This window comes from Geodermatophilus sp. YIM 151500, assembly GCF_025716945.1.
Taxonomy (GTDB): Bacteria; Actinomycetota; Actinomycetes; order Mycobacteriales; family Geodermatophilaceae; genus YIM-151500.
Genome location: NZ_JAOVZT010000010.1, coordinates 1 through 57,671, shown reverse-complemented (window position 1 = coordinate 57,671; position 57,671 = coordinate 1). Strand labels below are relative to the sequence as shown.

The 57,671-nt window shown below is 74.9% G+C and carries 49 protein-coding genes and 2 tRNA genes; 30 read left to right on the top strand and 21 right to left on the bottom strand.

Going from position 1 to position 57,671, the window contains the following annotated elements; translation table 11 throughout:
- Window positions 1-216: 216 nt before the first annotated feature.
- On the bottom strand, window positions 217-1,500 hold the full coding sequence (locus tag OF117_RS16205) for an FG-GAP repeat protein (protein WP_263553876.1): 1,284 nt from the start codon (window positions 1,498-1,500) through the stop codon (window positions 217-219).
- An 817-nt stretch (window positions 1,501-2,317) separates the two neighbouring features.
- Window positions 2,318-3,037: an NUDIX hydrolase gene (locus tag OF117_RS16200; RefSeq protein WP_318014263.1), complete on the bottom strand. Its 720-nt coding sequence runs from the start codon at window positions 3,035-3,037 to the stop codon at window positions 2,318-2,320.
- A gap of 70 nt (window positions 3,038-3,107) precedes the next feature.
- On the opposite strand from OF117_RS16200, the gene nadA reads away from it, so the two are divergent.
- The 6 genes from nadA (at window position 3,108) to OF117_RS16170 (ending at window position 10,241) form a co-directional block, all read left to right on the top strand.
- The gene (gene nadA / locus OF117_RS16195) at window positions 3,108-4,121 is read left to right on the top strand and encodes a quinolinate synthase NadA (protein WP_263553875.1); all 1,014 of its coding nucleotides are present in this window, start codon (window positions 3,108-3,110) and stop codon (window positions 4,119-4,121) included.
- On the top strand, window positions 4,118-5,824 hold the full coding sequence (locus OF117_RS16190; RefSeq protein ID WP_263553874.1) for an L-aspartate oxidase: 1,707 nt from the start codon (window positions 4,118-4,120) through the stop codon (window positions 5,822-5,824). The genes nadA and OF117_RS16190 overlap by 4 nt, the downstream gene beginning before the upstream one ends.
- Complete coding sequence (gene nadC / locus OF117_RS16185; protein ID WP_263553873.1) at window positions 5,821-6,723, top strand: carboxylating nicotinate-nucleotide diphosphorylase; 903 nt, start codon at window positions 5,821-5,823, stop codon at window positions 6,721-6,723. Before OF117_RS16190 ends, nadC begins: the two co-directional genes overlap by 4 nt.
- Window positions 6,724-6,936: 213 nt before the next feature.
- The gene (locus tag OF117_RS16180; RefSeq protein WP_263553872.1) at window positions 6,937-8,778 is read left to right on the top strand and encodes a putative bifunctional diguanylate cyclase/phosphodiesterase; all 1,842 of its coding nucleotides are present in this window, start codon (window positions 6,937-6,939) and stop codon (window positions 8,776-8,778) included.
- Window positions 8,779-8,883: 105 nt separating this feature from the next.
- A complete protein-coding gene (locus OF117_RS16175; RefSeq protein WP_263553871.1) occupies window positions 8,884-9,669 on the top strand; it encodes a transglutaminase-like domain-containing protein in 786 nt (261 codons plus the stop codon).
- A 47-nt stretch (window positions 9,670-9,716) separates the two neighbouring features.
- Complete coding sequence (locus OF117_RS16170) at window positions 9,717-10,241, top strand: NUDIX domain-containing protein (RefSeq protein ID WP_263553870.1); 525 nt, start codon at window positions 9,717-9,719, stop codon at window positions 10,239-10,241.
- Window positions 10,242-10,255: 14 nt separating this feature from the next.
- Here OF117_RS16170 and OF117_RS16165 read toward each other — a convergent pair whose 3' ends face one another.
- Window positions 10,256-10,729, bottom strand: coding sequence for a DUF1992 domain-containing protein (locus tag OF117_RS16165; RefSeq protein ID WP_263553869.1), 474 nt, complete (start codon window positions 10,727-10,729; stop codon window positions 10,256-10,258).
- The gene (locus OF117_RS16160) at window positions 10,726-12,171 is read right to left on the bottom strand and encodes a dihydrolipoyl dehydrogenase family protein (RefSeq protein ID WP_263553868.1); all 1,446 of its coding nucleotides are present in this window, start codon (window positions 12,169-12,171) and stop codon (window positions 10,726-10,728) included. The genes OF117_RS16165 and OF117_RS16160 overlap by 4 nt, the downstream gene beginning before the upstream one ends.
- Window positions 12,172-12,205: 34 nt before the next feature.
- Here OF117_RS16160 and OF117_RS16155 point away from each other — a divergent pair, with 34 nt between their 5' ends.
- The 7 genes from OF117_RS16155 to OF117_RS16125 all read left to right on the top strand — a co-directional run bounded on the left by OF117_RS16155 (window position 12,206) and on the right by OF117_RS16125 (window position 21,563).
- A complete protein-coding gene (locus OF117_RS16155) occupies window positions 12,206-12,709 on the top strand; it encodes a flavin reductase family protein (RefSeq protein ID WP_263553867.1) in 504 nt (167 codons plus the stop codon).
- Window positions 12,710-12,946: 237 nt separating this feature from the next.
- On the top strand, window positions 12,947-13,465 hold the full coding sequence (locus OF117_RS16150; RefSeq protein WP_263553866.1) for an RNA polymerase sigma factor: 519 nt from the start codon (window positions 12,947-12,949) through the stop codon (window positions 13,463-13,465).
- Window positions 13,449-14,522, top strand: a complete 1,074-nt coding sequence (locus OF117_RS16145) for a hypothetical protein (protein WP_263553865.1) — start codon at window positions 13,449-13,451, stop codon at window positions 14,520-14,522. Before OF117_RS16150 ends, OF117_RS16145 begins: the two co-directional genes overlap by 17 nt.
- Entirely contained in the window at window positions 14,519-15,565 is a 1,047-nt protein-coding gene (locus tag OF117_RS16140) for an ABC transporter ATP-binding protein (protein ID WP_263553864.1), read from the top strand. The genes OF117_RS16145 and OF117_RS16140 overlap by 4 nt, the downstream gene beginning before the upstream one ends.
- Window positions 15,562-16,410, top strand: a complete 849-nt coding sequence (locus OF117_RS16135) for an ABC transporter permease subunit (protein WP_263553863.1) — start codon at window positions 15,562-15,564, stop codon at window positions 16,408-16,410. The genes OF117_RS16140 and OF117_RS16135 overlap by 4 nt, the downstream gene beginning before the upstream one ends.
- A gap of 143 nt (window positions 16,411-16,553) precedes the next feature.
- Window positions 16,554-19,190: a bifunctional FO biosynthesis protein CofGH gene (locus OF117_RS16130; protein WP_263553862.1), complete on the top strand. Its 2,637-nt coding sequence runs from the start codon at window positions 16,554-16,556 to the stop codon at window positions 19,188-19,190.
- A gap of 165 nt (window positions 19,191-19,355) precedes the next feature.
- Window positions 19,356-21,563: a glycoside hydrolase family 15 protein gene (locus OF117_RS16125; protein WP_263553861.1), complete on the top strand. Its 2,208-nt coding sequence runs from the start codon at window positions 19,356-19,358 to the stop codon at window positions 21,561-21,563.
- A gap of 14 nt (window positions 21,564-21,577) precedes the next feature.
- Here the strand turns inward: OF117_RS16125 and OF117_RS16120 are convergent, their stop codons facing one another.
- Window positions 21,578-23,428: a putative bifunctional diguanylate cyclase/phosphodiesterase gene (locus OF117_RS16120; protein ID WP_263553860.1), complete on the bottom strand. Its 1,851-nt coding sequence runs from the start codon at window positions 23,426-23,428 to the stop codon at window positions 21,578-21,580.
- A gap of 247 nt (window positions 23,429-23,675) precedes the next feature.
- On the opposite strand from OF117_RS16120, the gene OF117_RS16115 reads away from it, so the two are divergent.
- From OF117_RS16115 to OF117_RS16085, 7 genes are all read left to right on the top strand, one after another.
- Window positions 23,676-24,932, top strand: coding sequence for a globin domain-containing protein (locus OF117_RS16115; RefSeq protein ID WP_263553859.1), 1,257 nt, complete (start codon window positions 23,676-23,678; stop codon window positions 24,930-24,932).
- Window positions 24,933-24,967: 35 nt separating this feature from the next.
- Window positions 24,968-26,104, top strand: a complete 1,137-nt coding sequence (locus OF117_RS16110) for a glycerate kinase (protein ID WP_263553858.1) — start codon at window positions 24,968-24,970, stop codon at window positions 26,102-26,104.
- 226 nt (window positions 26,105-26,330) lie between these two features.
- Window positions 26,331-26,993 carry a GntR family transcriptional regulator gene (locus OF117_RS16105; RefSeq protein ID WP_263553857.1) on the top strand — a complete coding sequence of 221 codons (663 nt, stop codon included), beginning with the start codon at window positions 26,331-26,333 and terminating at the stop codon, window positions 26,991-26,993.
- A gap of 380 nt (window positions 26,994-27,373) precedes the next feature.
- Window positions 27,374-28,783 carry an MFS transporter gene (locus tag OF117_RS16100; protein WP_263553856.1) on the top strand — a complete coding sequence of 470 codons (1,410 nt, stop codon included), beginning with the start codon at window positions 27,374-27,376 and terminating at the stop codon, window positions 28,781-28,783.
- Between the two features lie 40 nt (window positions 28,784-28,823).
- On the top strand, window positions 28,824-29,702 hold the full coding sequence (locus OF117_RS16095; protein WP_263553855.1) for a transketolase: 879 nt from the start codon (window positions 28,824-28,826) through the stop codon (window positions 29,700-29,702).
- Entirely contained in the window at window positions 29,699-30,742 is a 1,044-nt protein-coding gene (locus OF117_RS16090) for a transketolase family protein (RefSeq protein ID WP_263553854.1), read from the top strand. Before OF117_RS16095 ends, OF117_RS16090 begins: the two co-directional genes overlap by 4 nt.
- An 87-nt stretch (window positions 30,743-30,829) precedes the next feature.
- Window positions 30,830-31,591, top strand: coding sequence for an SDR family NAD(P)-dependent oxidoreductase (locus tag OF117_RS16085; RefSeq protein WP_263553853.1), 762 nt, complete (start codon window positions 30,830-30,832; stop codon window positions 31,589-31,591).
- Between the two features lie 93 nt (window positions 31,592-31,684).
- On the opposite strand, the gene OF117_RS16080 is transcribed toward OF117_RS16085, so the two are convergent.
- The 4 genes from OF117_RS16080 to OF117_RS16065 are packed head-to-tail and all read right to left on the bottom strand — an operon-like array spanning window position 31,685 to window position 36,462.
- Window positions 31,685-32,437, bottom strand: coding sequence for a DeoR/GlpR family DNA-binding transcription regulator (locus tag OF117_RS16080; RefSeq protein ID WP_263553969.1), 753 nt, complete (start codon window positions 32,435-32,437; stop codon window positions 31,685-31,687).
- Window positions 32,438-32,490: 53 nt separating this feature from the next.
- Window positions 32,491-33,528 carry a 4-hydroxythreonine-4-phosphate dehydrogenase PdxA gene (gene pdxA / locus OF117_RS16075; protein WP_263553852.1) on the bottom strand — a complete coding sequence of 346 codons (1,038 nt, stop codon included), beginning with the start codon at window positions 33,526-33,528 and terminating at the stop codon, window positions 32,491-32,493.
- A gap of 49 nt (window positions 33,529-33,577) precedes the next feature.
- Entirely contained in the window at window positions 33,578-34,903 is a 1,326-nt protein-coding gene (locus OF117_RS16070) for a four-carbon acid sugar kinase family protein (RefSeq protein ID WP_263553851.1), read from the bottom strand.
- An 8-nt stretch (window positions 34,904-34,911) separates the two neighbouring features.
- Window positions 34,912-36,462: a GntP family permease gene (locus OF117_RS16065; protein WP_263553850.1), complete on the bottom strand. Its 1,551-nt coding sequence runs from the start codon at window positions 36,460-36,462 to the stop codon at window positions 34,912-34,914.
- 361 nt (window positions 36,463-36,823) lie between these two features.
- On the opposite strand from OF117_RS16065, the gene OF117_RS16060 reads away from it, so the two are divergent.
- Window positions 36,824-37,837: an NADPH:quinone reductase gene (locus OF117_RS16060; protein ID WP_263553849.1), complete on the top strand. Its 1,014-nt coding sequence runs from the start codon at window positions 36,824-36,826 to the stop codon at window positions 37,835-37,837.
- Window positions 37,838-37,899: 62 nt separating this feature from the next.
- Window positions 37,900-38,259 (top strand): hypothetical protein, encoded by a 360-nt coding sequence (locus OF117_RS16055; RefSeq protein WP_263553848.1) that lies wholly within the window; start codon window positions 37,900-37,902, stop codon window positions 38,257-38,259.
- A 94-nt stretch (window positions 38,260-38,353) separates the two neighbouring features.
- On the opposite strand, the gene OF117_RS16050 is transcribed toward OF117_RS16055, so the two are convergent.
- The 3 genes from OF117_RS16050 to OF117_RS16040 form a co-directional block, all read right to left on the bottom strand.
- Entirely contained in the window at window positions 38,354-39,508 is a 1,155-nt protein-coding gene (locus OF117_RS16050; protein WP_263553847.1) for an acyl-CoA dehydrogenase family protein, read from the bottom strand.
- Between the two features lie 4 nt (window positions 39,509-39,512).
- Window positions 39,513-41,525 (bottom strand): acetyl/propionyl/methylcrotonyl-CoA carboxylase subunit alpha, encoded by a 2,013-nt coding sequence (locus tag OF117_RS16045; protein ID WP_318014262.1) that lies wholly within the window; start codon window positions 41,523-41,525, stop codon window positions 39,513-39,515.
- A gap of 71 nt (window positions 41,526-41,596) precedes the next feature.
- Entirely contained in the window at window positions 41,597-43,210 is a 1,614-nt protein-coding gene (locus OF117_RS16040; protein WP_263553846.1) for a carboxyl transferase domain-containing protein, read from the bottom strand.
- An 87-nt stretch (window positions 43,211-43,297) separates the two neighbouring features.
- Here OF117_RS16040 and OF117_RS16035 point away from each other — a divergent pair, with 87 nt between their 5' ends.
- Window positions 43,298-43,918 (top strand): TetR/AcrR family transcriptional regulator, encoded by a 621-nt coding sequence (locus OF117_RS16035; RefSeq protein WP_263553845.1) that lies wholly within the window; start codon window positions 43,298-43,300, stop codon window positions 43,916-43,918.
- A gap of 57 nt (window positions 43,919-43,975) precedes the next feature.
- Here the strand turns inward: OF117_RS16035 and OF117_RS16030 are convergent, their stop codons facing one another.
- Window positions 43,976-45,763, bottom strand: a complete 1,788-nt coding sequence (locus OF117_RS16030) for a hypothetical protein (RefSeq protein WP_263553844.1) — start codon at window positions 45,761-45,763, stop codon at window positions 43,976-43,978.
- A gap of 291 nt (window positions 45,764-46,054) precedes the next feature.
- Here OF117_RS16030 and orn point away from each other — a divergent pair, with 291 nt between their 5' ends.
- Together orn and OF117_RS16020 are read left to right on the top strand one after the other, a co-directional pair.
- Complete coding sequence (orn, locus tag OF117_RS16025; RefSeq protein ID WP_263553843.1) at window positions 46,055-46,744, top strand: oligoribonuclease; 690 nt, start codon at window positions 46,055-46,057, stop codon at window positions 46,742-46,744.
- 52 nt (window positions 46,745-46,796) lie between these two features.
- Window positions 46,797-46,872: transfer RNA gene (locus OF117_RS16020), tRNA-His, on the top strand.
- 161 nt (window positions 46,873-47,033) lie between these two features.
- Here OF117_RS16020 and OF117_RS16015 read toward each other — a convergent pair.
- Window positions 47,034-47,537, bottom strand: coding sequence for a hypothetical protein (locus tag OF117_RS16015; protein ID WP_263553842.1), 504 nt, complete (start codon window positions 47,535-47,537; stop codon window positions 47,034-47,036).
- Between the two features lie 121 nt (window positions 47,538-47,658).
- Window positions 47,659-48,198 (bottom strand): PadR family transcriptional regulator, encoded by a 540-nt coding sequence (locus OF117_RS16010; RefSeq protein WP_263553841.1) that lies wholly within the window; start codon window positions 48,196-48,198, stop codon window positions 47,659-47,661.
- Window positions 48,199-48,824: 626 nt separating this feature from the next.
- Between OF117_RS16010 and OF117_RS16005 the strand changes: the two genes are divergently transcribed.
- Both OF117_RS16005 and OF117_RS16000 read left to right on the top strand, forming a co-directional pair.
- Window positions 48,825-50,195, top strand: a complete 1,371-nt coding sequence (locus tag OF117_RS16005; protein ID WP_263553840.1) for a TrkH family potassium uptake protein — start codon at window positions 48,825-48,827, stop codon at window positions 50,193-50,195.
- Window positions 50,188-50,850: a potassium channel family protein gene (locus tag OF117_RS16000; protein WP_263553839.1), complete on the top strand. Its 663-nt coding sequence runs from the start codon at window positions 50,188-50,190 to the stop codon at window positions 50,848-50,850. Before OF117_RS16005 ends, OF117_RS16000 begins: the two co-directional genes overlap by 8 nt.
- Window positions 50,851-50,886: 36 nt before the next feature.
- Here OF117_RS16000 and OF117_RS15995 read toward each other — a convergent pair whose 3' ends face one another.
- Complete coding sequence (locus OF117_RS15995; protein ID WP_263553838.1) at window positions 50,887-51,045, bottom strand: phosphoethanolamine transferase CptA; 159 nt, start codon at window positions 51,043-51,045, stop codon at window positions 50,887-50,889.
- A gap of 214 nt (window positions 51,046-51,259) precedes the next feature.
- Here OF117_RS15995 and OF117_RS15990 point away from each other — a divergent pair, with 214 nt between their 5' ends.
- Window positions 51,260-51,502 carry a hypothetical protein gene (locus OF117_RS15990; protein ID WP_263553837.1) on the top strand — a complete coding sequence of 81 codons (243 nt, stop codon included), beginning with the start codon at window positions 51,260-51,262 and terminating at the stop codon, window positions 51,500-51,502.
- A gap of 93 nt (window positions 51,503-51,595) precedes the next feature.
- Here the strand turns inward: OF117_RS15990 and OF117_RS15985 are convergent, their stop codons facing one another.
- From OF117_RS15985 to OF117_RS15965, 5 genes are all read right to left on the bottom strand, one after another.
- On the bottom strand, window positions 51,596-51,886 hold the full coding sequence (locus OF117_RS15985; protein ID WP_263553836.1) for a ubiquitin-like small modifier protein 1: 291 nt from the start codon (window positions 51,884-51,886) through the stop codon (window positions 51,596-51,598).
- A 19-nt stretch (window positions 51,887-51,905) separates the two neighbouring features.
- Entirely contained in the window at window positions 51,906-52,988 is a 1,083-nt protein-coding gene (locus OF117_RS15980) for a sialidase family protein (protein ID WP_263553835.1), read from the bottom strand.
- A gap of 177 nt (window positions 52,989-53,165) precedes the next feature.
- Window positions 53,166-53,702, bottom strand: coding sequence for a hypothetical protein (locus tag OF117_RS15975; protein WP_263553834.1), 537 nt, complete (start codon window positions 53,700-53,702; stop codon window positions 53,166-53,168).
- A 76-nt stretch (window positions 53,703-53,778) separates the two neighbouring features.
- The gene (locus OF117_RS15970) at window positions 53,779-54,963 is read right to left on the bottom strand and encodes an Ig-like domain-containing protein (protein WP_263553833.1); all 1,185 of its coding nucleotides are present in this window, start codon (window positions 54,961-54,963) and stop codon (window positions 53,779-53,781) included.
- A 107-nt stretch (window positions 54,964-55,070) separates the two neighbouring features.
- The gene (locus OF117_RS15965) at window positions 55,071-56,006 is read right to left on the bottom strand and encodes a RimK family alpha-L-glutamate ligase (RefSeq protein ID WP_263553832.1); all 936 of its coding nucleotides are present in this window, start codon (window positions 56,004-56,006) and stop codon (window positions 55,071-55,073) included.
- A 123-nt stretch (window positions 56,007-56,129) separates the two neighbouring features.
- Here OF117_RS15965 and OF117_RS15960 point away from each other — a divergent pair.
- Together OF117_RS15960 and OF117_RS15955 are read left to right on the top strand one after the other, a co-directional pair.
- Window positions 56,130-56,202: transfer RNA gene (locus OF117_RS15960), tRNA-Lys, on the top strand.
- A gap of 958 nt (window positions 56,203-57,160) precedes the next feature.
- Window positions 57,161-57,508: a dihydrofolate reductase family protein gene (locus OF117_RS15955; protein ID WP_263553831.1), complete on the top strand. Its 348-nt coding sequence runs from the start codon at window positions 57,161-57,163 to the stop codon at window positions 57,506-57,508.
- The last annotated feature ends 163 nt before the right edge of the window (window positions 57,509-57,671 follow it).

The following is a 57,671-nucleotide window of genomic DNA, read 5'->3' as shown; positions in this document are numbered from 1 at the left end:
CGGTCCGCTCCGCGGATGCTCCGGACGGGTGAGCCCTCGCGCCGACGAACGCCTGTCGGCACCGCCGGGACCCACCCCTTTCACCGCGCAGGTTCTCGTTGCCCGGGTCGGGCTGCGGGCGACCTGACGACCCGAGCAGTCACTCGCGTCCATGCAGCAACTCTGGACGCACCCGTCCGAGAGTCCGCATCGAAGTCGAAGACGTCGTCGACGGTGTCAAGGTACGGACACGACGTAGGCCGAACCGTCGTCGGTTCCCGCAACATTGTCCTCTGGTGCCCCGATCACCGCGGTTCCACCGGAGAGATCCACGTCGTAACCGAACTTGTCCGTCGCGGAGGCATCCACCGCCCTGATGGTCTCGTGAAGCCCGAAGTCTGATCCGATCCGGCGGTACACGTACGCCTCCCCCGTGCGTTGATTCGTATCAGGGGCGCCGACCAGTGCGGTCGGGCTGCCCGATGCGGTGTCGATGGCCACGGACTGGCCGAAGGCTGCGGCGTTCGCCGGAGCGCAGTCGAGCGATCCCTCCGCCGTCCAGGTCACCCCCGCGCGCGCGAAGAAATAGACGATGCTCAGGTTGCCGCAGAAGAAGTTGGAGCTGCCAACCGGCTCGCCGACGACCAAGAAATCCCCGAAGACGGCAACGGACGTCCCGAAGGACTTGCCACCGCCGAGCGGGGATGTGAGCCGGGCCTGCGGCGTCCACGGCGAAGCCGGATCATCCGGACGCACGAACACATGGACGGATCCACGTTGGTCGTCCTCCGGCGCTCCGACGACCGCGGTCAGTGCCGACATCTCGACCGCAGAGCCGAAGAACTCGAAGTCGCCGGCGCTGCCCCCAGCGGTCAGCGAGGAGCGAAAGCCCCAATCCTCGGGACGGTAGAAGGCGGTGACAGATCCTGATTGGGAGAGCCCGCCCGCACCGGTCGTATCGTCCAATGGCACGCCGATCAGAGCATCACTCCGGGCGATCGTGACGGAGGACCCGAATCGATCATTACCTCCACGGTTGTGCGCGATGGTGACCTTTCGTGACTGCGTCCAGGTGGTGCCCACCCGGGTGAACACGTAGGCCGCACCGGCATCCGTCCCGCCGGGGTTGTCGTCGAAGGGCGCGCCTATGACCAAGTGGGTGCCGATACCACCTGAGAAGACGTCGACGGACGCCCCGAATTGATCTCCCGATGCGGTGTCCACGCCCGTCAACATCGCCTCCTGCACCCAGGTCGCACCAGATCGCCTGAACACATAAGCGGCACCGGCGTCCGTCTTACCGTCGTAGTCATCAAAGGGAGCTCCGACGACGGCGACGGCACCCCATATCGCGACAGAGGTACCGAACCGGGATCCATCTTCGAGCCCTGGGACGGAAAGCTTGGTCGTAGCCACGATCGGCGCGGGCTGCGCCTCGGCCACAGGAGCTGGGATGAGGGTCCCCGCGGCCGCGAGGGCGGTCGCGAGAACCGTGACCGCCGGCGTTCGTCGGTCGGTCATGGCGTCTCCCGAACGACCGCACGACGACCTGTGCGGGTGCGGACGTGCTCGGTCGAGATGACAGAGCTCCGGGCCGAGTCGGGCCTCGCATGGCGGAACTGGTCGGGAACGCCGGATTCCTGCCGCTCGTGCGGCAGCGGCAGCAGGTCCAGCCCGAGCGGAGGCCCAGCTCGGTGGCCCGTCCGACCCCGCCCAGGCCGATGGGAGGCAGGCAGGCGAAGCCACTGAGAAAGTTCCGGGTGGTGCGGGCCGATCTCGTCGGGCTGCCCACGCCCCGACCGGCTCGGACCGGGGGGTGGGCGGAACGATCCACGGACCATGGCCTCGGCAGGCTGGTCCGCGCTCATCCGGGGCTGCGGTGTGACGCCGTCCCAGGACGCGTCGGGACATGCACGCTCGAAGCCCATGCGATGGTCGGCGACCGCCGCACGACCCTCGAGACGGGGCCCCTCGGGCACCTCGGCGACGGCCTCCTCGGCGTACGGTCGCTCGATCGCGGCGTTCTGGCCGGCCATGACGGCATCGGTGATCCGCTCCGTGATCTGTCGCGCCTGCCCCATGACGACCTCCTCAGTCGCCGTCGGACCCGCCCGCTCAGCACGTCCTCGGTGGGGTCCTCGTCCGTGGCGGGCCGGCTCCAGCGTGGACCGCGTCGGAACAGGCGCTGAAGAGCCGAACGGCCCGTCGGAATCCTTGGTTCAGCTCGATGCCATCGCCTTCGGCAGCCCCGGGTTGCGGCGCCGACGTGGCCGCCGCCGACGTCGGCGTCCGGCTGCTCCGTGCTGCGGCGCCGCAACTGCGGTCGACCGCCCGCGGATCACCGCCGCTCGGTCGGGCGCTCGGACGGCGGCCGGAAGACCGCGAACGGGTCGGTCACCTCCAGCGACGACGAGGCGAACCGGTAGAGCATCGCCGGGCGACCACCGGACCTCCCCGGGTGCGCCATCTCGCCGGTCGGCTCGAGCACCCCCCGCCGCAGCAGCACCCGCTGCAGGTTGGTCGCCGTCACGTCGTAGCCGAGCGCCGCGACGTAGACGGTCCGCAGCTCGGCGATGGTGAAGGTCGGCGGCGCGAGGGCGAACCCGACGTTGGTGTACGACAGCTTCGCCCGCAGCCGGCCCAGGGCCGAGCCGACGATCGAGCCGTGGTCGAACGCCGTCGGCGGCAGCGCGGCGACCGGGTGCCAGGCGGTGTCGTCGGGGAGGGCCGGGTCCAGGCCGGCCGGGATCAACCCCAGGTAGGCGGTGGCCACCGTCCGACCGCGCGGGTCGCGGCCGGGGTCGCTGCGGGTCTCCAGCTGCTCCAGGTGGGCCAGTTGCCGCAGCTCGACCTTCGACGCCAGCTGCCGGGCCACCGACGCACCGAGCGTCTCGTCGGGCAGCAGCGGCCCGCCGGGGAGGGCCCAGGCGCCGACGAAGGGGGCGTTGGCCCGCTGCCACAGCAGGACGTGCAGGCGCGCCGCCCGGACCTGCAGCACGACGGCCAGGGCCTGGTGCGGAAAGGCCGGGCGGTCCGGTGAGGACCACACGGAAGCCACGCAGTGCATGGTACGTTGACGCCCATAGGTTTCAAACCTACGGTATAAAACCGACCGCCAGGAGGCCACGGTGACCGCGATCCTTTCCGCCCCGACCCGCAGCACCTGGTCCCCCGAGCAGTGGCAGGACTGGCGCGACGAGGTCCGCCGGCTGGCCGCCGAGCGCGACGCCGTCCTGCTCGCGCACAACTACCAGGCCCCGGAGATCCAGGACGTCGCCGACCACGTCGGCGACTCCCTCGCCCTCTCCCGCCTCGCCGCCGCCAGCGAGGCGAGCACGATCGTCTTCGCCGGCGTCCACTTCATGGCCGAGACGGCCAAGATCCTGGCGCCGGAGAAGACCGTCCTGGTGCCCGACGCGAACGCCGGCTGCTCGCTGGCCGACACCATCACCGCCGACCAGCTGCGTGCGTGGAAGGCCGAACACCCCGGCGCCGTCGTCGTCTCCTACGTCAACACCTCGGCCGAGGTGAAGGCCGAGACCGACATCTGCTGCACGTCGTCCAACGCCGTCGAGGTCGTGGAGTCGGTACCGGCCGACCGGGAGATCCTCTTCCTGCCCGACCAGTTCCTCGGCGCGCACGTCCAGCGGGTCACCGGCCGCACCGACATGCGCATCTGGATGGGCGAGTGCCACGTGCACGCCGGCATCTCCCCCACCGACCTGCGGGCCAGCGTCGAGCGCGACCCGGACGCCGAGCTGCTCGTGCACCCCGAGTGCGGCTGCGCGACCAGCGCGCTGTGGATGGTCGGCTCCGGCGACCTCCCGGAGGAACGGGTCCACGTCCTCTCCACCGGCGGCATGCTCGACCAGGCCCGGCGGACGACGGCGAAGCGCGTGCTGGTCGCCACCGAGATCGGCATGCTGCACCAGCTCCGGCAGGCCAACCGGACGACGGACTTCCAGCCGGTCAACCCGCGTGCCGCCTGCCCCTACATGAAGATGTCGACGCCGGAGAAGCTGCTGCGCGCGCTCCGCGAGGGCCGCGACGAGGTGACCGTCGACCCCGCCGTCGCCGCCCGGGCGCGCGCCGCGGTCGAGGCGATGGTCGCCCTGGGGACGCCGTCCCCGGTGGCCGAGTGAGGACGGCGGCGCCGCGGCGGCTGACCCCGGTCCCCCCGGCGGTCGTCCCGGCGGTCGTCCCGGCCCTCCCCCTGCCGGCCGCCGGCTGGACGCGGACGACCGACGTCGTGGTCGTCGGCAGCGGGGCGGCCGGGCTGATGGCCGCGCTGGCACTGGCCGATGCCGGGCGCGCGGTCACCGTCGTGACCAAGGGCTGCCTCGGCGACGGCAGCACCGCCTGGGCGCAGGGCGGCCTGGCCGCCGTCCTCGGCCCGGACGACGACCACCGGCTGCACGTCCACGACACCCTCGTCGCGGGCGCCGGGCTCTGCGACGAGCCGGCGGTGCGCACCCTCGTCGCGGAGGCACCCGCCGCGATCGCCCTGCTGCAGCGCCTCGGTGCCCGGCTCGACCTCGCCCCCGACGGCCGGCCCGCGCTGACCCGCGAGGGCGGGCACAGCCGCGACCGGATCGTGCACGCCGGCGGTGACGCCAGCGGCGCCGAGGTCACCCACACGCTCGGCACCGCGCTCCGGGCCCGCGGTGTCGCGGTGCTCGACCGCACCGCCGCCCTCGACACCCTGCGCGCCCCCGGCGGGGCGGTCGCCGGACTGCGGGTGGCCCGGGTCGCCGACGACGGCCGGTTGGTCGACGCCGGCGACCTCCGCGCGCGGGCCGTCGTCCTCGCCACCGGCGGCTACGGGCACGTGTACGCGGCCACCAGCAACCCCGCCGGGGCGACCGGTGACGGGCTGGCCCTGGCGCTGCGCGCCGGGGCCGAGGCCGCCGACGTGGAGTTCGTCCAGTTCCACCCGACCGTGCTGTGGCGCGGTCCGGACGCCGAGGGCCAGCAGGTGCTGGTCTCCGAGGCGGTCCGCGGCGAGGGCGCCGTCCTGGTCGACCGGTCCGGACGCCGGATCATGGCCGGCGCGCACCCGCTGGCCGACCTCGCCCCGCGCGACGTCGTCTCGGCCACCATCGCCGCGCACCTGCGCGCCACCGGCGCCGACTGCGTGTTCCTCGACGCCACGCACCTGGGCCGCGCGTTCCTCGAGCGGCGGTTCCCCGGCATCCTGCGCGCCTGCCGCGCGGCCGGCGTCGACCCGGCCGGCGAGCCGGTGCCGGTCGTCCCCGCCGCCCACTACACCTGCGGGGGCGTGCTCGCCGAGCTCGACGGGCGCACCGGCGTCGCCGGCCTGTTCGCGGTCGGGGAGGTGGCGTGCACCGGCGTCCAGGGCGCCAACCGGCTGGCCTCCAACTCGATCCCCGAGGGGCTGGTCGCCGCCCGCCGCTGCGCGGCGCTGCTCGCGACGGAGCTACCGGCGCCCGCGGACCCGGTGCCGCCGTCCGAGGCCGGGACCGCGGTCGACCCCGCGGCCCGGAGTGCGCTCACCGCGGCCACCAGCCGCGGCGCGGGCGTGCTGCGCGACGCCGACGGCCTGGGCGGGCTCGCCGCTGCGCTGGCCGCCGTCCCCCACCGCGACGCCGCGCTGCCGCTCGACCTGGCCGCGCTGGAGGTCACCGCCCTGCACACCGCCGCCACGCTGCTCGCCGCCGCGGCGCTCGGCCGACCCGAGAGCCGCGGCTGCCACCGGCGCGCCGACGCGCCCGCGCCCCGCGCCGACTGGCGGGTGCGCCTGGCGCACCGCATCGACGCCGCCGGGCACGTGCACACCCGCCGGCTGCCCGTGCGCGGCGCGCAGCCCGAGCAGGTGGTCGCGTGACCGCCGCCCGGGAGGAGACCCTGCCGGCCGAGGTCGCCGACGCCCTCCGGACCGGGGGGCTCGACCCGGCCGGCGTCCGGCGGATCGTGCGGCGGGCGCTCGACGAGGACCTCGCGCTCGGTCCCGACGTCACCACGCTGGCGACCGTGCCCGCGCGCGCCCGGGCGAGCGGAGACGTGGTTCCGCGCGTGCCCGGCGTGCTCGCCGGCGTCCCGGTGGCCGCCGCGGTGTTCGCCCTGGTCGGGGGCTCGGACGTCGAGACCGTGCTGCGCGCGGCCGACGGCGCCGCCGCCGAGCCGGGACGCCCCGCGCTCACCGTCACCGGGCCCACCCGGGCGCTGCTGACCGCCGAGCGCACCGCGCTCAACCTGGTCGGCCGGCTCTCGGGCATCGCCACGCTGACCCGGGCCTGGGTCGACGCGGTGGCCGGCAGCGGCGCGGCGATCCGCGACACCCGCAAGACCACGCCGGGCCTGCGGGTGCTGGAGAAGTACGCCGTCCGCTGCGGCGCCGGCGTCAACCACCGGATGGCGCTCGGCGACGCCGCGCTGGTCAAGGACAACCACGTCCTGGCCGCCGGCGGCATCACCGCGGCGGTCGAGGCGGTCCGGACGACGGCGCCGCACGTGCCGCTCGAGGTCGAGTGCGACACGCTCGACCAGGTCCGCGAGGCCGTGGCCGTGGGAGTCGAGCTCGTGCTGCTCGACAACTTCTCCCTCGACGACACCCGCGCCGCGGTCGAGCTGGTGCGCGGCACCGGGGTGCGGCTGGAGGCCAGCGGCGGACTGTCGCTGGACCGCGCGGCGGAGGTGGCCGCCACCGGCGTCGACTACCTGGCCGTGGGGGCGCTCACCCACAGCGCGCCGGTGCTCGACCTCGGCTTCGACCTGCACGCCTGACCTGCCCCCCGCCCGGGTCCGCCGCTCGACGACTCGTGGCGGTTCCGGATGCGGCGGAGCAACCGCATGTGCCGGCGGACGCGACCGGGACCCGCGACGGGGCGGGCGGGTGTGACGGACGCGCACGTCCCGTCACCCAGTGTGGTCGGTTGACCACGACTCTCCGTGTACCGGTTCCGTCACTCCACGGCTCCGATGAGTGAAGGTGTCCGGGTGAGCTTCCCCGCCCCCGAGCCGTCGCGCGACTCCGGCGGCGCTCCTCTCGCGGCGTCCGGGCACCGCCTGCGCGCGATCGACACGCTGCTCGCCGACCGCGGCCAGCTGTTCCAGGCGCTGTTCCTCGCCGCGCCGATCGCCAAGGCCCTGGTCGACCTCGACGGTCACGTGCTCGTCGCCAACACCATGCTGTGCGCCCTGACCGGGCGGACGGCGGAGGAGCTCGCCGGCCGGCACGTCGACCTGCTCGCGCACCCCGACGACGCGCCGATCAGCGACATCGCGCCGTTCCAGCCGCCGGACGCGCCGCAGCTGGACCCCTACCTGCTGCTGGACGGCGAGCGGCGGCTGCGGCGCTCCGACGGCCGCGAGCTGTGGGTGGTGCAGTCGCACGAGGTGGTGCACCACAGCAACGGCTCGCCGATGTTCGTCGTCCTGTCGCTGGTCGACGTGACCGACCGCCGCCGGGCGGAGGAGGACCTGGTCCGCCGGGCCTTCACCGACCCGCTCACCGGCCTGCCCAACCGGCGCGCGCTGACCGACCGGCTGCGGCACGCCGTGGCGCTCTCCCGCCGCCGCGGCCTGCAGGTGGGCCTCGTGCACCTGAACGTCGACCGGTTCAAGGCGGTCAACGAGGCGCTCGGGCACGAGGCCGGCGACCTGCTGCTCAGCCAGGTGGCCGACCGGCTGCGCTGGAGCACCCGGGTGGAGGACACCGCCGTCCGGCTCGGTGCCGACGAGTTCCTCGTCGTCGCCGAGGACGTCGAGGACCTCGACGGGCTGCGGGCCCTGGCCCACCGGCTGCTCGGCGTGCTCGACGAGCCGTTCGTGGTGAACGACCGGGAGATCACCCTCTCGGCCAGCGTCGGCCTGACCCTCGGCAACGACATGACGCCCGACGACCTGCTGCGGCAGGCCCAGAGCGCGCTCACCCGGGCGAAGGCCGACGGCACCCGGGGGCGCATCGAGGTGCACGAGGGCGTCCTCAGCGGCAGCGAGATGGACGCGCTGCAGCTGGAGACCGACCTCAAGCACGCGCTCGACAACGACGAGCTGCGGCTGTTCTACCAGCCGATCGTCCACCTGGCCGACGAGACGCTGCTCGGCTACGAGGCGCTGATCCGCTGGCAGCACCCCACCCGGGGCCTGCTGCCGCCCGGCGCCTTCCTCGCCGCCGCGGAGAACAACCGGCTCACCTCCAAGCTCGGCGAGTGGGTGCTGCGCCAGGCCTGCCACGACGCGGCGACCTGGCCCGACGACCTGCGGGTGCACGTCAACATCTCCGCCCGGCACCTGGCCGAGGAGGGGTTCAGCGAGCTGGTCGCCGCGGCGCTCGCCGAGTCCGGGCTGCCGCCCGAGCGGCTCGAGCTGGAGATCACCGAGTCGACGGCGCTGTTCGCCGCCGAGGCCACCCTGCACTCGGTGGCGGTGGTCACCGACCAGGGCGTCACGCTGGCGCTCGACGACTTCGGCACCGGCTACTCGGCCATCACCGCGCTGCACCGGCTGCCCATCCACACCGTCAAGATCGACCGCTCCTTCGTCGCGGACGTGGTCACCGAACCGTCGACCGCCGCCCTGGTGCACGGGCTGCTGCAGCTCGGCCGCGGCATGGGCCTGCAGGTCATCGCCGAGGGCATCGAGGACCTCGACCAGGCCGAGTGGCTGCGCGAGCACGGCTGCGCCATGGCCCAGGGCTACGCCTTCGGCCGTCCGGCTCCCCTCCCCGGCCCCGCCGAGCTGCTGCTCGAGCAGCTCGCGGCCGAGTCGGGTGCCGACGTCCCGGGCCACCCCGACACCGCCTGCACCGAGGAGACCCCGGCGGACGAGCACCCCTGACCCGGAGTGCATCCGTGCGCGCGACCCGCACGGATCCACTCCGCTCGGCTGCTCCGTGACGCACGACACGAGGCGCCTGACCAGCGCGGACGCCAGGATGCCCCCATGCGCACCGACGTCGCCGCCTCGCTCACCCTCTCCTGCCCCGCACCGGCGACCGCGCTGCTGCAGGTCGCCGTCGCCCGCCCGGCCGAGGAGCAGCTCACCGTGCTCACCGAGGGGCGCCCGGTGCCGGCCGAGGAGGTCGCGGTGGACGGCGCCCGCGTGCACCGGGTGCGGCTGGCCGAGGGCACCACGACCGTCCGCTACACGGCCCGCGTCGAGGACGGCGGCACGCCTCGGCCGGTGACGCCGGCCGAGGAGACGGTGGCCCTCCGCCCCAGCCGCTACTGCCCGTCGGACCAGCTGGAGGGCTTCGCCACCGGCGAGTTCGACCGCTCGCTGCCCCGGGGCGAGCTGGTCACCGCGGTCGCCGACTGGGTGCACCGCCGGCTGGTCTACGCCGCCGGCGCGAGCCGCCCGGTCGACACCGCCGTCGACACGCTGCTCGCCGGCCAGGGGGTGTGCCGCGACTACGCGCACCTCACCGTCACGCTGCTGCGGGCGCTGGAGGTGCCCGCCCGGCTGGTCGCCGTCTACGCGCCCGGGCTGTCGCCGATGGACTTCCACGCCGTCGTCGAGACCGCCGTCGACGGCACCTGGTGCACGGTCGACGCGACGCGGCTGGCCCCGACGGCGTCCCTGGTGCGCATCTGCTCCGGTCGGGACGCCGCTGACACCGCCTTCCTCACCACGCTCGGCGGTCGGGCGACGCTCACCGACATGCGGGTGACCGCCGCCGTCGAGGGCGCGCTCCCCCGACCGGACCCCACGCCGTTCCCCCTGCCCTGAGCCTTCCGGAGCGCGCGTCGCCCCGCGCCGTCTGCCAAGGTGACCGGGTGCGGACGACGGGCAGCCGAGAGGTGTACCGCAACCCGTGGATCCGGGTCCGGGAGGACGCCGTCGAGCTGGCCGACGGCTCGGCCGGCGTCTACGGCGTCGTCGAGCGCCCGCACTTCGCGCTGGTCCTCCCGCGCGAGGACGACGGCTTCTGGCTGGTCGAGCAGTTCCGCTACCCGCTCGGCCGCCGGGCGTGGGAGTTCCCGCAGGGCACCTGGTCGGCCGGCAACGACGGGTCGGCCGAGGAGCTCGCCCTTGCGGAGCTCGCCGAGGAGACCGGCCTGCGGGCCCGGCGGATCGAGCACCTCGGCCGGCTGGACCTCGCGCCGGGGCTGGCGACGCAGCGGTTCGACGTCTGGCTGGCCACCGACCTCGTGCACGGCGACGCGCAGCGGGAGGCCACCGAGGCCGACATGGTGCAGGCGTTCGTGCCGGACGACGAGCTGCACGCGCGGATCCGCGACGGCCGGTTCACCGACGGCCCGTCGCTGGCCGCCTACGCGCTCTGGCTGCTCCGCGGCTGACCGGCCGGGCCGGGTCAGCGCCGGCGCCGCCACCACCGCCGGCGGGTCGTCGGCGCGGGCGGCGCCGCCTCCTCGGCCGGGGCGGGGCGGGCCGCGCGCCACGCGGCCACCGCGGCGGCGACGTCGACCTGCCCGACCGGCACGGGCGGGCCCTCGGCGGGCCGCCGCCAGAAGGCGTCGACGCGCGCGTTGAAGTTGTCGACCGCGGCGCGCACCGCCGTCTCCGACGGCAACCGGGCCAGCCGGGCCGGCAGGTCCTCCCGCTCCCGGCGCAGCGCCAACCCGGGCGGCAGCATGCCCAGCGGGTCGACGTTCTCCCGGCGGGCCCACTCCAGCGCCCAGTCGTAGCTGGTCAGCTCGCGGTCGAGGCCCGCGAGCGGCCGGCCGGCCCCGGCCAGGTCGTCGAAGGCGCCGGCCTCCTGCGCCCTGCGCACCTGGGAGTCGACCCACGTCTGGAACGACACACCGGGCGGCTTGCGTTCCGTCACCCGACCTCCCCGTCGGCGCCCGAGTCGCGCCAGGTCTCCAGGAGCCGCAGCCAGACCTCGTTCATCGTCGGATAGGCGGGCACCGCGTGCCACAGCCGGCTGATCGGCACCTCCCCGACGACGGCGACGGTGGCCGCCTGCAGCAGCTCGGCGACCCCGGCGCCGACGAAGGTCGCCCCGAGCAGCACCTCCCGTTCGGCGTCGACGACCGCGATCGCCGTCCCCTCGTAGCCGTCGGTGAACAGCGACGCCCCGGCGACCTGGCCGATCGGGTACTCGACGACCCGGTGCGGCCGGCCCTGCTGCGCGGCCTCGGCCGACGTCAGGCCGACGCTGGCGACCTGCGGGGAGGTGAACACGACCGACGGGGTCGCGACCCGGTCGGCGGTGGCTGCGAACGGCGACCAGTCGTCGAGCGGGACCTCCTCCCCCCGCGCCCGGGCGACGATGGCGGCGCCGGCCTGCCGGGCCTGGTACTTGCCCATGTGCGTGAGCTGGCGGCGGCCGTTGACGTCGCCGACGCCGTACAGCCACGGCCGCCCGCGCACCTGCATCGAGTCGTCGACGTCGAGGTAGCGCCCGGGTTCCAGCCCGACGGTCTCCACGCCGAGGTCCCGCGTGCGGGCGCGCCGGCCGACCGCGACCAGCAGCCGGTCGCCGCGCAGCTCGCCGTCCGCCGTCGTCACCACGACCTCGGCGCCGTCGCGCCGGGCCGCGGTCACCCCGGTCCCCAGCCGGACGTCGACGTCGCGCTCGCGGAGCGAGGCGGCCACCGCGTCGGACGCGGCGCGCTCGGCACCCGCCAGCAGCCGGTCCCCCATCTCCAGCACGGTCACCCGCGAGCCGAGCGCCTGCCAGGCGAAGGCCATCTCGCAACCCACGTAGCCGCCACCCAGCACGAGCAGCCGGCCGGGCGCCTCCTTCGCGCTGGTGGCGTCGCGCGGCATCCAGGGCTCGACGTCGGCCAGCCCGTCGACCGGTGGCAGGGCCGGCTCCGAGCCGGTGCACACCCCGACCGCGTGCCGGGCGGTGAGCCGCAGGTCGCCGTCACCGGTGCCGACGACCACCGCCCGCTCGCCGTCCAGCCGTCCGGCGCCGCGGACGAGCGCGATCCCGGCGCTCTCGACCCAGCTCACCTGGCTGGAGTCGTCCCAACCGTGGGTGAAGGTGTCGCGGCGGGCGAGCGTGGCGGCGACGTCCTGCCGCCCGGTGACCGCCTGCCGGGCGCCGTCGACCGACCGCGCCTCGGTGAGCACCTCGGTGCCGCGCAGCAGGGCCTTGCTCGGCATGCAGGCCCAGTAGGAGCACTCGCCGCCGACCAGGTCGGGCTCGACCAGGACGGCGGACAGCCCGCCCTTCACCACGATGTCCGCCAGGTTCTCACCGGTCGACCCGGCGCCGAGGACGACGACGTCGAAGGTCCGCTCCCGCGCACTGGTCACCGACCCATCCTCACGATGTGGTCGACTGGCCGCCATGCCGGTCGACGCCGCCGAGTTCGCCGCTGCGCTGCGGCAGTACGCCTCCGGCGTGTGCCTGCTGACCGTGCAGGACGACATCGACGACGTCGGGACGACGGTGAGCTCGGTCATGAGCGTCTCGGCGGCGCCGCCGCTGGTCGCCGTCGGGCTGGCGGCCGACGGCTATCCGGCCGAGGTGCTCGGCGGGGTCGGCGCCTGCGCCCTCACCGTGCTCGCCGCGCAGCACGCGATCGTCGCCAGCCGCTTCGCCTCGGCCGGTCGCCCCAGCGCCCGGCACCTGCTGGAGTCCGTCCCCTGGACCCGGGCGGCCGGCAGCGGCGCGATCGTGCTGCGCGACGGCGTGGCCGGGCTCGACTGCCGGGTGTCGTCGCTGGTGCCGGCCGGCGACCACGTGCTCGCGCTGCTGGAGGTCGACGCCGTCCCGGTGCTCGACGTGCGCGCCCGGCCCCTGCTGCGGCTGCGCGGCCGGTACGCCGAGGCCGTCCCCGTCCAGGCCTGACCCTCCGACGGTGGTGATGGCCATCACCACCGTCGCTGTCGGGGCGGGCGGCGGGCCGCGGGGGCGGGACGGCGCGTCGCACACGGGGGGCACTCCGGGGCGCCCGCGCACGACGATCATGGGAATGTGTCACATCCCGGCGCGCGGCGGTGCTCTCCCGGTGTGGGCCCCTCATTCCCGGATCCGTCCGGCGCAACCGCCGTCCTGCCCGTCGCCGGCGCGGCGGCACGGACGCGGGTGAGCGCGGCAGCCGCCCCGCCGGGCGTGCGACCCGACCTCGAGCAGGTGTTCCGGTCCGACTACCCGCGGGTGGTCGCCGTCGCCGCCCGGGTGCTCGGCTCCCGCGACTGGGCCGAGGACGTCGCCCAGGAGGTCTTCCTGTCCTTCGGCCGCTCCTCGGTACCGGCCGGTGAGGCCACCGGGTGGCTCACCGTGGCCGCCGCGCACACCGCGCTCAACGTCCTGCGGGCCGGTCGGCGGCGCGCGGCGCGCGAGCAGGCGGTCGGCGCCGGTGGCCGGGACGTCCCCGACGTCGCCGACGCCGTCGTCGCCGGCGACGAGAGCAGCCGGGTCCGGGCCGCGCTGGCCCGGCTGCCCCGCAAGCAGGCCGTGGCGCTGGTGCTGCGGCACAGCGGCGCGAGCTACGCCGAGGTGGCCGGGGCCCTCGGCCTGTCCGTCGGCAGCGTGGGCACGACCGTGCGCCGCGCCGAATCCGCCCTGCGCGAGGAGTTGGGGAACGATGCGTCATCCGTCTGACGGAACCCTGCGGAGGCTGCTCGACGAGCCCGTCGCCGTCTCCGACGACGACCGGGCGCACGTCGCCTCCTGCGCGACCTGCCTGACCGGTCTGGCGGCCGCCCGCGCCGACGCGGCCGCGGTCGGCGGCGCCCTGCGCCCCGGCGGCGCCGCGGAGGTCGACGTCGACCGCGCCTGGGCAGGCCTCGCCGCGACGCTCGCGACGACCGCTCCGGCGCCCGCCCCGGCCCGGCGGCCGGCCCGGGCCGGCCGGTGGCGGGCGGCGCTGCGCCGCCCGGCGGTGGCCGCCCTCGGCGCGCTCGTCGTGGTGGCCGGCGGCGGCGTCGCGGCCGCCAACGACTGGCTGCCGATCTTCCGCACCGAGCAGGTCGCGCCGGTCGAGTTCCGCCCCGCCGACCTGGTGGCGCTACCCGACCTGACCGCCTACGGCGACCTCGAGGTCACCGGGTCCGGCGAGCCGGAGACCGTCCCGGACGCCGCCACCGCGGAGGAACGCACCGGGCTCGACGTCCCGGCCGTCGCGGAGCTGCCCACGGGCGTCGTCGGCGAGCCGGCCTACCAGGTGGTGGGGCAGGTCACCGCGACCTTCACGTTCGACGCCGAGTCGGTCGCGGCCGCGGGAGGCGGCGAGCTGCCGGCGGAGCTGGCCGGCAGCCGCTTCCGCATGGAGGCCGGGCCCGGCGTCGCGGCCGTGTGGTCGCAGTCCTCCGGCCTGCCGGCGCTCGTCGTCGCCCGCGCGGTGGCGCCCACCGTCTACTCCGACGGCGTGCCGTTCGAGACCGCCCGCGACCTCCTGCTGTCGCTGCCGGGTCTGCCGGCCGACCTCGCCGAGCAGCTGCGCGCGCTGTCCGCCGACGGCTCGACCCTGCCGCTCCCGGTCCCGGCCGACCGGGTCACGAGCGAGCCGGCGGACGTCGACGGCCTGCCCGCGACCGCGCTCGCCTCCCGGGACGGCCTGCTCGCCGGCGTGGTGTGGGTCGACGACGGCGTGGTGACGGTCGTGGCGGGCAGCATCGGCACGGACGAGGCCCTGGCCGTCGCCCGCGAGCTGCGGTGACGACCCCCGCCGCGGTCGCGGCCGCGGCCGAGCTGGTCTCCGGCCTGCCGGCCTCGCCCGCGGTGTGGTGTTCCGGGCTGCGGAAGCGGTACGGACGGCGGACCGCCGTCGACGGGGTCTCGTTCACCGTGGGCCGCGGCGAGGTCCTCGGCCTGCTCGGGCCGAACGGGGCGGGCAAGACCAGCGTGATCAAGATGCTGCTGGGTCTGGTCCGCCCCGACGCCGGCGAGGTGATGCTGCTCGGCCGGCCGGCGGGCGACCCGGCGGCCCGCGCGCGCGTCGGCTACCTGCCCGAGCTCTTCCGCTACCAGCCCTGGTTGACCGCCGACGAGGTGCTCCTGCTGCACGCCCGGCTGGCCCGCGTGCGGGCGAGCACCGCCGAGCGGCTCGAGGGGCTGGCGCGGGTGGGGCTCGCCGAGCGCGCCGGCGACCGCGTCGGGGGGTTCTCCAAAGGCATGCAGCAGCGGCTGGGGCTGGCCGTCGCTCTGGTCGGCGACCCGCGGCTCGTCGTCCTCGACGAGCCGACCAGCGCACTGGACCCGCTCGGCCGGGCCGACGTCCGCGACCTGGTGCTCGACCTGAAAGGCCGCGGGGTTGCGGTCCTGCTCAATTCCCACCTCATCGGCGAGGTGGAACGGGTCTGCGACCGCGTCGTCGTCCTCGACCGCGGCCGGCTCGCCGCCTCCGGGACGCTGGCGGAGCTGCTCGGGGCCCGCGAGGTCCGGCTGCGGCTGACCGGCGTGGACGCCCACGCCACGGCCCGGCTGCACGCCGCGGGACTGACCGGCCGCGACGGGGACTGGTTCACCGTGGCCCTGCCCGCCGACGAGGACGCCGGCACCGGCACCGGCACCGGCGCCGGTGTCGGCTCCGGCGCCGCCGGGCGTTCTGCGGACGACGGCGGCGCGGTGCCCGACCTGGTGCGCGACCTCGTCGCGCGCGGCGTCCGGGTGCACGCCGTGGAGCCGCGGCGGATCAGCCTCGAGGACCGGCTGCTGGGCATCCTGCGCGATGCGGAGCACTCCGACGGGGGCGGCCGGTGACCGTGCTGACCATCACCGCGCTCACCCTGCGGGAGGCCTCGCGGCGCAAGGTGCTCCGGGCGCTGGCGGTGCTGACCCTGGTGCTGCTGGGCCTGAGCGCCTGGGGCTTCTCCCGGCTGACGGCCGTCGACCCCGAGCTCGGCGAGCTGACCAGCGGCGAGGGCCGGCTGGTCGCCTCGCTGCTGCTCAACCTGGTGATGTTCGGGTTGAGCCTGATCGCGGCGCTCGGCACCGCGTTCCTCGCGGGGCCGACCCTGGCCGGCGAGGTCGACTCGGGGATGTCGCTGGCGATGCTGGCCCGGCCGGTGCGCCGGTCGACGGTCCTGCTCGGCAAGTGGTTGGGGCTGGTCGTCTTCGGCAGCGGTTTCGTGGCGGTGGCCGGGTCCGCCCAGATCCTCGTCGTCCGCTGGACGGTGGGCTACTCGCCGCCGTCGCCGGTGGCCGGGCTGGCCCTGCTCGCCGCCGAGACGGTGGTGCTGCTGACCCTGGGCCTGCTGCTGTCCAGCGTCGTGTCGACGATGGCCTCGGGCATCGTCGCGGTCGGCCTGTTCTGCGCCACGTGGATCGCCGGGGTGGTCGGCGGCATCGGCGAGACGCTGGGCAACGAGGGCGTCGCCGCCGTGGGCACGGTCTCGCGGATCCTGCTGCCGACCGACGGCCTGTGGCACGGCGCGATGAACGCCTTCCAGGACCCGTCGGCGCTGTCGAGCTTCGGTGTCGACGCGGCCGCCTTCCCGTTCCTCGGGGAGGCGCCGCTGACCGCCGTCTACCTCGGCTGGGCCGCGCTGTGGGTCGCCATGGTGTGGGGGCTGACGGCGCTCTCCTTCGTCCGCCGCGACGTATGAGGGAGGACCCCGTCCTCCCCACCCCTCGCCCGCTCGGGGCGGGGCCACCGCCTCTCCTCCGGTCGTCGACCTGCGGCGGTCCCGCACCCGGCGAGCCGCCGAGCGGTGGGAGCGAGGGGTCCGTCAACTAGCGTCGGGGCCCTATGAGCCCGCTGCCCGCGCCGACCGACTCCGCCCTGCGCCGCGCCCTCGCGCGCGCCGAGCGCGGCGTCGCGCTCGACGCCACCGAGGCCGAGACCCTGCTGCACGCCCGGGGGCTGGACGACGGAGCACCGCTCGACCGGCTGCTGACCGCCGCGGGCCGGGTGCGCGACGCCGGCCTGGCCTCGGCCGGCCGCCCCGGCGTGGTCACCTACAGCCGCAAGGTGTTCGTCCCGCTCACCCGCCTCTGCCGCGATCGCTGCCACTACTGCACCTTCGTGACGACCCCCGGGCAGCTGCGGGCGGCCGGCGGGGCGCCGTTCCTGTCCCCCGACGAGGTGCTCGGGATCGCCCGCGCCGGCGCCGCGCTCGGCTGCAAGGAGGCGCTGTTCACCCTCGGCGACCGCCCCGAGCAGCGCTGGCCGGTCGCCCGCGAGTGGCTCGAGGCGCACGGCTTCGACTCGACCCCCGCCTACCTGCGCGCGGTGGCGATCCGGGTGCTGGAGGAGACCGGGCTGCTGCCGCACCTCAACCCCGGCGTGCTGAGCTGGGAGGAGATCCAGCGGCTCAAGCCGGTGTCGGCGTCGATGGGCATGATGCTGGAGACGACGGCCACGCGGCTGTGGTCGCAGCGCGGCGGCCCGCACTTCGGCAGCCCCGATAAGGAGCCCGCCGTCCGGTTGCGCGTGCTGGAGGACGCCGGGCGCTCCGCCGTCCCGTTCACCACCGGCGTGCTGCTGGGCATCGGCGAGGACTACGCCGAGCGCGTAGACGCCGTGCTGCGGATCCGGGCCGCCCACCGCCGGCACGGGCACGTGCAGGAGGTCATCGTCCAGAACTTCCGGGCCAAGCCCCGGACGGCGATGGCCGCGCACGACGACCTCGGGTTGCAGGAGTACGTCGCCGCGGTGGCGGTGACCCGGCTGCTGCTCGGCCCGGGGGCGCGGGTGCAGGCACCGCCCAACCTCTCCGACTCCACGGAGCTCGGCCTGCTGCTGCGCGCCGGCGTCGACGACTGGGGCGGGGTCAGCCCGCTCACCCCCGATCATGTCAACCCCGAGCGGCCGTGGCCGGGCCTGGAGGAGCTCGCCGAGCTGTCCGACCACGCCGGCTTCGAGCTGCGCGAGCGGCTGGCCGCCCAGCCGCCGTACGTGCTGCGCCCGGAGCCGTGGCTCGATCCGCGGGTCCGCCCCCACGTGGCCGCGCTCGCCGGCCCCGACGGGCTGGCCGTCGAGGGCCGGACTGCGGTCGGCCGGCCGTGGCAGGAGCCGGACGAGGCCTTCGCGTCGGGGACCTGGACGTCGTCCGGCCGCACCGAGCTGCACGTGGAGGTCGACACGGTCGGGCGCACCGGCGACCGGCGCGGCGACTTCGACGTCGTGTACGGCGACTGGGCCGAGCTGCGCGACCGGACGACGGCGGCGCGGTCGGCCGTCCCGTCGGCCGCGGTCGGCGACCCGGAGGTGCGGGCCGCGCTGTCCCGGGCCGGGACGGACCCCGCGGGCCTGACCGACGCGCAGTACCTCGCGCTGCTCGGCGCCGACGGCACCGACCTCGAGGCGCTCTGCGCGCTGGCCGACGCCGTCCGCCGCGACACCGTCGGCGACGACGTCACCTACGTCGTCAACCGCAACGTCAACTTCACCAACGTCTGCTACACCGGCTGCCGGTTCTGCGCCTTCGCCCAGCGGCGCACCGACGCCGACGCCTACACGCTGTCGCTGGCCGAGGTCGGCGACCGGGTCGACGCGGCGTGGGCGGCCGGGGCCACCGAGATCTGCATGCAGGGCGGGATCCACCCCGACCTGCCCGGCACCGCCTACTTCGACCTGGCGCGCGAGGTGAAGCGCCGGCAGCCGGGCATCCACCTGCACGCGTTCAGCCCGATGGAGATCGTCAACGGCGCGGCCCGCACCGGGCTGTCGTTCGCGGAGTTCCTGGTCGCCGCCCGGGAGGCCGGCCTGGACAGCGTGCCGGGCACGGCGGCGGAGATCCTCGACGACGACGTCCGCTGGGTGCTCACCAAGGGCAAGCTGCCGTCGGCGACGTGGCTCGAGATCGTCCGGACGGCGCACCGGATCGGCCTGCCGACGACGTCGACGATGATGTACGGCCACGTCGACACCCCGGCGCACTGGGTGGCGCACCTGCGCACGCTGGCCGCGCTGCAGGACGAGACCGGCGGGTTCACCGAGTTCGTGCTGCTGCCCTTCGTGCACCACAACGCGCCGATCTACCTGGCCGGCGTCGCCCGTCCCGGGCCGACGGTGCGGGAGAACCGCGCGCTGCACGCCGTCGCCCGGCTGTTGCTGCACGGCCGGATCGCCCACGTGCAGACGTCCTGGGTCAAGCTCGGCGACGCCGGGACGCGGGCGGTGCTGCGGGGCGGGGCCGACGACCTCGGCGGCACGCTGATGGAGGAGACCATCAGCCGGATGGCCGGCAGCCGGCACGGCTCGCGCAAGACCATCGCCGAGCTGGAGGCGATCGCGGCGGGCATCGGCCGGCCGGCCCGGCAGCGCACCACCGAATACGGCACGCCGTCGGCCGAGCGGCTGGCCGCGGCACGGTCGGCCGAGGCGCGCGCCCCGGCGGCCCTGCCGATCACACCGGTGCGACCGGCGCGCACGCCGCTGTGACCGGGCGCCGCAGCGCGGTCCCGATCTGCCTGGTCCGGGGGGGCGTGCGGTCCTAGAGTCCGGCGCACACTGCTCGCCGGACCCGCTCCCAGCGGGCCTCGCGCGGTCCTCCGGCCGGGGCGTCCCGGGACGCCCCGGCCGGGCACTCCCGGGGAGGTGCGGTCCGTGGTCGGTCGGGGGCACGGCACTCAGCAGGGCCGGCGCCGGCAGCGCTCCGGGAGGGCGCTGGGCTCCGCGCTGGCCCTGGGCGCGCTCGCCGGCGGGCTCCTCGCCCCGGCCGGCGTCCGGGCCGCGCCCACCGCCCCCGGGTCCCCCGGCGAGGCGGCGACCTGGTCGCCCGGCGACAAGGACGGCTTCGGCACCGCGATCGGCGCCCTGGGCAGCACGGTCTGGTACACCCTGAACGACGGCACGCTCAGCGAGGTCTTCGCGCCCCGGATCGACACCCCGAGCTCGCGCGACACCCAGCTCGTCGTCACCGACGGCGAGACCTTCACCGACCGGGAGGACGAGGACACCGAGCACACGGTGGAACTGGTCGACCCCCGGGCGCTGGTCTACCGGCAGGTGAACACCGCGACCAGCGGCCGCTACCGGATCACCAAGACCTACACGACCGATCCCGCCCGGCCGGTGGTGCTCGTCGACGTCCTCTTCGAATCGCTGGACGGACGGCCCTACCAGGTCTGGCTGCTGCACGACGTCGGCCTGGGCCTCGACGCCGACGACGACACCGGCCGCTCCGCCGACGGTGTGCTGCTGGCCACCGACGGCACGCTGAGCAGCGCCGTCACCGCCTCGGGCGGGCTCACCGACACCTCCAGCGGCTACCTCGGCCGCAGCGACGGCTGGACCGACCTCAGCGGCGACCACGCGCTCGACGACCGCTGGGACGCGACCGCCCCCGGCAACGTCGTCCAGGTCGGGCGGACCGGGCTGAGCGGCGTGGGCGACGGGCAGCGCCTCACCCTCGCGCTCGGGTTCGGCCCCACCGAGGACGACGCGGCGCAGGCCGCCGCCCGGGCGCTGGACGGCGGCTTCGACGCGGCGCGGCAGGACTACGCCGACGGCTGGCACGGCTACCTCGACGGCCTCGCCCCCGCTCCGGCCAGCGCCGAGGAGTGGCGCACGGAGTACGACGTCTCGGCGATGGTGCTCGCCGCGGCCGAGGACAAGACCTTCCGGGGCGGCTTCGTCGCCGCGCCCGGCCGGCCGTGGGCCTGGGCCGACGAGCTGCAGGACCTGCCCGTCTACCACGCCGTCTGGTCCCGCGATCTGTACCAGATCGCCAGCGGCCTGCGGGCCGTCGGCGACGAGGCGGCCGCCGGTCGCGCCCTGGACCACCTGTGGACCGTGCAGCAGCGTCCCGACGGCTCGTTCCCCCAGAACGCGCGGCTCGACGGCGAGCCGGTGTTCGGCGGGTTGCAGCTCGACGAGGTCGCCCTGCCGATCGTGCTGGCCTGGCAGCTGGGCCGCACCGGGCCGGAGGACTGGGCGCGCGTGCGGCTCTCGGCCGACTTCCTCGTCGCCACCGGGCCGCGCACCGAGCAGGAGCGGTGGGAGAACCTGGCCGGCTTCTCGCCGAACACGATCGCCACCGAGATCGCCGGCCTGGTCACGGCCGCCGAGATCGCCGGCGCCAACGGCGACGACGCCCGGGCCGGCAGGTACCTGGCCACCGCCGACGAGTGGCGGTCGGCCCTGGCGGGCTGGACGGTCACGACCACCGGACCGCTCTCCGACCAGCCGTACTACCTGCGCATCACCGACGACGGCGACGCCGACGCCGGCACCGGGATCCAGATCGCCGACGGCGGGCCGCTGGTCGACCAGCGCCGGGTGCTCGACCCGAGCTTCCTCGACCTCGTCCGGCTCGGCGTCGTCGACGCCGGTGACCCGGTGGTGCGGAACACCCTGGAGCTGGTCGACTTCCAGCTGGCCTACGAGACCGCCAACGGGCGGTTCTGGCACCGGTCGAGCTTCGACGGGTACGGCGAGAAGGTCGACGGCACCCCGTGGGAGCCGGTGCCCGCGGGCTCGCGGGAGACGATCGGTCGCGGCTGGCCGCTGCTGACCGGGGAGCGCGGCGAGTACGAGCTCGCCGCCGGCGGTGACGCCCAGGGACGGCTGGACACGATGGCCCGGTCGGCCGACGACGGGTCACACCTGCTCGCCGAGCAGGTGTGGGACGACCAGCCGCCGTCGGACCCCGACTCGGCGTACGAGCCGGGCGAGCCGACCTTCTCCGCGACCCCGCTCACGTGGAGCCACGCGGTGTTCGTCCGGCTGGCCCACGCCATCGACGCCGGCCGCCCGCTCGACACCCCGGACGTGGTGGCCTGCCGCTACGCGACCTCGCTCTGCCCCGGCTGACCGGACGGCGGCCGTCAGACGGACGGGACCGGGATCCGCGGCGCTGCCGCCGCGGTCGGGTCGTGCTCCTCCGCCGGCGCCGGCCGGCCGAACAGGTAGCCCTGCGCGTGCGAGCAGGCCAGCGTCTCGAGCAGCTGGCGCTGCGCCGGCGTCTCGACACCCTCGGCGACCACCTCCAGGCGCAGGCTGCGGGCCAGCTCGACGATGGACGCCACCAGTGTCGTCGACCCGCCGCCGGTGCCCAGGTCGTGCACGAAGCTGCGGTCGATCTTGACGATGTCCGCGGGCAGCCGGCGCAGGTACGACAGGCTGGAGTAGCCGGTGCCGAAGTCGTCGATGGCGATGCGCACGCCCAGCGCGCGCAGCGCGTGCAGCTGCTCGACGACGGCGTCGACGTCGCGCACCAGGACGCCCTCGGTCACCTCCAGGGTGAGCTGGCCGGCAGGCAGCCCGCTGTCCCGCAGGGCCCGGCCCACGGCGTCGACGACGTCGTCGTCGGCCAGCTGCCGGGGCGAGAGGTTGACCGCGATGCCGATCGGGCGGCCGGCCCGGCGCGACCACTCCGCCGCCTGCCGGGTCGCCTCGCCGAGCACCCAGCGGCCGATGCCGACGATGTGCCCGCCCTCCTCCGCGAGCGGCACGAACTCCGCCGGGGGCACCAGGCCGCGGGTCGGGTGGTGCCAGCGCAGCAGCGCCTCGAAGCCCGTCGTCCGGCCGTCGTCCAGCGCGATCGTCGGCTGGTAGTGCACCGCCAGCTGCCCGGCGGCCGCGGCGCCGGCGAGGTCCTGCAGCAGCTCCACCTTCGTCCGGGCCGCCTGGGCCATGCCGTCGGCGTAGCGGACGAGCCGGTTCCCGCCCGCCGCCTTGGCCAGGTACATCGCCAGATCGGCGTTGCGCAGCAGGGTGAGGGCGTTGCGTTCGCCCGCGCTGCCCGTGTCGGCCAGGCCGATGCTCACGTGCACACCCAGCGGTCGGCCGGCGACCAGCACCGGGTCGGCCATCGCCTGCAGCATCCGCTCGCCCACGCCGCGGGCCGCGTCCGGGCCGGCGGCGACCACCACGGCGAATTCGTCGCCGCCGAGCCGGGCGATCACGTCACCCGGGTGCACGCATCCGCGCAGCCGCTCCCCCACGGCGACCAGCAGCTGGTCCCCGAGGGCGTGGCCGCGGGCGTCGTTCACGTCCTTGAAGTCGTCGATGTCGACGAGCAGCACGCTGATCGGCGCCGTGTCCGCCAGCAGCCGGTCGGCGTTCTCCACGAGCAGGGTCCGGTTGGCCAGGCCCGTCAGGGGGTCGGTCAGGCCCTGCTGCTCGTTCAGCCGCCACGCCGCCAGGTGCGCCAGGCTCGCCGCCAGCACGAACGCGCCGTGCACGCCCGCCCACAGCCACGGGTTCGCGTGCGCATCCGCGTGACCGAAGACCGAGTGCGGGAACAGTGCGCCGAACAGGCCGTGGTGCGTCAGCACGACCGACAGGGCGACCCCGAACGGCACCCAGTCCTGGTAGAGCGACACCAGGCCGACCATGACGAAGAACAGGAAGTGCGCCTCGGTCAGCCCGTCCATCAGGTACACGAACAGCACGCAGCCGGCCATCAGGCTCAGGGTCGCCGCCGCCGCACGGATCGCCCGGCCCCCGCTCGGCGAGGGAAGCAGCGCCACGGCCAGCGGCGCGGCCACCACGAGGGCCTCGACCAGGGCCGCGAGCGGGTGCTCGCCACGCAGCGGGGCGACGCCGCCCAGGACCACCGCTTGGGCCAGCGCGACCCGGACGATGATCGTGTGCCGCCGGCGCCACACCTCGTCGGGCAGCAGTCGCCCCTCGGGCAGCACCGCGATCAGGCGGTCGGTCAGTCTCGTGCGCACACCACCTCCTCGGCACGTCGCCCGGGCGGGCACAGTGCGGCGGGGGCGCCACTCCCCCGGACGGGGGGCCTCCCGACGGGGAGGTTCCCGACGAGAAGGCGCCCTGACGGGGCCGTCCCGGCATCCGCGGCCCGACCGCCCCGCTCACGCAGCGGTCCGCGCCCCCGACTACGGTCGGACCGTCGTCGAGCAGCCGGCCGCAGCTCGTCCGGCCGGGTGCGCCTCCCCCGCGACCCGAGGAGTCCGAGTGCTCTCCGACCGCTCCCGACCCGTCGTCCAGGCCACCCTGCCGGCCGTCGCCGAGAACATCCGCGAGATCGCCCAGCGCTTCTACCGGCACCTGTTCGAGGCGCACCCCGAGCTGCTGGACGGCACCTTCAACCGCGGCAACCAGGCCGAGGGCACCCAGCAGTTGGCCCTGGCCGGGTCGGTGGCCGCGTTCGCCAGCACCCTCGTGCACACGCCCGAGGAGCTGCCCGGTCACCTGCTGTCGCGCATCGCGCACAAGCACGCGTCCCTCGGCATCCGGCCGGACCAGTACCAGGTCGTGCACGACCACCTGTTCCGGGCGATCGCCGATGTCCTCGGCGACGCGGTGACGCCCGAGGTCGCCGCGGCGTGGGACGAGGTCTACTGGCTGATGGCCTATGCGCTGATCAACCAGGAGCGCGGCCTGTACAGCGCCCGCGGGGTGCGACCGGACACGGTCTGGCGCCCCTGGGAGGTCGAGCAGAAGATCCGGGAGACCGACGACGTCGTCACGTTCGTGGTCAAGCGGATCGACGACCGGCTGGTCAAGACGTCCCTGCCCGGCCAGTACGTGACCGTCCAGGTCCCGGCGGCCGACGGCGTCCGCCAGCCGCGGCAGTACAGCCTGACCCGGGCGGACGACGGCGAGCACCGCCAGTTTTCGGTGAAGCGGGTCCACGGCGACGGCAAGCCGGACGGCGAGATCTCCACCCTGCTGTGCGACTCGGTGGACGTCGGCGACGTGCTGACGATCTCGCTGCCCTTCGGGGACGTCGTGCTCGACGACGCGGGCCGCCCGGTCGTGTTCGCCAGCGCCGGCATCGGCATCACCCCGATGGCCGGCATGCTCTCCCACCTGGCGGCGGCCGGCTCGGGCCTGCCGATCACGCTGCTCCACGCGGACCTCGACGAGGCGTCCTTCGCCCTCCGGCGCCAGGTGCTCGACGACGTCCGCCGGCTGCCCCGTGCCCGGGCCTACGCCTGGTTCGAACGCGGCGCGGACAGCGGCCTGCCCCTCGACGGCGTCTTCGCCGGCACGGTGGACCTCGGGCAGGTCGACCTCTCCGACGACGCGATCTACTACCTGTGCGGTCCCCTGCCGTTCATGCAGGCGATCCGCAGCGCGCTGATCGAGCGGGGCGTCGCGGCCCAGGACATCCAGTACGAGGTGTTCGGCCCGGACCTGTGGCAGGCCGACCTCGTGGCCGAGCCCGCGCCGGGCGCCGCCCAGCAGGACGTCGGGCAGCCGGGCTGACCCGCCCCGCCGCGACCGCCTGGCACGATCGCGGCATGCCCCGCGTCCTGGTCGCGCCCGACAAGTTCAAGGGGTCGCTGCCCGCGACCGAGGTGGCCGCGGCCGTCGCCCGCGGCCTGACCCGCGCCCGGCCGGACGTCGAGGTGACCTGCCTCCCGGTGGCCGACGGCGGCGACGGCACCCTGGACGCGGCGGTCGCCGCGGGCTTCGAGCGGGTGCCGGTCACCGCCACCGGCCCCACCGGCGAGCCGGTCGACACCGCCTACGGACGCCGCGGCGACACCGCCGTGGTCGAGATGGCCGACGTCTCCGGCCTGGTCCGGCTGCCCGGGGGCCGGCTCGCCGCGCGCACGGCGACCAGCCGGGGCACCGGCGAGCTGATCGCCGCCGCGCTCGAGGCCGGCGCCCGGCAGGTGGTCCTGGGCATCGGCGGCAGCGCGACCACCGACGGGGGCGCCGGCCTGCTGCAGGCCCTCGGCGCCCGGCTGCTCGACGCCGACGGCGGCGAGCTGGGGCCCGGCGGGGCGGCGCTGGAGCACCTGGCCGGCCTGGACCTGAGCGGTCTGCACCCGGCGCTGCGCGAGGCGCGGGTGGTGGTCGCCTGCGACGTCGACAACCCGCTCACCGGCCCGACCGGCGCGGCCGCGGTCTACGGCCCGCAGAAGGGCGCCGACCCCGACGACGTCGCGTTCCTCGACCGCTGCCTGGCCCGCCTCGCCGACGCAGTGGCCGAGCAGACCGGCCGCGATCTGCGCGACGAGCCGGGCGCCGGCGCGGCCGGCGGGGTCGGCTTCGCCGCCCTCGCCGTGCTGGGGGCGACGCTGCGGCCGGGCATCGACCTGCTGCTGGAGCTCCTCGACTTCGCCGCGCACGTGCGCGGCACCGATCTGGTGGTCACCGGCGAGGGATCGCTCGACGAGCAGACGCTGCACGGCAAGGCACCGGTCGGCGTGGCCCGCAGAGCCCGGGCGGCCGGGGCATCGGTCGTGGCGGTGTGCGGCGTCCGGAAGCTCTCCGACGATCGGCTGCTGGACGCCGGCATCGACGCGGCCTACGCGCTGGCCGACCTGGAGCCCGACCCGGCGCGCAGCATGGCCGGGGCCGCGCCGCTGCTCGAGGTGGTCGGCGCCCGGGTGGCCGCGGAGCGACTCCGCCCGCCGGCACCACGGTGACCCCCGCCGCTCACCTGCGGCGATCCTTGCCGGCCCGCTGGCGGGGTCACGGCCGTGGCGGTGCGGGTCCTGGTTCCCGGTGCGCGCAGGCGCGTGCCTCCGGGTACCGACTTCAGGGGACCCGCCCGGTCCACGTGCTCCGCACGGAACCTGCATCCGGCAGGATGTCGACAAGCGACCTGTAGACATCGGGCGACGTGCTGCACCAGGAGCAGGGAGGTCCGCCGTGACCGTCGAGCCGTTGTCCAGTCTCGACCGCAGCACCCTGCGGGAGCGTTCCCTCGAGGCACTCCGGACGGCGATCACCTCGGGTCGGTACCGCCCGGGTGACCACCTGGGGGAAGTCGAGCTCGCGAGCCACCTCGGGGTGAGCCGGGGGACGGTGCGGGAGGCGTTGCGGCACCTCCAGCAGGAGGGGCTCGTCACGGCCGGCAACCGCGGGATGCTCCGGGTCAACAGCCTGGCCCCCAAGGAGGTGCGGGAGCTGTTCCGGGTGCGCGCAGCGCTCGAGGGGCTCGCCGCCGCGGAGCTCAGCGCATCCTCCGGCCGGGCGGAGGCCGTGACCAGGTTGCGGGAGGCGCTGTCGCGCCTGGCCGACCACGGCGACTTCGCAGCTCGGGTCGAGGCCGACCTCGGCTTCCACCTGCTGCTGTGCCAGCTGTCCGGGAACTCCATGCTGGTCGAGGCATGGCGGAACCTCGAGGGCCGCATCCGCGTCGCCATCATCAACCGCGAGCCGGACGAGGCGCCCCCGATGATGTCGCGGGACCGGCACTCCCCGATCATCGATGCCATCGAGAAGGGCGACGTGTCGGCGGCGGTGGCCGTGGTCGAGGAGCACATGGCCGCGGCCGCGGAACACTTCGCGGACCCGCATCCCGCCGGCTGAGCCAGGACGCCGGCCCGGTCAGGACGCCGGCCGGCTGACCCCTCCACCGGCAGCGGCCCGCCGGCGGACCGACCCGGACCACCCCTGCCCAGGTGGCGTGACCCGCACCACAGGACCCGCCCGCTGACCGTGGTCAGCGACCGCCTCCGTGCGTCCGTGCAGGCTCCCACCTGCGACTTCTGCAGGCCGGTCGGATGTCCCCCGCTCCGGGTGTCGCCCCTGCGGGCCGCGTGCCGGGCCCGGAGCGGTGTCCGCGAGGCCCCAGTGACCCTTGACACATGTCACCTGCACCCCGATGCTGTTTCCCGACAGCCGACTGTTGACACTCAACAGATAACGGGGACGGTTGTCGCTCACTCCCTTGACCAGCGGAGGTCACCATGACCGAGCGCCACCCACCCGTCCGCGATCCACACCTCGAGGAAGTCGCCGCCTGGCACCCGATCGAGGGCACGCCGACCAAGAAGAAGGTCGCCATCGGCTGCTCGGTCGGCGCGACGATCGAGACGTACGACTTCATCGGCTTCGGCATCGCGGCGGCGCTGTACTTCAACACCGCCTTCTTCCCCGCGGACGACCCGCTGTCGGGCACGCTGCTCTCCTTCGCCACGCTCGGCATCGGTTTCGCGGTGCGCCCGCTCGGCGGGATCATCGGCGGCTACCTCGGCGACAAGATCGGCCGGAAGCCGGTCCTCGTCGCCTCCCTGCTGCTGATGGGCATCGCGACGGTCCTCATCGGTTGCCTGCCCACCTACCAGCAGGTCGGCATCTGGGCCGGGGTCCTGCTGGTGCTCGTGCGTGTCGTGCAGGGGCTCGCGTTCGGGGCCGAGTGGGGCGGCGCCATCCTCATGTGCTTCGAGCACGCTCCCTGGCGCAAGAAAGGCCTGTACACCGGGATCACGCAGGCCGGCTTCCCGGTCGGGCTGCTGCTGGCCAACCTGGCGTTCCTGGTCAGCGTGCCGCTGGGCGGCTCGTGGGCGTGGCGGGTGCCGTTCCTGCTCAGCGCCGTCCTGATCGTCGTGGGCATCGTCATCCGGCTCAAGGTCGAGGAGTCGCCGGAGTTCGAGGAGCTCAAGGAGGAGGGCGAGATCTCGGGGAACCCCCTCCTCGAGGTGCTCCGCGACGACTGGCGCAACATCCTGCGCGCCTTCTGCCTGCGGATCACCGAGACCGCCGGCTACGCGGTGTCGGTCACCTTCATGCTGTCGTACGTCGCCGCCGAGGAGCTGGCCGACCGGTCGGTCACCCTGACCGCGACGATGATCGCCGCCGGGATCGGCATCGTCGCCACCACGTACTGGGGTGCGCTCACCGACCGGATCGGCCGGCGCCCGGTGTACCTGTTCGGCACCGCGCTGCACGTGCTCTGGGGCATCCCGCTCTTCCTCACGGTCAACACCGGCGCCGCGGTGGCGATCGTCGTCGCGTTCGTCATCAGCTACGCGGTCTGCCAGAACTCGCTGGCCGGGGTGCAGGGCGCCTGGTTCTCCGAGCTGTTCGCGACCAAGACCCGCACCACGGGTGCCTCGCTGGCCTACCAGATGTCGGCCGTCGTGTCCGGCTTCACGCCGCTGATCACCACCGCCCTCTACGCCGGCTACGGCTGGACCGGCCCGGCCCTGCTGTTCATCGGTTACGGCGTGCTGGGCCTGGTCGCCGCGCTGGTCACCCGGGAGACCTGGGGCCGCGTGGAGCGCGAGGAGGTCGCCGCCCTGGAACGCACCCTGGCCGACCCGAGCGCGCCGGGGCGGCACCCCGTTCGGCGCCCCGGGTCGATGAGCGGCAGCTGACGACACCCGACGGACCCACCCGCACGCAAAGGAGCACGTCATGACATCGCTCAGCACACCGCCGGTCACGGCGGACAGCACGCGCGGCCAGGAGGACCGGATCGACCGGATCCGCCAGGCCGCCTACCGGATCCGGCGGAACGCCCTGGACATGGGGGAGGTGCAGGGGCAGGGCTACATCGGCCAGGCGCTGGGCGTCGCCGACGTCCTGGCCGTGGTCTACACCGACCAGCTGCGCTACCGCCCCGAGGACCCGCACTGGCCCGACCGCGACCGGTTCCTGCTCTCCATCGGCCACTACGCCATCGCCCTGTACGCCGCACTGGCCGAGGCCGGGATCATCCCGGCCGAGGAGCTGGAGACCTACGGCTCGGACGACTCGCGACTGCCCATGTCGGCGATGGCGTCCTACACCCCGGGCATGGAGATCTCCGGCGGCTCGCTCGGCCACGGCCTGGGGGTGGCCACCGGCATGGCCCTCGGGCTGCGCCACCTCGGCAACCCGGCGCGAGTGTTCGACCTGCTGTCGGACGGCGAGCTGGACGAGGGCTCCACGTGGGAGGCGGCCCTGGCCTGCGCCCACCACGGCCTGGACAACGTGACCGCCGTCGTCGACGTCAACGCGCTGCAGGCCGACGGCCCCACCGCGGGCGTGCTGCGCACCGAGCCGGTCGTCGACAAGTGGCGCGCGTTCGGCTGGCACGCCCTCCGCGTCGACGGGAACGACGTCGCCGCGCTCGTCGACGCCTTCGACGAACTCCGGGAGCACCGCGGCTCACCCTCGGTGCTCATCTGCGACACCCGCATCGGATCCGGGGTGCCGCTGCTCGAGGGCCGGGAGAAGGCCCACTTCATGCGGGTCGAGCCGCACGAGTGGCAGATCGCCCGCGACCAGCTCGAGGAAGGACTGTCCCGGTGACCAGCACCGCACCCCGCAAGAAGCTCACCACCTCGGCGATGATCGCCTCCTTCGCCGACCCCGGTCAGCGCACGAGCAGCGCCCCCTTCGGGCACGCGCTGACCAGGCTGGCCCACGAGCGCCCCGAGATCGTCGGGCTCTCGGCGGACCTGGCGAAGTACACCGACATGCACGTGTTCCGCGACGCGTTCCCGGACCGCTTCTTCCAGATGGGCATGGCCGAGCAGGTGATGCTCGGCGCCGCGGCCGGGCTGGCCGAGGTCGGGCTGGTGCCGTTCGCGTCCACGTACTCGGTGTTCGCCACCCGCCGCGCCTACGACTTCCTCTGCCTCGACATCGCCGAGCCGGGCCTCAACGTGAACGTCGTCGGCGCGCTGCCCGGGCTCACGACCGGCTACGGGCCCAGCCACCAGGCCACGGAGGACCTGGCGATCCTGCGCGGCTGCCCGAACCTGACGATCGTCGATCCGTGCGACTCGGTGGACATCGAACAGGCGGTGCCGGCACTCGCGGCCGCACCGGGCCCCACCTACCTGCGACTGCTGCGCGGGGCGGTGCCGACGGTGCTCGACGAGTACGACTACCGGTTCGAGCTGGGCAAGGCCGCCGAGCTGCGCACCGGCCGGGACGTCGTCCTGATCTCGACCGGGCTGATGACCATGCGGGCGCTGCAGGCCGCGGCCCGGCTGGAGGCCGACCACGTCGACGTCGCCGTCCTGCACGTCCCGACCATCAAGCCGCTGGACACCGAGGCGGTCCTGCGCGCGGCGCGCACCGACCGGCTCGTGGTGACGTGCGAGAACCACACGGTCGTCGGCGGCCTGGGTGAGGCAGTCGCCTCGACGCTCGCGTTCGCCGGGGTGGGGACGCGGCTGGTCCCGATCGCGCTGCCCGACGAGTTCCTCGCCGCCGGCGCCCTGCCGACCCTGCACGACCGCTACGGCCTGTCGACCGACGCCGTCGTCGCCCGCGTCAAGGCCGAGCTGGGCGGTGGCGCGCACGCGCCGTGGGCCGCCGACCCCACGCCGGCCACGGCCTGACCCACCGACCCCGGCCGGGTCGGCGGCCCCACCCGCCGACCCGGCCCCGCCCGGAACCAATACGTCCGACAGAACCGGAGGAGAACCATGTCCCTCACCGAGAAGACCGCCGTCGTCACCGGCGCCGGATCCAAGCGCGGCATCGGTCGCGCGACCGCCCACACGCTCGCCGCCGCCGGCTGGAACGTCGCCGTCCTCGACCTGGACGAGGCGAGCGCCAAGGACGCCGCCTCCGAGGTGGAGGAGCGCAACGGCGTCCAGGCCGTCGGGGTGGGCTGCGACATCACCGACGAGGCGTCGGTGCAGAACGCGCTGGCCGTCCTCGACAGCGCGCTGCCCCCGGTCGGCGCGCTGGTCAACAACGCCGGCATCACCTCGCCCGTCCCCTTCCTCGAGGTCACCGGCGAGGAGTGGGACCGCATCTTCGCCGTCAACGTGCGCGGCGCCTTCAACGTCACCCGGCGCCTCGCGCCCGGCATGGCCCAGCGCGGCTTCGGCCGGATCGTCTTCCTCTCCTCGGTGTCGGCCGAGCGCGGCGGCGGCGTCTTCGGTGGGGTCGCCTACTCCGCGGCGAAGGCGGCGGAGCTGGGCTTCACGCGTGCCCTCGCCCGCGAACTGGGCCCCGCGGGCGTGACGGTGAACGCCGTCGCCCCGGGGCTGATCGACACCGACATCACCGGCGGCGCGCTGGAGGGCGAGCGCAAGACCCAGCTCGTCGCCGGGATCCCCGTCGGCCGCAACGGCCGGGTCGCCGACGTGGCCGACCTGATCACCTACCTGTGCCGCGAGGAGTCCGGCTACATCACCGGCGCCACCTACGACGTCAACGGGGGCTCGCACATCCACTGACCGGTCCCCGAGCCCGGGTCGCCACCGCTGGGAGGCGACCCGGGTCTCGGCGTCGCCGCGGGCCCGGGCCGCCTCCCCGCGGCCCGGGCCCGGTCACGGCGCCGCGCGCAGGGCGATCCCGTGCCGCTCGCACGCGGCCACGGTCGCCGGTTCCACGCCGCCGTCGGTGAGCACCGTCCAGGCGGGGTCGATGCGCAGCCAGGCCGGCGCGCGCCCGGCGGCGAACTTCGACGCGTCGGCGAGCAGCACCACCTGCTGCGCCCGGCCGGCCGCCACCTCCTTGACCCAGGTCTCCTCGACCGTGGGCTCGCCCAGACCGCGTTCGGCATCGACGGTGTCGGCGCCGAGGAAGGCGACGTCGAAGCTCATCCGCTCCAGCGCGATCGAGGCCAGCGGGCCGACCAGGCCGTGGCTGAGGGGCTGCACCTGGCCGCCCACCACGACCACCCGCACGTCCGGAGACCGGACGAGCAGCAGGGCGGCCTCCAGCCCGCGGGTCACCACCGTCGTCGGTCCCGTCCCGGACGGCGTCCCGGTGCCGGCGAGCACCCGGGCCAGCGCCAGGCACGTCGTCCCGGCGTCCAGGAACACCGTGCCCCCGGCCGGGACCAGCTCGGCCGCCGCCGCGGCGATGGCCGCCTTGGCGGCCGCGTGCAGCCGGGCGCTCTCGCCGAACGACCGCTCGGCGAGCACGTCGTCGCGCACCATCGCCCCGCCGTAGGTGCGGGCGATCCGCCCCTCGCGCTGCATGCGTGCGAGGTCGCGGCGCACCGTCGAGGCGGAGACGCCGACCCGCTGGGCCAGCGCCTCGACACCGTCGACGCCGGCGCGCAGCAGGGCCAGCAGGGCGGCGTGCCGCTGCTGGGTGGCCCGGCGCGTGCCGGCGTCCTCGGGGTTGCTCAGGGCGTGTACGCCTTCCGGATGGTGTCGGCGAACGGGGCGTAGTCGACCGCGGCGAGGTAGGCCGACAGCATCGTGCCGGCGCCGGCCTTGCCGGTGCCGGCGATGTCGAACGCCGTGCCGTGGTCGACGGAGGTCCGCAGGATCGGCAGGCCGACGGTCACCGAGATCGTGCCGTCGAAGTCGAAGGTCTTGGCCGGGATGTGCCCCTGGTCGTGGAAGTGCGACAGGACGCCGTCGTAGCGGCCGACCAGCCCCTGGTGGAACACCGAGTCGGCCGGGATGGGCCCGCGCACGTCCAGCCCCTCGGCCCGCGCCGCCTCGCACGCCGGGCCGATGTGCACGATCTCCTCGTCGCCGAAGTTGCCGTTCTCCCCGCCGTGCGGGTTGAGCGCGGCCACGGCCAGCCGGGGGTTCTGCACGCCGAAGACCTGCAGCGCGGTGTGCGCCCGGTGGATGGACTCCTCCACCCGCTGCTTGGAGATCTGGTCGATGGCCTTCCGCAGCGCCACGTGCCGGGTGGTGAAGAAGATCCGCAGGTGGTGGCCCTCCTGCGCGGTGTTCCGGACGACGAACATCGTGTCCTGCTGGGTCACCCCGGTCAGCTCGCCGAGCATCTCGGTGTGGCCGAGGTGCTGCGAGCCGGCCGCCCAGATCGCCTCCTTGTTGATCGGGCTGGTGACCACCCCGGCGACCTCGCCGTCCAGCGCGGCCTGCGTGGCCCGCTCGATGGCGGCGACGGCCGCGCGGCCGGCCCGCTCGTCGACCTTGCCCCACTCCGGGACGTCGTCGCCGAGAACGCCGGTGTCGACGACGTCGATGACGCCGTCCTGCGGCTCGGTGCCGAAGCCGTCGACGACGCGCACCTCGACGTCGAGGCCCATCGCCTGCACCCCGCGGCGCAGCGCGGCGGGGTCGCCCACGGCGACGCCGTGGTGGCCCTCGGCGCCGGCGGTCTCGGCCAGCGTCACCGCGGTGATCTCCGGGCCGATGCCGACCGGGTCGCCGAGGGTCACCGCGAGGACGTGCCGTGTCATGTCGTGCTCCTTGTCGGTCGGTGTGCCGGTGGGCCGGTCGGTCGGTGGGTCAGTACGGGGTGCGGGACTCGGCCGACGCGACGTGCCGGCGGTTGAGCTCGACGGTGCGGCGCAGGTGGTCCACGCACGCGACGGTGGTACCCGCGTCGCCGATCAGGCCGCCCTTGGTGACGACCTGCAGGCCGTCCCACGGCCCGCCGACGACGCTGCCCGCGACCGCGAGCGGCACGACCTCCCCGGAGATCTCCAGGCCGTGCGAACCGAGCTCGGCCAGCACCGCGGCGGTGACGTCGCCGCCGGTGGTGAACAGGCCGTCGACGGCGTGGGTCTCCAGGTTGCGGCGCACCGCGCGGGCCAGCTCGCGCGGGATCCGGTCGGCGTCGCCGGGCTCGATGCGCCGCACGTCGGCGTCCTCGACGACGGTGGCCAGGACGACGACGTCGCCCTGGCCGGCCGCGGTCAGCAGCTCGTCGAGCAGCTTGGTGGTGGCGTCGGCGTCGGGGACCGCGCTGCCCTCCAGGGTGGGCACGCGGTGCGGTTGCGCGCCGCGCTCGGCCGCCAGCCGTCGCAGCTGCCGGCGGGTCAGCTCGGTCGCCGAGCCGGAGACGACCAGCAGCGGCGCGCCGTGCGCCGTCCGGTCCAGGCCGAGGGCCCGGGCCATGGCCAGCGACGCCGGGCCCGGGTCGACGGTCACCCAGACGACGTCGCGGCCCTCGGCCGCGGCCACGGCGGCCTCGGCGATGCGGTCGAGGTGCTCCTCGGTGGTGGCGTCGGCGACGAGCAGCTCCGCGCCGTCGTCGAGGGCCGTGCGGACGGCGGCCACCAGGTCCACGCGCGGGCCGGTGACGACGGCCATGTCGACCTTCCGGGCGGTGAGCGGGGCCTGCTGGTGGACGATCTCGACGACGTCGGAGGTGCGCATCGGCGTCCGGGCGTCGCGGGCGACCTCCGTCTCCTCCAGCCGCCGTCCGCCGAGCAGCTGGTGCCCGCCGATGGTGTGCCGCCCGGCCGCCGGGTAGGCCGGGGCGCACAGCGCCACGACCCGGGAGCCGGTCAGCTCGCCGACCTCGCGCAGCAGCGCCTCGGTGGTGGCGCCGACGTTGCCGCGCAGCGTGGTGTCGATGCGGTTGCACACCAGCCGAGCCGGCCAGCCGGCCCGCACGACCGCCCGGGCCAGCTGCCGGGCGACGTCCGGGTCGGCGTGCCGGCTGTCGGTGTTGGCGACGACGACGTCGAAGCGGGACACCATCTCGGGAATCACGTCGCTGCGCTCGGCCGCGCTCGCCGTCACCGACCGCAGCCCCGCCGAGGCGAAACCCGCCGCAGCGGCGTTCCCGCCGGTGAGGTCGTCGGCGACGAGGAGCACGGAGGCCATCGGGCGCCTCAGAGGAACAGGCTGGCGACGAGCAGCAGCGGCAGCGAGGCGGCCCAGACCGCGGTGGTGATGCCCGACCAGCCCCGCAGCGCGGCCGTGCCGTCCAGCCCGGTGAAGCGCGTGACGACCCAGAAGTACGAGTCGTTGAAGTAGCTGAACACCATGGAGCCGGCGCAGCAGGCCAGCGCGGCCAGCAGCGGCGACAGCCCGATGCCGGCCACCAGCGGCGCGGTGACCGACGCCGCGGTGATCATCGCGACGGTGCCCGAGCCCTGCGCGAGCCGGACGAGCGAGGCGACGACGAACGGGATGAGCACGGCCGGCAGGGACAGGTCGGCGATCGCCTCGGCCAGCGCGTCACCGACGCCGGAGTCGCGGAGCACCTGGCCGAGCGCGCCGCCCGCGCCGGTGATCAGGATGATCAGCCCGGCCGACGCCGCGGCGTCGGCGAGCCAGCCGTGCACCCGCTTGCGCGGCGTCCAGCGCGGCAGCAGCACGTAGACGGCCAGGATGATGCCGACGGTCAGCGCGACGACCGGGTTGCCGACGAACGCCAGCACCGCGGCGGCCGTCGACGGGGTGTACTCGTCGGTGGGCGCGAGCACGCCCTGGGCGTTGCGGTCGATCGCGGTCGCGACGGTGTTGAGCACGATCAGCAGCAGCGGCACGAAGAGCGGCAGGGACGCCAGCCCGAAGGTCATCCGGTGCGGCTTCGCCCCTTCGGGCGCCTCGCCGAGCTGGTGGACCGGCTCGTCGGACGGCGGCTCACCGCCGTGGGGCGGGCTGGTCGGGCCGCCGGTCTCGGTGACCGCGGTGCCGCCGCCGGAGCGGGCGCCGGCCGCACCGCCGGTCGCCGCGCCGCTGGCTGCCGCGCCGCTGGCTGCTGCGCCGCTGGTCGCCGCGGCGCGGGCGTAGACGGCGTCCCGGACGGTCTCGTTGATCTCCGGCTCCAGCTTCGGGCCGATCCAGGCCGCGTAGCCGATGACCACCGGGATCAGGATGACCGCGAAGACCAGGCCGGCGAGAATGAGCCCGCCGAGGTCGGCCCCGAGGATGCCCGCCACGCCGAGCGGCCCGGGGGTCGGCGGCACCAGGTGGTGGGTGAGGGTCATGCCGCAACCGAGCGCGAGCGCGAGGGTGACGTAGCGGCCGTTCAGCCGCCGGGCGATGGACCGCGCCAGCGGGTTCATGATCACGTAGCCGGAGTCGCAGAACACCGGGATCGAGACGACCGCCCCGGTGCCGGCCATCGCCCAGTGCTCGCGTCCCTTGCCGAGCGCCTTGACGAAGGTCCGGGCCAGCGCGTCGGCCGCGCCGGAGACCTCGAGCATCTTGCCGATCGCCACGCCGAGGCCGATCACGATGCCGATGGAGGCCAGCGTGTTGCCGAAGCCGGTGGTGATCGAGGTGATCGTCTCCCCGACCGGAGAGCCGGCGACGAAGCCGGTGACCAGCGCGGCGATCAGCAGCGCCACGAAGGCGTCGAGGCGGGTGCGCAGCACCAGCACGACGATCGTCGCGATGCCCAGCACCAGCGCCAGGAGCAGTTGCACGTCCACGCAGAACCTCCCTGCGGCCCTCCGCCGTCGGAGGACGTCCCGGCCATGGTGCGGGACACACCTGCGCGATGCAAGCGGTACCTGACCGCAATATGCGCAAAGTGCGCAACTGAGCGGGGCTGGGTCGGCCCCGTGGCCGACCCGTGGCGCGACCTTGCTGCGCCGACCCCAGCGAATCGTGTGCCACCGATCGGGTGCTCGCGCGTCGAACGGCCGTGCCCGGCGCCACGCACCCGGGGGACCGCAGCTCGACCAGGAGGCGGTTGCCCGCCGCGACGCCGGCCGGCGCGCAGCTCGGACCCGAGGACAGGTTCGCGTCCGCGCACGCACCGCGGCCCCGCAGCGGGGGTAGAGGGGAGCCATGCGTGCCATCTCCTACAGCAAGCGCGGCGACCCGGACGTCCTCGAGCTCGTCGAGAGCCCTCCGCCCGACCCCGGTCCGGGCGAGGTGCGCGTCCGCGTCGCCTTCTCCGGGGTCAACCCCACCGATTGGAAGGCCCGGCGGAACAACGACCCGGGGCCGGACGGCCAGGTCCCCCACCAGGACGGCGCCGGCACCGTCGACGCGGTCGGCCGCGGCGTCGACCCGGCGATCCTCGGCGAGCGGGTGTGGATCTGGGAGGCCGCCTGGCGACGCCGCTGGGGCACGGCCGCCGAGCACACCGTCGTCCCGGCGCGGCACGTCGTCCTGCTCGGTGCCGCGCCGCCGTTCGAGCTCGGCGCGGCGCTGGGCATCCCCTTCCTGACCGCGCACCGGTGCCTGACCGTGGCCGAGTCACTGCCCGACCGGCTCGGCGCCGGAGCGCTGACCGGGCACACCGTGCTCGTGCAGGGCGGCGCCGGTGCGGTCGGCAACGCGGCGATCCAGCTGGCCCGCTGGGCCGACGCGACGGTGGTCACCACGGTCAGCAGCCCGCGGAAGGCGCAGCTGGCGGCCGCCGCCGGCGCCGACCACGTCGTCGACTACACGCGGCAGGACGTCGTCGCCGAGGTGCGCAAGATCGCGCCGAAGGGCGTCGACGCGATCGTCGAGGTGTCGGCGGCCACCAACGCCGCGGTCGACGCCCAGGTGATCGGCGCGCACGGCGCGGTGGCCGTGTACGCCGGTGACACCGGGGACGAGGTGACCGTGCCCGTGCGGTCGCAGATGACGCCCAACACGCGATGGCAGTTCGTGCTCGTCTACACCGAACCAGAGCGGGCGAAGGTGCTCGCGATCGAGGACGTCAACGCCGCCGTGCTGGACGGCGCCGTCCGGGTCGGCGAGGCGGCCGGCCTGCCGCTGCACGTCTTCCCGCTGGCGCGGACCGCCGACGCGCACCGGTCCGTGGAAGACGGCGCCGTCGGCAAGGTGCTGGTCGACGTCACCGCCTGATCGGCCGCTCCCCGGCGGCCCGGCTCCTGTCCCGCCGGCGGGCGCTGCAGCAGGATGGCGGCGTGGCCCTCCCGGAGCGTCTGACCATCCGCAGCCTGTACCTATACCTCGTCTGCCTGGTCACGCTGGTGATCACCATCTTCGCCACGGTGAACCTGGTGCGCGGTGTCGTGGAGGTCGCCTACCCCGACCCCGGCTACTTCGGCTACGTGGCCCCGGTCGAGGGCGAGCCCGCGCCGAGCGAGGCGGAGATCCGGCGGCAGGAGGAACTGGCCGAGCGGTCGCAGCGCCGGCAGGCGGTGCTCGGCCTCGTCGGCTCCGGGACGACGCTGCTCATCGCCGCGCCGGTCTACCTCTACCACTGGCGGCGCGTGCAGTCGGAGCTGTCGGCGCGCACGGAGGCACCGGCACGCACCGAGTAGCTATGCCCTCGTGAGGCATAGGAAGCTTTGCCCCCCGTCAGGGCAGCCGCGACCGGGGGCAAAGCTTCCTATGCCCCCAAGGGGCGCCGACGGATCAGCCGACGCCCAGGTCGCGGGCGATCAGCATCCGCTGCACCTCGCTGGTGCCCTCGCCGATCTCCAGGATCTTCGCGTCGCGGTAGAACCGCCCCACGGGGAACTCGTTCATGAAGCCGTAGCCGCCGTGCACCTGGGTGGCGGCGCGGGCGTTGTCCACGGCGCACTCGGAGCTGTACAGCTTGGCGATCGCCGCCTCGCGCTTGAACGGCTCGCCGCGCAGCATCTTCTCGGCCGCCCGGTAGTAGGCCAGCCGCGCGGTGGAGGCGCGCACCTCCATGTCGGCGATCATGAACTGCACGGCCTGGTTGCGGCCGATCGGCTGCCCGAACGCCTCGCGCTGCGCCGCGTACTTCACCGACTCGTCCACGCAGCCCTGCGCCAGCCCGACGGCGAGCGCGCTGATCGCCACGCGTCCCTCGTCGAGGATCGACAGGAACTGCGCGTAGCCCCGGCCCCGCTCCCCGACCAGGTTCTCCTCGGGCACGCGGACGTCGCTGAACGAGAGCTCGCGGGTGTCCGAGGCGTTCCAGCCGACCTTCGAGTACCGCTGGCCGACGGTGAGACCCGGCGTGCCCGCGGGCACGAGGATGGCCGAGATCTCCTTGCCGCCGTCCGGTCGCGTGCCGGTCACCGCGGTCACCGTGACCAGGGCCGTCAGCTCGGTGCCGGAGTTGGTGATGAACGCCTTGGACCCGTTGATCACCCAGTGGCCGTCCTCCAGCCGAGCCGTCGTCCGGGTCGCCCCGGCGTCGGAACCGCCGCCCGGCTCGGTCAGCCCGAAGGCGCCCAGCGCCTCCCCCGCGCAGAGCCGGGGCAGCCACTCGCGCTTCTGCTCCTCGGTGCCGAACCGGAAGATCGGCATGGCCCCCAGCGACACCCCGGCCTCCAGGGTGATCGCCACCGAGCTGTCCACCCGGGCCAGCTCCTCCAGCGCCACGCACAGGTGGAAGTAGTCGCCGCCCGCCCCGCCGTACTCCTCGGGGAAGGGCAGCCCGAACAGCCCCAGCTCACCCATCTGCCGGACGATGTCGGTCGGGAACTCGTCCCGCTCGTAGTACTCCCCGATCCGCGGCGCGATGACGTCCAGCGAGAACTCGCGGACGGTCTTGCGCAGGGCCTCGGTCTCCTCGTCGAGCCGGTAGTCCAGCATCTGTCTACGTCTCCTGCCGCTCGTCGGCGGACGACGCCGGGGTCACCAGCGCCAGCCGCTCGTCCAGCCGGACCGACTGGCCGGCCGTCACACCGAGCTCGGCGACCGTCCCCGCGACGGGGGCGGTCAGCACGTGCTCCATCTTCATCGCCTCGACGACCAGCAGCGGGGTCCCCGCCTCCACCCGGTCGCCCACGGAGGCCTGCACCACGGTCACCGTGCCGGGCATCGGCGCGGTCACCACGCCGTCGCCGGCGGCCGGGCCACCGGACGACGACAGCCGCTCGTGCTCGCGGAAGCTCGTCACGTGCCCGTCCGCGGCCAGCCACACCGAGCCGCCCGCGTGGACGACGACGTAGTCCAGCGTCAGCCCGTCCAGCGACACCCACAGGCGGTCGCCGTCCCGGTGCGCCCGCGCCGGCCGGGGCTCGCCGTCGCCGACGGCGACCTCCGCATCGGCCGCCCGGCCGCGCACCCGCACCGTGACCGGTTCGCCACCGGGCGCCTGCAGCCGGCGCACCGTCCACGCCGGCTCGCCCAGCCGCCAGCCGTCGGGCACGTCCCAGCGGTCGACGACGGGGCCGGCCGGTTCGGACTCCAGCAGCAGCGCGAGCGCGGCGGCCGCGTGGACGTGCGCCGGTGGAGGCTCGGGAAGGGTGAGCTCGTCGCCGCGGCGCTCGATCAGCCCGGTGTCGAGCCGGCCGGCGGCCACGTCGGGGTCGGCGAGCAGCGCGCGCAGGAACGGCACGTTGGTGGTCACGCCGAGGACGGCGGTGTGCCCGAGGGCGCCGATGAGCCGGGCCCGCGCGGTGTCGCGGTCGGGCGCCCAGGCGACCACCTTGGCCAGCATCGGGTCGTAGTCGGTACCCACCACCGAGCCGACGGCCAGCGAGCTGTCGACGCGGATGCCCGGCCCCGACGGTTCGACGAGGCCCAGCACCGTCCCGGCCTGCGGGAGGAAGCCGCGCGCCGGGTCCTCGGCGTAGAGCCGCGCCTCGATGGCGTGCCCGTCGAGCGCCACGTCGCCCTGGTCGAGGCCCAGCCGCTCGCCGGCCGCGACCCGCAGCTGCAGTTCGACCAGGTCGAGGCCGGTGACCAGCTCGGTGACCGGGTGCTCGACCTGCAGCCGGGTGTTCATCTCGAGGAAGAAGAACTCGCGCGGCGAGTCGGCGTCGACGATGAACTCCACGGTGCCGGCGCCGGTGTAGCCGACCGCCTTCGCCGCGTCGACCGCCGCGCGGCCCATCGCCGCGCGCCCGGCGGCGTCGAGCAGCGGGGAGGGAGCCTCCTCGACGACCTTCTGGTGCCGGCGCTGCAGGCTGCACTCGCGCTCGCCGAGGTGGACGACGGTGCCGTGCGTGTCGCCGAGCACCTGCACCTCGACGTGCCGGGAGTTGCCGACGTACCGCTCGACGAGCAGCGTGTCGTCGCCGAAGGAGCCGCGCGCCTCGCGCCGGGCGGCGGCGATCGCGTCGCGCAGCTCGGCCTCGCGGCGCACCACCCGCATGCCCTTGCCGCCGCCGCCGGCGCTCGGCTTGAGCAGCACCGGGAAGCCGACCGCGACCGCGGCCTCGGCGACCTCGTCGTCGTCCATGCCCGGTTCGGTGCGGCCGGGTACGACCGGCACGCCGGCGGCCATCACGGTCCGCTTGGCGCGGATCTTGTCGCCCATCGCCTCGATCGCGGCCACCGGCGGGCCGACGAAGACGACGCCGGCCTTCTCGCAGGCCCGCGCGAAGTCGACGTTCTCCGACAGGAAGCCGTAACCGGGGTGGACGGCCTGGGCCCCGGTGCGGACGGCGGCGTCGAGCACCCGCTCGATCGAGAGGTAGGACTGCGCGGCCGGCGCCGGGCCGATCGGGACGGCGACGTCGGCGAGCCGGGTGTGCAGCGCGCCGTCGTCCGCCTCGCTGTGCACCGCGACCGAGCGGATGCCCATCGCGCGCAGCGTGCGGATCACCCGCACCGCGATCTCACCCCGGTTGGCGACCAGGACGGTGTCGAACACCCCGCTCACCTCCCTCCTCCGCCCGACGGTCGTGGCCAGACCCGCCGTCGGGACGGCGGTTCTGGCCAGAACCGCCGGGCTCACATGCGGAAGACGCCATAGCCGACCTCCTCCAGCGGGGCGTTGGCGCAGGCCGAGAGGGCCAGGCCGAGCACGGTGCGGGTGTGCGCGGGGTCGATGACGCCGTCGTCCCAGAGCCGGGCCGTCGCGTAGTACGGGTGCCCCTGCGCCTCGTACTGCGCCCGGATCGGCTCCTTGAAGGCCTCTTCCTCCTCGGCCGGCCACTCCTGCCCGCGGGCCTCGTAGCCGTCGCGGCGCACCTGGGCGAGCACCGACGCGGCCTGCTCCCCGCCCATCACCGAGATCCGGGAGTTCGGCCAGGTGAAGAGGAACCGCGGCGAGTACGCCCGGCCGCACATCGAGTAGTTGCCGGCGCCGAACGAGCCGCCGATGACGACGGTCAGCTTGGGCACCCGGGCGCAGGCGACGGCGGTGACCATCTTGGCGCCGTGCTTGGCGATGCCACCGGCCTCGTAGTCGCGACCGACCATGAACCCGGAGATGTTCTGCAGGAACAGCAGCGGCACCGACCGGCGGTCGCACAGCTCGATGAAGTGCGCGCCCTTGAGCGCGGACTCGGCGAACAGGACGCCGTTGTTGGCCACGACGCCGACCGGGTGCCCGTGCAGCCGGGCGAAGCCGGTGACCAGCGTGGCGCCGTAGAGCGGCTTGAACTCGGCGAACCGGCTGCCGTCGACCAGCCGGGCGATCACCTCGCGGACGTCGTAGGGCGTGCGCGGATCGGGCGGCACGACGTCGTAGACCGACTCGGCCGCGTGCAGCGGCTCCTCCACCGGCGCGAGGTCCCACGGCCGGGGCGGGCGCGGGCCGAGCGTCGCGACGATCTGCCGGACGATCTGCAGCGCGTGCACGTCGTCGTCGGCGAGGTGGTCGGTCACGCCGCTGACGCGGCTGTGCAGCTCGCCGCCGCCGAGCTCTTCCGCGGTGACCTCCTCGCCGGTCGCGGCCTTCACCAGCGGCGGGCCGCCGAGGAAGATCGTGCCCTGCTCCCGGACGATCACCGCCTCGTCGCTCATCGCCGGCACGTAGGCGCCACCGGCCGTGCACGAGCCCAGGACGGCGGCGATCTGCGGGATGCCGGCCTTCGACATCGTCGCCTGGTTGTAGAAGATCCGGCCGAAGTGCTCGCGATCGGGGAAGACCTCGTCCTGCTTGGGCAGGAACGCGCCGCCGGAGTCGACCAGGTAGATGCACGGCAACCGGTTCTGCAGCGCGACCTCCTGCGCGCGCAGGTGCTTCTTCACGGTGATCGGGTAGTACGTGCCGCCCTTGACCGTGGCGTCGTTCGCCACGACCACGCAATCGCGACCGCTGACCCGGCCGAGGCCGGTGATGATCCCGGCGGCCGGCGCGTCGCCGTCGTAGAGCCCGTGCGCAGCCAGCGGGGAGAGCTCGAGGAAGGGGCTCCCGGGGTCGAGCAGCGCGTCGACCCGGTCGCGGGGCAGCAGCTTGCCGCGCTCGACGTGCCGCTGGCGCGCGCGTTCGCCGCCGCCCAGGGCGACCCGGCCGAGCTGGTCGGCCAGGTCGGCGGCCAGGGCGCGGTGCGCCTCGGCGTTGGCTCCGGCGCGCCCGGCGTCAGCCGGGGCCGCGGCGGTGAGCACCGGTGCGTCCACGCCCCGAGGTTAACCGTTGTTCACGCCTTTTGGCGAGCCCGGTTCCCGAAGTGTGAACGACGGTTCACCCGGCCCTATCATGCGTCCATGCCCGCGACGGACGCCGGTTCCCGACCGGCCGAGCAGGACAGCGCCCTGCATGCCGACGCCGACCGGCCCTCGCGGCGGGAGCAGATCCTGCAGGCGGCCGCCCGGCTGTTCGCCGAGCGCGGTGCCCGGGCGGTCGGGGTGGACGACGTCGGCGCGGCCGTGGGCGTGACCGGCCCGGCCATCTACCGGCACTTCGCGAGCAAGGACGCGATGCTCGCGGAGATGCTCGTGCGCATCAGCGAGCGGCTGCTGGCCGGTGGCAGCGCGCGGGTGGCCGAGGCCGGGGACGACCCGGGCGCGCAGCTGCGGGCGCTGATCGCCTTCCAGGTCGACTTCGCTCTCGACAACCCGGCGCTGATCACCGTGCAGGACCGCGACCTCGGCTCGCTGCCCTCCGCCGACGCCGCCGCCGTCCGCCGCCTGCAGCGCCGCTACGTGGAGGTGTGGGTGGCGGTGCTCGCCCGCCTGCACCCGGGCGCCGAGGCCGCCGCCTGCCGGGCCCGGGCGCACGCCGTCTTCGGGCTCATCAACTCGACGCCGCACAGCGCCGGCCGGCTGGACCGGCCGGCGATGGCCGCGCTGCTCGCCGGGATGGCCGAGGCCGCCGCGACCGCCTGACCGGAGTGGACCGTGCGGGTCACCGCGATGCGGGTCACCGCGACGGATCCACTCCGGTCAGGCGTCGGGCAGCTCGAGTTCCAGGCCGGCTCCGGCGACGGCGTCGATCTCGCCCGCGCTGCCGGAGTCGGGCTGCACCCAGGAACTCTCGACGATGGTGACCGCCGGGCCGGAGAGCGCGCTGGCGTACTCGGCGCCGGACAGCTTCTCCGGTCCCCCGGGGTAGCGGACACCCTCCCGCAGCAGGTCGTTGACGTTGCCCGTGCCGTTCGTGTCGGCCAGTCCCTGCAGCGCGCGGGCGGCGGCCGTGTCGGGCATCCGCACCCGCGCCACCGACACGACGACCGGCCGGCCGTCGAGCTCCGCGGAGTACAGCGCGCGCGCCAGCCCGGTGCAGTCGCCGCCGGCGAAGAAGGCGGCCACCTCGCCGTAGGCGTGGTCGGCGCAGGTCCGGTCGACCTGCACCGCCTGCAGCGTGAAGGTCACGCCGTCGACGACGGCCGTCGCGCCGGGCTGCGGACCCGGGTCGGCCGGCGGAGCCACCGGGTCGGTGGGCGCGTCGGCGACGGGCGGACCCTCCTCCCCGCCGCGGAGGAGGCCCACCACCCCGACGCCGAGGGCGAGGACCAGGACCAGCACCGCCGTCCCGACCAGCAGGACGCGCCGTCCGGGCCTGGGCAGCCTCCGCCGTGCGGGGGCGTCCTCGGCGCCGGACCCCGGGACGGCGTCGGCGGCGGGCCAGGGGGCGGCGTCGGCGGCGGGCCAGGGGACGGCGTCGGCCCCGGGCAGGGCCGCGGGCGCCACAGCCGCCGGCGCCACCGGCGGCAGGACGGCGGTGCGCGGCCGGCCGGCCTCGTCGGCGGCGGGCCCGCCAGCGGCCGGGGCACCGGGCTCCTCGTCCGGCTCGGCCGACGCGAACAGGCCGCCGATGCCGCCGGTGTCGTCCTGCGCCGGAGCCGGGAGCACGTCGACGGCGACGGTGTCGCGCTGGGAACGCCCGGCCGTGCCGGCCGTCGCCGGAGCATCGCCGCCCGTGCCGGCCGGGGCCGGGGGCGGGGCGATCACGGGGACGACGGACGGAGGGACCGCTGGGGACGCGGGCGGCGCGAACGCCCCGGAGGCCGGCGGAGCGGCCGCTGCGGCCGCCGGTGCAGCGGCCAGCCCGGCCGGCGTCAGCAGCTCCGGCCGCCGCAGGACGTAGGGCGAGTACGGGAAGCCCTCACCGTTGAGCTCCTCCACGGTGGGGCCGCGGCCGGGCAGCTCCAGCGCCTCGAGGGCGGCCCGGACGTCGGCCGTCGTCCACAGCAGCGGGTTGTCCACGCCGGCATGGCGGCCGGCCCGCGCGATGCCGAGCAGCAGCGACCGCGGACCGAGCGTCGCGACCTGGTCGCCCTCGCCGAGGTCGCCGTCCGCGGGGACCAGTCCCGTCACGTCACCGACGAGCACCGTCAACCGCGCGATCCGACCCGGCTGCAGTCCGGCCCGGCGCAGCCGGACGGCGGTGTCCATCCCGGCGCGCATGAGGCCGTCCAGCGGCGACGACCCGCCACCGGCCAGGTGCAGCACCGCGCCGGGCGCACCCTCCGGCCCGATCGTCCAGGCGCCCTCCGGCCGGGCGGTGACGGTGCCGGACTGGCGGACCACCTCCACCACCCGGACGACGGCGATGCCCTCCGGCAGGAAGAGGACGGCGTCGGAGAGGCGGCGGTCGAGCGGCCCGTCGGTCCGCGGCAGCGACGCGACGACGGCGGCGCGGACGGAGCCGCCGGTGTCCCACCGGGCCAGCTCGGCGAAGAACGCCCGTTCCGCGTCGGTCTGCAGGGGCTCGGGGGTGAGGGCCAGCACGTCGTCCTCCGTGCGGTCGGCGTCAGGTCTCGCGGCTCCGCGGATCGCTCCGGCGTCCTCGGACCGGGCTACGGCACGGGCCGTCGGCCCGGTCGGGGCCGCATGGCGGCCACGGACCGCCGGTCGCACCAGGGGCGTCGCCGACGGGTCCGACCCGACGCTACGTCAGCCGGGCGGCGGGCCGTGGTTCCTCCCGGACGACGCGCCGCAGCCCCAGGGACGGCCCTGGCACGCGGACGCGACCGCCCGCCGGGAGCGCCGGCGGGGGCGTGGTGCGTACTGTCGGCGGTCGTGGCGGAAAGCGCAGGGCACCTGGTCTGGATCGACTGCGAGATGACGGGTCTGGACCTGACCCGGGACAAGCTCGTCGAGGTCGCCGTCGTCATCACCGACTCCGAGCTGAACGTGCTCGACCCCGGACTGGACCTGGTGATCGCCGCCGACGACGCGACCCTGGACGCGATGGAGGACGTGGTCGCCGAGATGCACGCCAAGTCGGGGCTCACCGACGCCGTCCGCAGCGCCACGCTGACCGTGCCCGAGGCCGAGCAGCAGCTGCTCGCCTACGTGAAGCGGTTCGTGCCGCAGCGGCGGACCGCCCCGCTGTGCGGCAACTCCATCGGCACGGACCGCGGCTTCCTGGCCCGTGACATGCCCGAGCTCGACGACCACCTGCACTACCGGATGGTCGACGTCTCGTCGGTGAAGGAGCTGGCCCGCCGCTGGTTCCCGCGGGTGTACTTCGCCCAGCCGGCCAAGGGCCTCGCCCACCGGGCGCTGGCCGACATCGTCGAGTCGATCCGCGAGCTGGCCTACTACCGCCGCACCCTCTTCGTGCCCGCCCCCGGGCCCTCCAGCGACGAGGCGCAGGGCGCGGCCGCCGCCGTGGTCGACGCGTTCGCCGAGCTGCTGGCCGTGGAGGAGGCGGCCGAGGCCGGAGACGGCGCCGGACGGCAGGACCCGGCCGCGTCGGGCGGCTGACCGTCTCCGGTATCCTCGATCCTGTTCCCCGGCGAGCTCGCCGGCGGACGCGGTGGGTGTAGCTCAGCTGGTAGAGCACCAGGTTGTGATCCTGGGTGTCGCGGGTTCGAGCCCCGTCACTCACCCCAGCGGTGGAGGCCCTGGTCAGCTCGCTGACCAGGGCCTCCGTCCGTTCCGGCGCCGCTGACGGCGGGAATCGGGACCTCCGCCACCACCCGCCGGCACAGGGCCGCCACCATCCGCTCGTTCGTGCCGCAGGCGCATGCCCCGAGCGGCTGCGCATCGGCCGCTACTGCCGGCTGGCCGCCGGCCTGCGCATCATCACCGCAGCCACGGCGGGGGGTCGCGCCAGCCGGCGCTTGGCCGACTCCAGCGCGACGTGCCCGGCCACAGCGATACCGATGCCGATGACCGCGATGAGCCAGGCCGGCGCCCCGGCCCGCAGCACCGCGACGACGGCGAACCCGTCGGTCAGCGAGATCAGGGTGAAGCCCACGTGGTCCAGGTAGGGGCCGGTCGGGCCGCCGGTGTCGCGCGGGAGCAGCCGGCCTGCGGCGACGGCCCGGTGGACCATGACGGCAGCGAGCCCGAGCAGGGCGAGGAAGACGACCCGCGCCGCGGTCGCGAACCCACCCCAGCCCGCGACCAGGGCCGGCACCAGGAACGCCGTCATGCCGACCAGCGACCAGCGGTAGACCTCGAAGGCCCGGCCCGCACGCAGAGCGACCAGGCCGGCCAGCAGCGCGAGCGTGGCCGTGCCCGCGTGCAGGATGACGAAGAGCGTGTGCCACATGCGCGGCTCCCTCCAACACGGGGCGACACAGACCTCCTACTGTGGAAGGTCGAGTCATCAGCGTCGTCCTCCCGCTGGGCGATGTCAACCTCCGCGCCCCCCGCCCGAGGACCAGTACAGCTCACGGCAGCCCGAGGATCGCCGGCAGCTCGTCGAACCAGTCCAGGACGGCCTGCTCGTGGCGCACGCCGTACTCCAGGGTCGCCAGCCTGCCGGCCCCGACCGCCGGGGCGCCGGGGGCGCGCAGCTGCTCGCGGGCGGCCCGGTAGCCCTCCAGCCTGCGCGCGTGCCCGGCCCGCTGGGCGGCGATCACCTCGGCCAGCCTGCCCGGTGGCAGGTGCGGGGCGAAGGCGAGGGTGAGCAGCAGCGGGATGCGCACCTGGTCGGGCGCGGGCTCGGCGTCCAGCCAGCGGGCGAAGGCCTCCCGGCCGCGGTCGGTGATCGCGTGCGGCTTGCGCTCGCGGGGGCCGGGCGGGCCCACCTCGACCAGGCCGTCGGCGGCCATGGTGGCCAGCTCCCGGTAGACCTGGCTCTGGGTCAGCGTCCAGAAGTCGCCGATCCGCCGCTGAGCGGCCGCCACGAGGTCCCACCCGGTCATCGGGCCGTCGAGCAGCAGCCCGAGCAGGGATGCCGCGGTGGCGTTGAGCGGCCGTCCGTTCACCGCCGCCATGCTGCCACCCGCCGGTCGGGCGTGATCACCTGCGCGGCCTGACTCGCGGGTTCGAACCCCGTCACTCACCCCGCGTGGGAGAGGCCCTGGTCAGGTCGGTGACCAGGGCCTTCTCCGTGTCCGGGCCCCGGGCGTCGCCGTGGACGACGACGCGACCGGCCTCACGGACGTGTCAGCCACACCGCCGGCGGTCGGCCTCGCCTCGCGGCGAAGGCGCGCACCTGCTCCGCGCTGAGGCTGCAGCCCCCCGGGCAGTCGAACTCGACGGGGAGAGCGCTCAGCCAGCCGACCGCCGCCGGCCTCCCGCAGACGGGGCAGCTCTCCCAGGTGACCCGCTCGCTCGCTTCCATCCTGATGCGCCTTCGGTGCCAGGGACCTGGCCGGCAGGGAGGGACCCGACCGCGCTGCCCGAGCCGGGGTGCCCTCGAGGACGGGACCGTACATCGCCCCACTCCGCCCGCCGGAAACGCTGACTGGCGGAAGCATTTGTTCCGGTTCATGCCGGTCTCGGCGCCGTCGTCGCCGGCCCGGGCAACACCGGTGGCTTCCTCGGGACGTTGTGCCAGGGTGTTGCCGCGACGCGGAGCACGCGCCGCACCCGTACGTGAGGAGCCGGGGTGACGCGAGCGCTCCGCACCCGCAGCGGCCCGTCCGGCGTGGCCCGGGGCATCGGACACCCGGGACGGGTCATCGCCGGTGCGTTCGCCGCCGCCGTCGCCGTCGGCACCGCGCTGCTGTCGCTGCCCGCGGCGAAGGCCGGCGAGGGTGGGGCCGACCTGCTGACCGCGCTGTTCCACGCCACGTCGGCCGTGTGCGTCACCGGGCTGGTGACCGTCGACACGGCCTCGTACTGGTCGGGGTTCGGGCAGGCGGTGATCCTGCTGCTCATCCAGGCGGGTGGGCTCGGGATCATGACCCTGGCCACCCTGCTCGCGCTGCTGCTGTCCCGGCGGTTGGGGCTGCGGGCGCGGCTGATCGCGCAGGCCGAGACGAAGACGCTCGGCGCCGCGGACGTCCGCCGGGTCGTCGGCCGGGTCGTCGTCTTCAGCCTCGTCTCGGAGGCCGTCGTCGCCGTGGTGCTGTCGGTGCGGTTCGCCGTCGGCTACGACCACTCACTGCCCTCCGCGACCTACTTCGGGGTGTTCCACGCCGTCTCGGCGTTCAACAACGCCGGGTTCGGGCTCAACTCCGACAACCTGGTGCAGTACGTGGGCGACCCGTGGATCAGCCTGACCGTCTGCGCCGCCGTCATCCTCGGCGGGCTCGGCTTCCCGGTCGTGTTCGAGCTCGCCCGCGAATGGCGGACCCCGAAGACCTGGTCGGTCCTCACCCGGATCACCGTCGTCGTCACGGTCGCGCTGCTCGTCGTGGGCACCGCCGGGATGCTGGTCGCCGAGGGCAGGAACCCGGAGACCCTCGGCCGGCTCGGGGTCGGGGACCGGGTCCTGGCCGCGTTCACGGCGGCGGTGATGCCGCGGACGGCGGGCTTCAACAACCTCGACATCGCCGCGTACCGGCCGGAGACGCTGTTGCTCACCGACGCGCTCATGTTCATCGGCGGGGGCAGCGCGGGCACCGCCGGCGGCATCAAGGTCACCACGTTCGGGCTGCTGGCCTACGTGCTGTGGGCCGAGATGCGCGGCGACCCCGACGTGGACGTCGGCCGGCGCCGGGTGCCGGCCACCAACCAGCGCCAGGCACTGGCCGTCGCGCTGCTCGGCATCGGGATCGTCGCCGTCGCCACCTTCCTGCTGGAGGCGCTGACCGACTTCGGTTTCGACCAGGTGCTCTTCGAGGTCGTCTCCGCGTTCGCCACCGTCGGGCTGTCCACGGGCATCACCGCCGACCTGCCCCCGGCGGGACAGGTCCTGCTCGTCCTGCTCATGTACGTCGGCCGGATCGGGCCGCTGACCCTGGCGTCCGGCCTGGCGCTGCGCGAGCGGGCGCGGCGGCACCGGCTCCCCGAGGAGAGGACCATCGTTGGCTAGCCACAAGGACCCCGTCGCCGTCATCGGTCTCGGCCGGTTCGGCACCGCACTCGCCCTGGAACTGGCCGGCGGCGGCACCGAGGTCCTCGCCGTCGACGACCGACCGGACCTCGTGCAACGCATGTCCGGCCAACTCGGGCAGGTCGTCCTCGCCGACTCGACCGACCTCGACGCGCTGCGGGAGATCGGCATCGCCGACTTCAACCGCGTCGTCGTCGCCATCGGTGCCGACGTGGAGGCCAGCATCCTGACCACCGCGCTGCTCGCCGAGCTGGAGATCCCCGACATCTGGGCGAAGGCGAACAGCCAGCAGCACGCCACGATCCTGGAGCGCATCGGCGCCCACCACGTGGTCTTCCCCGAGCACGAGATGGGCGAGCGCGTCGCCCACCTGGTGTCGGGCAGGCTGCTGGACTGGGTGGAACTCGACCCCGCATGGGTGTTCGCCAAGACCACACCGCCGCGGGAACTGGTGGGCGTTCCCCTCGGGGAATCCGGTCTGAGGAAGAAGCACCGCGTGACCGTGGTGTCCGTCAGGCCGGAGCACCAGCCCTCGTACACGCACGCGGGCACGGACACCGTGCTCACCTACGGCAGCGTGATCGTCATCGCGGGACGCCCCGAGGACGTGGAGCGCTTCGTCGACCTCCGATGACCGGGGACCCGGAGCCTCGGGACCCGGAGCGTCGGGTCAGCGGCCTGCCGCGCCGATGAGGAGCACCGCCACCCCGGCCGTGATGAGCAGGAGCGGCCCCCACACCCAGGCCCGTGCGGGAGTCAGGCGCAGCCACAGCAGGATCGCTCCTGCATAGATCGCGACGACTCCCAGGACGATCAGGACGATCTGCACGTCAGCCGCCTCGAGTCGGCGATGATGCCGTCCACGGCTCGCACCGGTGGCCCGTGGCCGGCTCGGCACGCGGACGGCGCGCCCGGCCCGGAGCCGGCCCGACGCCCGACGCCTCCGGACGGCGCGGTGCCGGGAGGGACTGCTGGGGCGTCCGGGACCGACACACCTGCGATGGTGCTGGCCCGGAGGTCGACGCGCTCGGACCCTGTCCGGTATGACGAGCGTCTACGCCTACGGCACCGCCCATGCGGTCGTGATGGTCGGCTCGTTCGGCGCGGAGGGTCTCAAGCCACGGCAGATCGGCCCGGCGCACGCCACCATCGGACGCGTCAACGGGCAGAGCCGCAAGGCGCTGTGCGGCGCCTACGTCTCCATCGACGAGCAGCTGGCCTGGCCGCCGGAGGGTTACGACGACTCGCAGCTGTGCCGGGACTGCGCCACCCTCGCCGCCCTCTGACCGACCCGGTTCCCCCGACCGGCTCGCTCGCCGGCCGCCCACCTCCCGCTCCGCCGGGGCCGGCCTCATCCGCCGCTCCGCCCCTGGCCGGCCTCAGCCGCCGGCGACCGAGGGCAGCACCTGCACCACCGTCCCGTCGCGCACCACCGTCGCGAGGCCCTGGTCGAACCGCACGTCCTCCCCGTCGACGTAGACGTTGACGAACCGGCGCACCGCGCCCGTCTCGTCCCGGATCCGCCGGGCCAGCCGTGGGTGGTCGACCGCCACGGCGTCGAGCACCGACTGCAGCGTCACGCCGCCCGCACCGTCGAGTTCGACGTCGACGTGCCGCGCTCCGCCGGCGAGGTCGGCCAGGGCACCGGGCAGCAGCACCTGCACGCTCACGGCCGCCTCCCGTCCCGTCTCACGGCAGCCGGACCGCGCGGACGGCCAGGACGTCGGGCAGGTGATCGGCGACCAGGGTGAAGGCGTCGCCCTCGTCGGCGCTGGCGTAGACGCACCCGTCGCGGGTGCCCAGGTAGATGCCGGTCGGGTCGTGCTCGTCGGCGCAGAACGCGTCGCGGACGACCGCCGTCCACACGCCGTCGGGCAGGCCGTCGCCCAGCTCCGTCCAGGTCTCGCCCGCGTCGCGGGTCCGGTGCACCCGCAGCCGGCCCTCCGGCGGCACGCGGTGCATGTCGGCGACCAGGGGCACGACCCAGGCGGTGCCGGGGGTGCGCGGGGAGGCGACGACGGGGAAGCCGAAGTCGGCCGGCAGCCCGCCGGCGATGGAGGTCCAGTTGGCGCCACCGTCGTCGGTGCGGAAGACGCCGAAGTGGTTCTGCGCGTACATCCGGTCCGGTCCGCTCGCGTCGACGGCGACCTTGTGCACGCACTGTCCGTACTCGGGCGCGGGCTCGGGGAGGAAGACGGCGCTGATACCGCGGTTGCGGGGCGCCCACGACTCCCCGCCGTCCTCGCTGACGTAGACCCCTCCGGTGCTCATCGCGACCGTCACCCGGCTCGACGCGGGGTCGGGCAGCACGGTGTGCACCGCCCCTCCCCCGCCACCGGGCTCCCAGGTGGGCCGGTGCGGGTGGTCCCACAACCCGCTGACGAGCGAGAAGCTGCAGCCACCGTCGGTGCTGCGCCACAGCGAGTGCGGTTCGCAGCCGGCCCACACCACGTCGGGCCGGTCGGGGGTGTCGGGGCGCAGCTGCCAGACGCGAGCCAGCGCGGCGTCGCTGCCCTCGGGGAAGCGGATCGCGCCGTGGTCGGTCTCGTGCCAGCTGCCGCCGAGGTCGTCGGACCACATGACGGTGGGGCCCCAGTGCCCGTACTGGATGCCGGCGAGCAATCGCGGCGCCGGACGACGCGTGTCGACCGAGACCGCGGCGACCTCCTGGCCGAGCAGGTGCGGCCCGTCCAGGGACCACGTGCGTCGGTCGTCGTCGCTGCGGGCCAGCCACAGGCCCTTGCGCGTGCCGATGGCGAGCAGGTCGGTCATGGCGCCTCCCGGGTCGACGGTGGGGCGACCGTAGTGCGCGGGGACGACGCTTCCCGCCGTCCCGTGCGCGCGACCTCGGCAGGCCGCGGCGCCCGAGTGGGGAGACCCTCCCGGGCGCCGCGACTCATCGGCGGGAGGCGTCGGCGCCGTCCGGCGAGCGGTACCCCGCCGTCCCGCTCAGCGGCGCGTGGCGCCCTCACCCCCGTACGCGTCGGGACGGGTGTCACCCTCCCGCGCCGGCCGGTCGGCGTAGGCGGCCTCGCTCGGCCGGTCGGTGTGCACGGCCTCGCCCGGCCGGTCGGTGTGCACGGCCTCCCCCGGCCGGCCGGTCCGGTCGGCGTCGGTCCCGTGCGCTCCCTGCCGGTCCGCGTGGACGACGTCCGGGGCCAGCTGCTCGGCCTTGGCCCGCAACTTCTCCGCCGCCGAGCGCTCCTCCTCCGCCCGCGCGGTGCGGTCGCGGGCCTCCTGCTCGGCCCGCGCCGCGCGCTCCTGCACCTCGGCCTGCTCCCGGCGGGCACGGGCGGCCTGCTCGTCGGCCAGCGCCCGGTCCCGGTCGGCCCGTGCGGCGCGGGTCTGCGCCTCCTGCAGGTGCTCGCGCGCCTGCTCCCGCTTGCGCTCCTTGCCCGCCGCGCCGCGGCGGGTGGCGGCCAGCGCCGCCAGGCCCCCCAGCACGACGACGGCGACGACGATCAACACGATCAGCCAGGTGTCCACAGCGATCCCCCTCCTCGGGACCGTCGTGATCTTCCCCGGACCGCCCGCGCGTAACCGCGGCCGCGGACGCGTCGGCTCACTTCAGGGCGCTGCCGGCCTGCCACTCCTCCCACGGGATGGTCCAGTCGTAGATGTTCGAGCGCAGGGTGCCCGCGCTGGAGCCGCGGATCTCCACGATGTCGCCCGGCTGCGAGAACTCGAAGAACCAGCGGGCGTTCGCGGTCGACATGTTGATGCAGCCGTGCGAGACGTTCTCCCGCCCCTGCTGCGCCACCGACCACGGCGCGGCGTGCACGAACTCACCGCTGTCGGAGATCCGGACGGCGTACTCGACGGGCGTGCGGTAGCCGTCCGGGCTGTCGACCGGGACGCCGTAGGTGCTGGAGTCCATGACCCGGTCGCGGTTCATCTCGGTGACGACGTGCGGGCCGTTGTAGCTGGGGTTGTCCGGGCTGCCGGCGCTGATCGGGAAGGTCTGCACCAGCTGGTCGCCGTCGTAGACCTCCATCTGGTGCGTGCCGGCGTCGGCGATGGAGACGTGCCGCTCACCGACGCGGAAGGAGACCTCCCGGTCCTTCTCGCCCCACAGGCCTCCGCCCAGGTCGACGCCGTAGAGGTCGGCGTCGAGGGTGACGTCGATGTTCTCCGGCCAGTACTGGGAGGGCCGGAAGTGCACCTCGGTGTCGCTGAACCAGTTCCAGCTGCCGTCGGTGGGCTCCGAGCTGGTCACCACGAGGTTGCGCTCGGCGGCCGCGCGGTCGGTGACCGGCTCGTCGAAGTAGACCCGGATCGGCATGCCGACGCCGACGGTCGTGCCGTCGAGCGGGCCGATGGACGGCGTGACCACGCGGTCCGGCGTGGCGGTGGTGAAGGTGGACGACGCCTCGACGGGGTCGCCGTCCTCGTTCTCCGCGGTGGCGGTGAGCGTGTAGCTGCTGCCGTAGGCCAGCGGTTCCTCCGGCATCCAGACGTCGACGCCGCCGTCGTCCGGCGCGTCCTCGACCGTGCCGGGGACCTGCGTCCCCGCGTCGTCGGCCACGGTGACGGCGGTGAGCTCCCCGCCGGTGACGGTGATCTCCAGCGACTCGCGTGGCGACAGGTCCGCCGCCCCGTCCACCGGGCTGACCGCGATCTCGGCCGGGGCCGCTGCGGCCGGCGAGGGTCGCCCGTCGCGCGGCGCCGTCCCCTGGTCGGCTGCTCCGCTGTTGCAGCCCGCGAGGAGCACCAGCGCCCCCGCGACCGCGGCGAATGTCCTGCGCACGCGCGCACGTCCCTCTCGTCGACGACCCGCCCTCAGGTGGGCGGTGTTCGGTACCAGTGTCCATGCGCGCCGCCGTCCCCCGGGTGACGACGGGCGCGACCCGCCCGTCAACCGGGCAGCAGCGCCCCGAGGAAGCGGGCGATCGAGGCCGGGCCGCTGCGCTCGGCCGACGCTTCGACGTCGGGGTTGTAGTTGGTGTTGGTGTTGACGTCGTAGGTGACCACCCGGCCGTCGGCGGCCTCGATGTACTCGATGCCGGCGATCTCGATGCCGTGCCGGTCGAGGAAGGTCTGCAACGCGGCCAGCTGCGGGGGCTCGTGGTCCTTGCGCAGCTCGAACAGCGGGGAGCCGTCGACCGCGCAGGCGTCGGCCGGGCAGAGCTCGAAGCCCTGCGTGGTGGCGACCCGGACCGCGTACACCAGCTCGCCGCCGACGAACTCGGCGCGGGTGACGAAGGGCTCCGCGGGCCGGACGTACTCCTGCAGCAGGAGCAGGCCGTCGGGGCCCGCGACGATACTGCCGTCGGCGAGCGCGGCGTCGAAGGCGGCGTGGTCGTCGAAGCGCGCGACACCGAGGCCCTTGCCGCCCTGGTTGTGCTTGGTGATGAAGGGCGCGGGCAGCTCGCGGGCCACCCCGCGGGGGTCGACATCACCCACGACGGCCAGCGTGCGTGGCACGTCGACGCCCGCCGCCCGCAGCGCCGCGTGCTGGGCGACCTTGCTCATCTCGAGCTCGAGCACCCGCGAGCCGTTGACCACCCGCCGGCCGTGCCCCTCCAGCCAGGCGAGCACGGCCCGGGTCTGCTCCTTGGCGAACTCGTGGCCGCGGGTGTGGCTCGAGGCCGACATGCGCGACCAGAAGACCCCCGGCGGCGGCTCGGCGTCGAGGTCGAGGCGGCCGGACCCGGTCAGCAGCCACTGCTCGACCGGCACCCCGGCACGCGCGAAGGCCTCGGCGAACGGTGGCCACCAGTCGGGGTTCTCGTGGATGGCGTACACCCTGGGTTCGCGGACCTCGGGCTCGCGCGGGAGGGTTGGCTCCATGCCCGCGGCAGCGCGCCACCGGCCGACGGCATTCCCGGCCCCGCGGTGCTGACCAGCCCTCGCGGACGGAGGCCGGCGACGCTGGTATCGTTCCTCCTCGGTTACCGGCCAGCCGGTCGCCACGCGCCATTAGCTCAATTGGCAGAGCAGCTGACTCTTAATCAGCGGGTTCGGGGTTCGAGTCCCTGATGGCGCACTTTCTCGCAGACTTCAGGTCTTTGACCTGCAGGTTCGCCCGACGCCCCTCCGGGACGGTCGCTGTCTCTGCGAGGCCATCGAAAACTCATCGAAACGTCCCGCGTGTGACGATCGAGGGACCAGGCACACGACCGCCCCCTGGCGCTGCTACACCCACAGGTGCTCGCTGATCGAGGCGCTCCGAGCTACCAGATCGTCTCCACCATCCCGAGTCGGCGATGCGCCGGTCGAGCGTGACCAGGGGCAGGCCGAGGGCCATCGCGGTCGTGATGAAGCGGTCCCACGGGTCGCCCAGCGCATCCCGGGGGATCCGCCGAAAGGCCGCCGCGACGTCGAGCGTGATCGACTCGGTTTCGAGCGCGGACTCGGGGTCGCGTAGCAGCCCCACGACCTGGTCCAGCTGATCGTCGGTGTGGCGACAACCCTCACGGGGTCGCCATGTCCCAGGCACCGCCGTCGCGGTAGCGATCGGCCGAGTCCCGGGCTGCGGCGGAACCAGCGGCCTCGAAGTCGTCCGGGCTCGGGGCTGGCCCCGAGCCGGCCAGGGCTCCGCGCACGGAGCGGCGGCGTTCCGCCGCCCGAGTCCGTCCGACGGGCACGACGTTGAGGTGAGTGCAGGGCTTGACGCCCAGACTTGCGAGTTGAGTTGCGTCGATGACGCCGGAGCCGTCAGCGCCGACCACGAGGTCCAGGACCTCGGGCTGCTGCTCGGCCGACGACATGATCGAAGAACAGCGCCGTCTACGCGCGCATCGGGGCTACGAGCGAGACCTTTGGGCTCGCGGCGATGGGCCCGCCACCGCCGGATCGGACGCTTCCCACCTCCCCATCAGCGTGCCAGCTGCCTTGGTCGCGCGGGAAGGGCGCTGACGCATCGCTGCGGGATCGCCCTTCGGCCGGCCCTTCCCCCGACCGGCGGCAGCCGGAACAGGGTGGGTTGTGAGGAAGCCAGAAGTGTGGACGCCTGGGTGCGTGCCGGCCTGGCTGCGGCGGCTGTCGAGCTGGGCCTCGTCGACGAGCTGCGCATGTTCCGCAATCCGGTCGTCACTGGTGGCGACACGCCGCTCCTGCCCTCGGTCAACGACCGCATCCCGCTCGACCCTGTCGAGATCAGGACGTTCGGCTCCCGCGTGTTCTACGGGCGCTACCGCGGCGTGCGCGACGACCCGGACTGTCATGAGGCCGCTCGCGGGCCGAATCACGGACCCCACCGTCACGTCCCGGACCCACGCCCATCGGCGATCATGACGTTCGGGGACCGACGCGCCGCCGATGATCGCCGCGTCCCCTCCCTGGTTCCGTGATCGCTGCCGAGGAGGTGTCGCGGCTCGCCCGGGCACCCGGTTGACCTGCGGAAAGTGTCGTAGGCGCCCGTTACGGTGCGGGCATGTGGAGCGAGGAGCCGCCGCGCGAGCCGGCCGAGTGGACCCCGGCGCCGGTGCTCCCCGACGACCTGGCGCCGGCCGC

What these genes read in the sequence shown, in the direction of transcription:
- OF117_RS16015 (WP_263553842.1), bottom strand. Translation starts at nt 47,537, where the DNA reads ATGTGGCACACGCTCTTCGTCATCCTGCACGCGGGCACGGCCACGCTC.
- pdxA (WP_263553852.1), bottom strand. Translation starts at nt 33,528, where the DNA reads ATGACACGGCACGTCCTCGCGGTGACCCTCGGCGACCCGGTCGGCATC.
- OF117_RS15990 (WP_263553837.1), top strand. Translation starts at nt 51,260, where the DNA reads ATGACGAGCGTCTACGCCTACGGCACCGCCCATGCGGTCGTGATGGTC.
- OF117_RS16205 (WP_263553876.1), bottom strand. Translation starts at nt 1,500, where the DNA reads ATGACCGACCGACGAACGCCGGCGGTCACGGTTCTCGCGACCGCCCTC.
- OF117_RS15980 (WP_263553835.1), bottom strand. Translation starts at nt 52,988, where the DNA reads ATGACCGACCTGCTCGCCATCGGCACGCGCAAGGGCCTGTGGCTGGCC.
- OF117_RS16070 (WP_263553851.1), bottom strand. Translation starts at nt 34,903, where the DNA reads ATGGCCTCCGTGCTCCTCGTCGCCGACGACCTCACCGGCGGGAACGCC.
- OF117_RS16050 (WP_263553847.1), bottom strand. Translation starts at nt 39,508, where the DNA reads ATGCTGGACTACCGGCTCGACGAGGAGACCGAGGCCCTGCGCAAGACC.
- OF117_RS15965 (WP_263553832.1), bottom strand. Translation starts at nt 56,006, where the DNA reads ATGGAGCCAACCCTCCCGCGCGAGCCCGAGGTCCGCGAACCCAGGGTG.
- OF117_RS16095 (WP_263553855.1), top strand. Translation starts at nt 28,824, where the DNA reads ATGACATCGCTCAGCACACCGCCGGTCACGGCGGACAGCACGCGCGGC.
- OF117_RS16145 (WP_263553865.1), top strand. Translation starts at nt 13,449, where the DNA reads ATGCGTCATCCGTCTGACGGAACCCTGCGGAGGCTGCTCGACGAGCCC.
- OF117_RS16060 (WP_263553849.1), top strand. Translation starts at nt 36,824, where the DNA reads ATGCGTGCCATCTCCTACAGCAAGCGCGGCGACCCGGACGTCCTCGAG.
- OF117_RS16175 (WP_263553871.1), top strand. Translation starts at nt 8,884, where the DNA reads ATGCGCACCGACGTCGCCGCCTCGCTCACCCTCTCCTGCCCCGCACCG.
- OF117_RS16085 (WP_263553853.1), top strand. Translation starts at nt 30,830, where the DNA reads ATGTCCCTCACCGAGAAGACCGCCGTCGTCACCGGCGCCGGATCCAAG.
- OF117_RS16035 (WP_263553845.1), top strand. Translation starts at nt 43,298, where the DNA reads ATGCCCGCGACGGACGCCGGTTCCCGACCGGCCGAGCAGGACAGCGCC.
- OF117_RS16130 (WP_263553862.1), top strand. Translation starts at nt 16,554, where the DNA reads ATGAGCCCGCTGCCCGCGCCGACCGACTCCGCCCTGCGCCGCGCCCTC.
- OF117_RS16100 (WP_263553856.1), top strand. Translation starts at nt 27,374, where the DNA reads ATGACCGAGCGCCACCCACCCGTCCGCGATCCACACCTCGAGGAAGTC.
- OF117_RS16110 (WP_263553858.1), top strand. Translation starts at nt 24,968, where the DNA reads ATGCCCCGCGTCCTGGTCGCGCCCGACAAGTTCAAGGGGTCGCTGCCC.
- OF117_RS16155 (WP_263553867.1), top strand. Translation starts at nt 12,206, where the DNA reads ATGCCGGTCGACGCCGCCGAGTTCGCCGCTGCGCTGCGGCAGTACGCC.